This window comes from Flavobacterium sp. MMS24-S5, assembly GCF_050320125.1.
Classification (GTDB): Bacteria; Bacteroidota; Bacteroidia; order Flavobacteriales; family Flavobacteriaceae; genus Flavobacterium; species Flavobacterium tyrosinilyticum.
Genome location: NZ_CP190016.1, coordinates 4,154,882 through 4,212,552, shown reverse-complemented (window position 1 = coordinate 4,212,552; position 57,671 = coordinate 4,154,882). Strand labels below are relative to the sequence as shown.

55 protein-coding genes and 3 pseudogenes (2 of these 58 running past the window's edge) are annotated in these 57,671 nt (G+C 33.7%); 42 read left to right on the top strand and 16 right to left on the bottom strand.

What is annotated here, in order from left to right; translation table 11 throughout:
- The 19 genes and pseudogenes from gltB to ACPWTF_RS19265 all read left to right on the top strand — a co-directional run.
- Positions 1–16: pseudogene (gltB, locus tag ACPWTF_RS19355) on the top strand (glutamate synthase large subunit) (it extends 4,503 nt beyond the left edge of the window).
- Positions 17–187: 171 nt separating this feature from the next.
- Positions 188–1,642, top strand: coding sequence for a glutamate synthase subunit beta (locus tag ACPWTF_RS19350; protein WP_427872572.1), 1,455 nt, complete (start codon positions 188–190; stop codon positions 1,640–1,642).
- Positions 1,643–2,219: 577 nt separating this feature from the next.
- A pseudogene (gene lysA / locus ACPWTF_RS19345) lies at positions 2,220–3,446 on the top strand (diaminopimelate decarboxylase); the annotation flags it as partial.
- A gap of 179 nt (positions 3,447–3,625) precedes the next feature.
- A complete protein-coding gene (locus tag ACPWTF_RS19340) occupies positions 3,626–4,099 on the top strand; it encodes a DUF6934 family protein (RefSeq protein WP_427872571.1) in 474 nt (157 codons plus the stop codon).
- Positions 4,096–4,251 (top strand): hypothetical protein, encoded by a 156-nt coding sequence (locus ACPWTF_RS19335; protein WP_172426947.1) that lies wholly within the window; start codon positions 4,096–4,098, stop codon positions 4,249–4,251. Before ACPWTF_RS19340 ends, ACPWTF_RS19335 begins: the two co-directional genes overlap by 4 nt.
- A 229-nt stretch (positions 4,252–4,480) precedes the next feature.
- Positions 4,481–4,816: a hypothetical protein gene (locus ACPWTF_RS19330; RefSeq protein ID WP_427872570.1), complete on the top strand. Its 336-nt coding sequence runs from the start codon at positions 4,481–4,483 to the stop codon at positions 4,814–4,816.
- Between the two features lie 288 nt (positions 4,817–5,104).
- On the top strand, positions 5,105–5,494 hold the full coding sequence (locus ACPWTF_RS19325) for a helix-turn-helix domain-containing protein (protein WP_427872569.1): 390 nt from the start codon (positions 5,105–5,107) through the stop codon (positions 5,492–5,494).
- Between the two features lie 163 nt (positions 5,495–5,657).
- Entirely contained in the window at positions 5,658–5,960 is a 303-nt protein-coding gene (locus ACPWTF_RS19320) for a hypothetical protein (RefSeq protein ID WP_427872568.1), read from the top strand.
- Between the two features lie 450 nt (positions 5,961–6,410).
- Positions 6,411–6,863, top strand: coding sequence for a hypothetical protein (locus ACPWTF_RS19315; RefSeq protein ID WP_427872567.1), 453 nt, complete (start codon positions 6,411–6,413; stop codon positions 6,861–6,863).
- A 267-nt stretch (positions 6,864–7,130) separates the two neighbouring features.
- Complete coding sequence (locus ACPWTF_RS19310; RefSeq protein ID WP_427872566.1) at positions 7,131–7,496, top strand: hypothetical protein; 366 nt, start codon at positions 7,131–7,133, stop codon at positions 7,494–7,496.
- A gap of 218 nt (positions 7,497–7,714) precedes the next feature.
- The gene (locus tag ACPWTF_RS19305) at positions 7,715–8,875 is read left to right on the top strand and encodes a DUF1624 domain-containing protein (protein ID WP_427872565.1); all 1,161 of its coding nucleotides are present in this window, start codon (positions 7,715–7,717) and stop codon (positions 8,873–8,875) included.
- 123 nt (positions 8,876–8,998) lie between these two features.
- A complete protein-coding gene (locus ACPWTF_RS19300) occupies positions 8,999–9,562 on the top strand; it encodes a hypothetical protein (RefSeq protein WP_427872564.1) in 564 nt (187 codons plus the stop codon).
- Positions 9,563–9,594: 32 nt separating this feature from the next.
- Positions 9,595–10,068 (top strand): DUF1572 domain-containing protein, encoded by a 474-nt coding sequence (locus ACPWTF_RS19295; RefSeq protein ID WP_427872563.1) that lies wholly within the window; start codon positions 9,595–9,597, stop codon positions 10,066–10,068.
- Positions 10,069–10,127: 59 nt separating this feature from the next.
- Positions 10,128–10,493: a hypothetical protein gene (locus tag ACPWTF_RS19290; protein ID WP_427872562.1), complete on the top strand. Its 366-nt coding sequence runs from the start codon at positions 10,128–10,130 to the stop codon at positions 10,491–10,493.
- A gap of 242 nt (positions 10,494–10,735) precedes the next feature.
- The gene (locus ACPWTF_RS19285) at positions 10,736–11,923 is read left to right on the top strand and encodes a hypothetical protein (protein WP_427872561.1); all 1,188 of its coding nucleotides are present in this window, start codon (positions 10,736–10,738) and stop codon (positions 11,921–11,923) included.
- 154 nt (positions 11,924–12,077) lie between these two features.
- Positions 12,078–12,404: an ArsR/SmtB family transcription factor gene (locus ACPWTF_RS19280; protein ID WP_427872560.1), complete on the top strand. Its 327-nt coding sequence runs from the start codon at positions 12,078–12,080 to the stop codon at positions 12,402–12,404.
- Positions 12,394–12,891 carry an SRPBCC family protein gene (locus tag ACPWTF_RS19275; protein ID WP_427872559.1) on the top strand — a complete coding sequence of 166 codons (498 nt, stop codon included), beginning with the start codon at positions 12,394–12,396 and terminating at the stop codon, positions 12,889–12,891. The genes ACPWTF_RS19280 and ACPWTF_RS19275 overlap by 11 nt, the downstream gene beginning before the upstream one ends.
- Before the next feature lie 47 nt (positions 12,892–12,938).
- The gene (locus tag ACPWTF_RS19270) at positions 12,939–13,442 is read left to right on the top strand and encodes an SRPBCC family protein (RefSeq protein WP_427872558.1); all 504 of its coding nucleotides are present in this window, start codon (positions 12,939–12,941) and stop codon (positions 13,440–13,442) included.
- Positions 13,443–13,538: 96 nt separating this feature from the next.
- The gene (locus tag ACPWTF_RS19265) at positions 13,539–14,408 is read left to right on the top strand and encodes an alpha/beta hydrolase (RefSeq protein WP_427872557.1); all 870 of its coding nucleotides are present in this window, start codon (positions 13,539–13,541) and stop codon (positions 14,406–14,408) included.
- An 87-nt stretch (positions 14,409–14,495) separates the two neighbouring features.
- Here ACPWTF_RS19265 and ACPWTF_RS19260 read toward each other — a convergent pair whose 3' ends face one another.
- Positions 14,496–16,031, bottom strand: coding sequence for a YifB family Mg chelatase-like AAA ATPase (locus ACPWTF_RS19260; RefSeq protein WP_427872556.1), 1,536 nt, complete (start codon positions 16,029–16,031; stop codon positions 14,496–14,498).
- Positions 16,032–16,132: 101 nt separating this feature from the next.
- Here ACPWTF_RS19260 and ACPWTF_RS19255 point away from each other — a divergent pair, with 101 nt between their 5' ends.
- Positions 16,133–16,642, top strand: coding sequence for a DUF2004 domain-containing protein (locus tag ACPWTF_RS19255; protein ID WP_427872555.1), 510 nt, complete (start codon positions 16,133–16,135; stop codon positions 16,640–16,642).
- Between the two features lie 27 nt (positions 16,643–16,669).
- Here the strand turns inward: ACPWTF_RS19255 and ACPWTF_RS19250 are convergent, their stop codons facing one another.
- Positions 16,670–17,647 carry a Gfo/Idh/MocA family protein gene (locus ACPWTF_RS19250; protein WP_427872554.1) on the bottom strand — a complete coding sequence of 326 codons (978 nt, stop codon included), beginning with the start codon at positions 17,645–17,647 and terminating at the stop codon, positions 16,670–16,672.
- Between the two features lie 315 nt (positions 17,648–17,962).
- Here ACPWTF_RS19250 and ACPWTF_RS19245 point away from each other — a divergent pair, with 315 nt between their 5' ends.
- Positions 17,963–19,279 (top strand): ammonium transporter, encoded by a 1,317-nt coding sequence (locus ACPWTF_RS19245; protein ID WP_427872553.1) that lies wholly within the window; start codon positions 17,963–17,965, stop codon positions 19,277–19,279.
- A 164-nt stretch (positions 19,280–19,443) separates the two neighbouring features.
- Here ACPWTF_RS19245 and ACPWTF_RS19240 read toward each other — a convergent pair whose 3' ends face one another.
- The 3 genes from ACPWTF_RS19240 to ACPWTF_RS19230 form a co-directional block, all read right to left on the bottom strand.
- Positions 19,444–21,525, bottom strand: coding sequence for a protein-disulfide reductase DsbD family protein (locus ACPWTF_RS19240; protein ID WP_427872552.1), 2,082 nt, complete (start codon positions 21,523–21,525; stop codon positions 19,444–19,446).
- The gene (gene tilS / locus ACPWTF_RS19235) at positions 21,525–22,835 is read right to left on the bottom strand and encodes a tRNA lysidine(34) synthetase TilS (RefSeq protein WP_427872551.1); all 1,311 of its coding nucleotides are present in this window, start codon (positions 22,833–22,835) and stop codon (positions 21,525–21,527) included. The genes ACPWTF_RS19240 and tilS overlap by 1 nt, the downstream gene beginning before the upstream one ends.
- A 256-nt stretch (positions 22,836–23,091) precedes the next feature.
- Entirely contained in the window at positions 23,092–24,378 is a 1,287-nt protein-coding gene (locus ACPWTF_RS19230) for an anthranilate synthase component I family protein (RefSeq protein ID WP_427872550.1), read from the bottom strand.
- Between the two features lie 299 nt (positions 24,379–24,677).
- Between ACPWTF_RS19230 and ACPWTF_RS19225 the strand changes: the two genes are divergently transcribed.
- Positions 24,678–25,052: a DoxX family membrane protein gene (locus ACPWTF_RS19225; RefSeq protein WP_095931855.1), complete on the top strand. Its 375-nt coding sequence runs from the start codon at positions 24,678–24,680 to the stop codon at positions 25,050–25,052.
- Between the two features lie 56 nt (positions 25,053–25,108).
- Here ACPWTF_RS19225 and ACPWTF_RS19220 read toward each other — a convergent pair whose 3' ends face one another.
- Positions 25,109–25,651, bottom strand: a complete 543-nt coding sequence (locus tag ACPWTF_RS19220) for a lipocalin family protein (protein ID WP_427872549.1) — start codon at positions 25,649–25,651, stop codon at positions 25,109–25,111.
- 180 nt (positions 25,652–25,831) lie between these two features.
- Here ACPWTF_RS19220 and ACPWTF_RS19215 point away from each other — a divergent pair, with 180 nt between their 5' ends.
- Positions 25,832–26,485, top strand: coding sequence for a hypothetical protein (locus ACPWTF_RS19215; protein ID WP_427872548.1), 654 nt, complete (start codon positions 25,832–25,834; stop codon positions 26,483–26,485).
- A 60-nt stretch (positions 26,486–26,545) separates the two neighbouring features.
- Here the strand turns inward: ACPWTF_RS19215 and lpdA are convergent, their stop codons facing one another.
- The 4 genes from lpdA to ACPWTF_RS19195 all read right to left on the bottom strand — a co-directional run bounded on the left by lpdA (position 26,546) and on the right by ACPWTF_RS19195 (position 29,433).
- Positions 26,546–27,949, bottom strand: a complete 1,404-nt coding sequence (gene lpdA / locus ACPWTF_RS19210) for a dihydrolipoyl dehydrogenase (RefSeq protein WP_125721619.1) — start codon at positions 27,947–27,949, stop codon at positions 26,546–26,548.
- Positions 27,950–28,316: 367 nt separating this feature from the next.
- On the bottom strand, positions 28,317–28,607 hold the full coding sequence (locus tag ACPWTF_RS19205; protein WP_427872547.1) for a type II toxin-antitoxin system RelE/ParE family toxin: 291 nt from the start codon (positions 28,605–28,607) through the stop codon (positions 28,317–28,319).
- Positions 28,597–28,863, bottom strand: coding sequence for a hypothetical protein (locus tag ACPWTF_RS19200; RefSeq protein WP_427872546.1), 267 nt, complete (start codon positions 28,861–28,863; stop codon positions 28,597–28,599). Before ACPWTF_RS19200 ends, ACPWTF_RS19205 begins: the two co-directional genes overlap by 11 nt.
- Before the next feature lie 111 nt (positions 28,864–28,974).
- Positions 28,975–29,433, bottom strand: coding sequence for an Lrp/AsnC family transcriptional regulator (locus tag ACPWTF_RS19195; RefSeq protein WP_343539305.1), 459 nt, complete (start codon positions 29,431–29,433; stop codon positions 28,975–28,977).
- Positions 29,434–29,815: 382 nt separating this feature from the next.
- Here ACPWTF_RS19195 and ACPWTF_RS19190 point away from each other — a divergent pair, with 382 nt between their 5' ends.
- Positions 29,816–31,060 (top strand): aminotransferase class I/II-fold pyridoxal phosphate-dependent enzyme, encoded by a 1,245-nt coding sequence (locus ACPWTF_RS19190; protein WP_427872545.1) that lies wholly within the window; start codon positions 29,816–29,818, stop codon positions 31,058–31,060.
- A gap of 238 nt (positions 31,061–31,298) precedes the next feature.
- On the opposite strand, the gene ACPWTF_RS19185 is transcribed toward ACPWTF_RS19190, so the two are convergent.
- Together ACPWTF_RS19185 and ACPWTF_RS19180 are read right to left on the bottom strand one after the other, a co-directional pair.
- A complete protein-coding gene (locus tag ACPWTF_RS19185) occupies positions 31,299–32,393 on the bottom strand; it encodes a DUF695 domain-containing protein (protein WP_427872544.1) in 1,095 nt (364 codons plus the stop codon).
- 148 nt (positions 32,394–32,541) lie between these two features.
- Positions 32,542–34,477, bottom strand: a pseudogene (locus tag ACPWTF_RS19180) (amino acid permease).
- Between the two features lie 385 nt (positions 34,478–34,862).
- Here ACPWTF_RS19180 and ACPWTF_RS19175 point away from each other — a divergent pair.
- Positions 34,863–35,837: a Gfo/Idh/MocA family protein gene (locus ACPWTF_RS19175; protein ID WP_427872543.1), complete on the top strand. Its 975-nt coding sequence runs from the start codon at positions 34,863–34,865 to the stop codon at positions 35,835–35,837.
- Positions 35,838–35,883: 46 nt separating this feature from the next.
- Positions 35,884–36,024 carry a hypothetical protein gene (locus tag ACPWTF_RS19170; RefSeq protein WP_427872542.1) on the top strand — a complete coding sequence of 47 codons (141 nt, stop codon included), beginning with the start codon at positions 35,884–35,886 and terminating at the stop codon, positions 36,022–36,024.
- A 242-nt stretch (positions 36,025–36,266) separates the two neighbouring features.
- Here ACPWTF_RS19170 and ACPWTF_RS19165 read toward each other — a convergent pair whose 3' ends face one another.
- On the bottom strand, positions 36,267–39,173 hold the full coding sequence (locus tag ACPWTF_RS19165; RefSeq protein ID WP_427872541.1) for an FAD-binding and (Fe-S)-binding domain-containing protein: 2,907 nt from the start codon (positions 39,171–39,173) through the stop codon (positions 36,267–36,269).
- A gap of 476 nt (positions 39,174–39,649) precedes the next feature.
- Here ACPWTF_RS19165 and ACPWTF_RS19160 point away from each other — a divergent pair, with 476 nt between their 5' ends.
- Positions 39,650–40,297, top strand: a complete 648-nt coding sequence (locus ACPWTF_RS19160; protein WP_427872540.1) for a hypothetical protein — start codon at positions 39,650–39,652, stop codon at positions 40,295–40,297.
- Positions 40,298–40,825: 528 nt separating this feature from the next.
- The gene (locus tag ACPWTF_RS19155; protein WP_427872539.1) at positions 40,826–41,059 is read left to right on the top strand and encodes a hypothetical protein; all 234 of its coding nucleotides are present in this window, start codon (positions 40,826–40,828) and stop codon (positions 41,057–41,059) included.
- A 48-nt stretch (positions 41,060–41,107) separates the two neighbouring features.
- Here ACPWTF_RS19155 and ACPWTF_RS19150 read toward each other — a convergent pair whose 3' ends face one another.
- The 3 genes from ACPWTF_RS19150 to ACPWTF_RS19140 are packed head-to-tail and all read right to left on the bottom strand — an operon-like array spanning position 41,108 to position 42,949.
- Entirely contained in the window at positions 41,108–41,419 is a 312-nt protein-coding gene (locus tag ACPWTF_RS19150; RefSeq protein WP_427872538.1) for a hypothetical protein, read from the bottom strand.
- 16 nt (positions 41,420–41,435) lie between these two features.
- A complete protein-coding gene (locus tag ACPWTF_RS19145; RefSeq protein WP_427872537.1) occupies positions 41,436–42,392 on the bottom strand; it encodes a DUF3137 domain-containing protein in 957 nt (318 codons plus the stop codon).
- Positions 42,392–42,949 (bottom strand): LemA family protein, encoded by a 558-nt coding sequence (locus tag ACPWTF_RS19140; RefSeq protein WP_427872536.1) that lies wholly within the window; start codon positions 42,947–42,949, stop codon positions 42,392–42,394. Before ACPWTF_RS19140 ends, ACPWTF_RS19145 begins: the two co-directional genes overlap by 1 nt.
- Before the next feature lie 321 nt (positions 42,950–43,270).
- Between ACPWTF_RS19140 and ACPWTF_RS19135 the strand changes: the two genes are divergently transcribed.
- From ACPWTF_RS19135 to ACPWTF_RS19070, 14 genes are all read left to right on the top strand, one after another.
- A complete protein-coding gene (locus ACPWTF_RS19135; RefSeq protein ID WP_427872535.1) occupies positions 43,271–44,479 on the top strand; it encodes an anhydro-N-acetylmuramic acid kinase in 1,209 nt (402 codons plus the stop codon).
- Between the two features lie 244 nt (positions 44,480–44,723).
- On the top strand, positions 44,724–46,295 hold the full coding sequence (locus ACPWTF_RS19130) for a glycoside hydrolase family 10 protein (RefSeq protein ID WP_427872534.1): 1,572 nt from the start codon (positions 44,724–44,726) through the stop codon (positions 46,293–46,295).
- Entirely contained in the window at positions 46,282–47,553 is a 1,272-nt protein-coding gene (locus tag ACPWTF_RS19125; protein ID WP_427872533.1) for an MFS transporter, read from the top strand. The genes ACPWTF_RS19130 and ACPWTF_RS19125 overlap by 14 nt, the downstream gene beginning before the upstream one ends.
- A gap of 21 nt (positions 47,554–47,574) precedes the next feature.
- A complete protein-coding gene (locus tag ACPWTF_RS19120; RefSeq protein WP_095931751.1) occupies positions 47,575–47,916 on the top strand; it encodes a hypothetical protein in 342 nt (113 codons plus the stop codon).
- A gap of 189 nt (positions 47,917–48,105) precedes the next feature.
- A complete protein-coding gene (locus ACPWTF_RS19115) occupies positions 48,106–48,555 on the top strand; it encodes a GNAT family N-acetyltransferase (RefSeq protein ID WP_427872532.1) in 450 nt (149 codons plus the stop codon).
- Between the two features lie 2 nt (positions 48,556–48,557).
- On the top strand, positions 48,558–50,171 hold the full coding sequence (locus ACPWTF_RS19110; protein ID WP_427872531.1) for a glycoside hydrolase family 3 protein: 1,614 nt from the start codon (positions 48,558–48,560) through the stop codon (positions 50,169–50,171).
- Positions 50,172–50,294: 123 nt separating this feature from the next.
- Positions 50,295–50,933 (top strand): peroxiredoxin, encoded by a 639-nt coding sequence (locus ACPWTF_RS19105; protein WP_012024184.1) that lies wholly within the window; start codon positions 50,295–50,297, stop codon positions 50,931–50,933.
- A gap of 162 nt (positions 50,934–51,095) precedes the next feature.
- Positions 51,096–51,404, top strand: a complete 309-nt coding sequence (locus ACPWTF_RS19100) for a thioredoxin family protein (protein ID WP_007805605.1) — start codon at positions 51,096–51,098, stop codon at positions 51,402–51,404.
- 120 nt (positions 51,405–51,524) lie between these two features.
- The gene (locus ACPWTF_RS19095; RefSeq protein WP_035684509.1) at positions 51,525–51,782 is read left to right on the top strand and encodes a DUF6952 family protein; all 258 of its coding nucleotides are present in this window, start codon (positions 51,525–51,527) and stop codon (positions 51,780–51,782) included.
- A 373-nt stretch (positions 51,783–52,155) separates the two neighbouring features.
- Positions 52,156–52,653: a thiol peroxidase gene (gene tpx, locus ACPWTF_RS19090; RefSeq protein ID WP_427872530.1), complete on the top strand. Its 498-nt coding sequence runs from the start codon at positions 52,156–52,158 to the stop codon at positions 52,651–52,653.
- Positions 52,654–52,666: 13 nt separating this feature from the next.
- Positions 52,667–53,041, top strand: a complete 375-nt coding sequence (locus ACPWTF_RS19085) for a diacylglycerol kinase family protein (RefSeq protein ID WP_095931756.1) — start codon at positions 52,667–52,669, stop codon at positions 53,039–53,041.
- A gap of 18 nt (positions 53,042–53,059) precedes the next feature.
- Positions 53,060–55,513: a DNA translocase FtsK gene (locus ACPWTF_RS19080; protein ID WP_427872529.1), complete on the top strand. Its 2,454-nt coding sequence runs from the start codon at positions 53,060–53,062 to the stop codon at positions 55,511–55,513.
- 7 nt (positions 55,514–55,520) lie between these two features.
- Complete coding sequence (locus tag ACPWTF_RS19075; protein WP_095931772.1) at positions 55,521–56,213, top strand: LolA family protein; 693 nt, start codon at positions 55,521–55,523, stop codon at positions 56,211–56,213.
- Between the two features lie 8 nt (positions 56,214–56,221).
- On the top strand, positions 56,222–57,671 hold the 5' portion of the coding sequence (locus ACPWTF_RS19070) for an LptF/LptG family permease (protein ID WP_248725862.1). 5 nt of this gene lie beyond the right edge of the window; 1,450 of the gene's 1,455 nt are visible here — the first part of the coding sequence; it begins with the start codon at positions 56,222–56,224; the stop codon falls past the right edge of the window.

Sequence of the window (57,671 nt, the reverse complement as noted above, 5' to 3'; positions counted from 1 at the left end):
ATTAATAGCGGGATAAATGATTTTAGAATTCAGATTTTAGATTTTAGATTGAAATCAACCTCAAAGCTTTGAGAACTTAAAACTCTCAAAGAATTTAAAAAAGCCTTTGCGCTCTTTGCGGTTAAAAAAATTGGAATTTGGAATTTAAGAATTGGAATTTTAATCATTTAGATTTAATTAAAATGTCATGGGTAAAATAGGCGGATTTAAAGAATATAACAGAGCCGATGAAAGTAATTTAGCAGTAGCAGAACGTGTTTCTAACTACAACGAATTTACTATTCCGGTACCAAAAGATAAATTAAAAGAACAAGGATCAAGATGTATGGACTGTGGAATTCCTTTTTGCCACAGTGGTTGTCCGTTAGGAAATTTAATTCCTGACTTCAACGATATGGTGCATCAGGAAGAATGGCAAAGCGCGTTAGAGATTTTACAATCTACTAATAACTTCCCTGAATTTACAGGACGCTTATGCCCTGCTCCATGTGAGAAATCATGTGTATTAGGAATCATCAAAGATCCAGTTTCTATCGAAAACATCGAAAAAAGCATTGTAGAAAGAGGTTTCGCTGAAGGGTGGATTAAACCACAAGCGCCAAAAACAAGAACTGGTAAAACAGTTGCTGTTATTGGTTCAGGTCCTGCAGGTCTTGCAGCGGCTCAGCAATTAAACAGAGCTGGTCACACGGTTACTGTTTTTGAAAGAGACAACGCAATTGGAGGTTTATTACGTTACGGAATTCCTAATTTTAAATTAGAAAAAGGAATCATCGACCGTCGTGTAGCTATTCTAGAAGCAGAAGGAATCACTTTCAAAACTAACGTAAACGTTGGTGTAAACTTCAGTGTTGAAGAATTAAACCAATTCGATTCTATCGTTTTATGCGGAGGAGCAACTGAAAGAAGAAGCTTGCCAACTAAAGGAATCGAAAGCAAAGGCGTTGTTCAAGCAATGGATTTCTTGACTCAACAAACTAAAGTTTTATACGGAGAATCAATTCCAGACCAAGTAAAAGCAACTGGTAAAGATGTAATCGTTATTGGTGGTGGAGATACTGGTTCTGACTGTATTGGAACTTCTAACAGACATGGAGCTAAATCGGTAACTAACTTTGAGATTTTACCAAAACCTCCTGTTGGAAGAAGCGAATCAACTCCTTGGCCTTTCTGGCCGTTGCAGCTTAAAACATCTTCTTCTCACGAAGAAGGTTGTGACAGAAACTGGTTAATCAACACAAAAGAATTCATTTCTAACGATAAAGGCGAATTAACTGGATTAAAAACTGTTGAAGTGCAATGGAAAATGACTCCTGGTCAGCGTCCAGAATTAATCGAAAAAGAAGGTTCTGAGAAAATCTGGCCTTGCGATTTAGCTTTATTAGCGCTTGGATTTACAGGTTCAGAGAAAACGTTAAGCGAGCAATTAGGAATCGAAACTGATATGAGAAGCAACTATAAAGCGCATAATTATCAGACAAACGTTCCTCACATTTTCACTGCTGGTGATATGAGAAGAGGACAATCATTAATCGTGTGGGCTATTTCAGAAGGTCGCGAAGCAGCAAGAGAAGTAGATTTGTTCTTAATGGGCTCTACCAACTTGCCTACTAAAGGAAAAGGAGATCTTCCTAGCCTATAAAAACCGAATAAAAATACAACACATACTACTAACAAACCCTTGAATTAATAATTCAGGGGTTTTGTTTTTGCTATAATTTTTTTCGCCACGACCCGAGCGATAGCGAACAGGCGAAGCAATTTACAAATTTTCACTAATTTTTCTTTTCTCTTTGGTTTCTATAATCAAATATAACCCGTGGTTTCAACCACGGGGACACAATATATGATTGCGTTCAATCCGCAACGTTTCCCGTGGTTGAAACCACGGGCTATATTTTAGCATTTTGCGAAAATCCAAAATTGAAAATTCGTGAAAATTCGTGAAATTCGTGGCAAACAAAATAATCTGTGCAAATCCTTTCAATCTGTGGCAAAAAACAATTTTAACAGCATTTAAGAATAAGTTAATTCACGAATTCGAGACAAAAAAACTTAGTAACTTAGCATCCTACAACCTTAGCACCTTTAAAAAGGTTATAAAATCTCAAAAACAGCAACTTTTTGTTTGAAATAAAACAATTTGTTATAATTTGTTATTTTTCTACAAATTATTTGCTGATAGATAAAAGTGTAATAACTTTGCCCAAAATGATTTAAAAATGCAAGCAAAAGATTTACTGCAGTTAGCAGACCAATTTGGAAGTCCATTGTATGTTTACGATGCTGAAAAAATCCAATCTCAGTACAACAGATTAACTAAAGCTTTCTCTAAGGTAGAAAACTTAAGAGTTAATTACGCCATGAAGGCATTGTCAAACGTTGCGATTCTACAGTTATTAAAGAACATGGGGTCTGGTTTAGACACTGTATCAATTCAGGAAGTTCAGTTAGGACTTCATGCTGGCTATGAACCCGAAAGAATTTTCTTTACACCAAACGGCGTTTCTCTAGAAGAAATCGAAGAAGTTGCCGCAATGGGTGTACAAATCAATATCGACAATTTATCTATTCTGGAGCAATTCGGAACAAAACATCCACATATTCCGGTATGTATTCGTATCAATCCACACGTAATGGCGGGCGGAAACGCTAACATTTCTGTTGGACATATCGATAGTAAATTCGGAATTTCTGTTCACCAGATTCCGCATATTTTGCGAATTGTTGAAAATACAAAAATGAGCATTGTTGGAATTCACATGCACACAGGATCTGATATTTTAGATATCGAAGTATTCTTGTATGCTGCTGAAATCTTATTTGACACGGCAAAACATTTCAAAGATTTACAATTCTTAGATTTCGGAAGTGGATTCAAAGTTCCTTACAAAAAAGACGATATCGAAACAGACATCGAAGAACTAGGTAAAAAATTATCAAAAAGATTCAATGCTTTCTGTACTGAATATGGAAGAGAATTAACTTTGATTTTCGAACCAGGAAAATTCTTGGTAAGCGAAGCAGGTCATTTCTTAGTAAAAGTAAACGTAGTAAAACAAACAACCTCAACAGTTTTTGCTGGAGTTGATAGTGGATTCAACCACTTAATTCGTCCAATGTTGTACGGATCTTCACACCATATTGAAAACATCTCAAACCCAAAAGGAAAAGAGCGTTTTTACTCAGTTGTAGGATACATTTGCGAAACTGATACTTTTGCAAACAACCGCAGAATTCAGGAAATTACTGAAGGAGACATTTTATCTTTCAGAAATGCAGGAGCTTACTGTTTCTCAATGTCATCCAACTACAACTCAAGATACAAACCAGCCGAAGTTCTTTGGATGAACGGTCAAGGAATCTTGATTCGTCAAGCTGAAACATTTGAAGATTTACTTAAAAATCAAATTCCGTTGCCAGAAGAAGTTGCTGCTACGGTTTAACAATAGAAAAAAAGAGAATATCACTTTAATCCCGTTTCTTAATTGAGGCGGGATTTTTTTATTTCAGATTTTTGAGTTCAGATTTTAGATTGGTTTACATAATTAAGTTAATCTTCGCTTTTCACACAAATAAAAAAGTCATCTCAATTCATTATATTTGTACGAAATTTTTTATTTAAATGAATTACTGTAAATATGACCTTACGAAAGATGAATCATCCACAATATTTAATTTTGTAAGTGTTGGAATAAAAGGAAGTTTTAGAAAAGTGGTTGCTTACACTCCAACTAAAAACCCTTCTATCTATAATCTTGGTTTTGGAAACTTAAAATACGCCCCATCAATAAAAAAGTATATTATAGATGATCAAGTTATAAATGACAATGGAGACATTAGGATTGTTTTGGCAACTGTAGCCCAAACTGTATATGAATTTACAAAGACAAATCCAGAAATAGCAGTGTTCTTTAAAGGCAGTGATGTTAGAAGAACAAATACTTACAAAAGAGCTATAATGTTAAATCTTGAGGAATTATCAGAAACTTTTGATATATTTGGTGCCAGAATGATTGAAAATAATAAAATCATAGATGAGCCATTTGATTATAAAAAAGACTATGATGGTTTTTTAATTAAAAGGAAAAGAAGATGAAAAGTGTAAAAAAAATAATTAAGACTAAGAGATTAACTACAAAAGACTCAAAGATTATTGTTGACACATCTCTCAATAATCTTAAAAATATTGAGTTTCAATCTGGAAAACAAGATGAAATTAATAAAATCGAGTTTAAACTAAGCTTTTAATCTTAAAACCAAAATATCATCGAAGTCCCGTTTCTTAATTGAGGCGGGATTTTTTTATTTTAGATTTTTGAGTTCAGATTTTAGATTCCTAAACATCTGTCAGGCTGAGCGAAGTCGAAGCCCACGCAAAGTAATTACAATATTTGTCATTTGACAAGAATAAGAGTAGACTTGATCCAAAATAAAAAATATTTAATATCTTACCTGAATACTTTCAATACTTACAAAAATGGACTTTGAAGTACTTAACATACGAAAAATAGACTCCTCAACTGGAAATTTCAAATTACATGAAGACTATATTCTTTCGTATGACCAGTTTGACGGTTGGACAGAAAGATTATTAAGATTAGGAATTTATATTGATATCATTTTTGAATGTAAGATCGACATGACCTTTCGTACAAAAAAATTTGAGAAATTTGAAAAGCTATTCGAATGCGAAATACCTTCTGAAATTAAAAACATAATTTTAGAAATACAAAAACTCGATCATTTAGAATTGAAACATTATTATTCTGATATATTTATGGACGAACCAAGGCAAGGAAGATTATGTTATTAATCATTTGGGCAAATCACACAATATCAGAATAGGAAATTTGTTCAAAAAGCCGCAACCTGAAAATTCATCCGAAAAATTATTTTTTGACTTAATTGAACTTTTTGAAAAATGGCGAGAAGAAATTTATCAGCAATGTTTAAACGAATTAACACCATCCAATCAAATTCCCATTAATGAAAAGCGTAAACGAAGAAGATAAAAGTTTTTAAAAGAAAAATTAAAATTCTATCAGAAAAAACATCTTTTTACTTTATTCAAATAATCAAAATTTTAAATACCTTTGAAATTATGAGCACGACATCAAAACCAAAACATATCGGCAGAAACATCAGCCGAATCAGAGAGCTTCGAGGTATGAAGCAGGAAGCGCTTGCGCAGGCAATTGGTACAAATCAGCAGGCAATTTCTGGTATTGAAGGAAGTGAAACTATTGATGATTCTAAACTTTCAAAAATTGCAGAAGCACTTGGCGTTACCATTGAAGCTATTAAAAGTTTTTCGGAAGAAAATGTATTTAACTATTTTAATACTTTTAATGAATCTGTTACAGGAAGTTTTATAACTAATAATTCATGCAATTTCAACCCACTTGATAAAGTTGTAGAACTTTACGAGCGTTTGGTTCAGGCTGAAAAAGACAAAGTAGAGTATTTAGAAAAATTACTAAAAGGAAAATAATTACTCAAGAATATAAATTTTACAAAAGCACAGAGATTTACTTTGTGCTTTTTTTAAGCCCAGAAACAAAATGTCATATCTTCTTCTTGCCCTTTTTATTGTCCTACTAAATTGCTCCATTTTTTATTTTCTAAAATCTGAAAATGGACTAAAAAAAATACTTTTGTACGCATTAGTCTATTTTGTAATTGCAATAGTTTTTACCAAAATTTATACTTTACTAAACATCGAAGAAATGCCAAATGGCTTTGCGTTTTTTGTACTTTTTATGTTTAGCTGGTCAATCGTATTAATGCATTTCTTAAAAACCTTGAATAACAGAAGAGTAAATATTGCAAAACAATTACAGATAGAAAACAATAAACTTATTAATTCTTCTGCTTATCTCACACTTATTACGATATCTATAACTGCATTTCAATTGTATTTAATTTTATCAAAAACTATTAATGTTTTTAGAAGTTAGCTATAATTGTAAAATCAAATTCAGCAAATAAAAAAAATAACTCTTGGACATTAAAAAAATTTATCGAAGATTCTTTTATATCAACACAAGGTCAATAAACAGTTGGCAAGCCACCACTTCGATTTCAATACACGAATCATTATTAATATTTTTAATTTCACTAATTCTTAAGAAAATTTTTCTACCTAATTTAAAAATTAGTGAGCCATTTATTTTTATCGCTTTTCTTGTTCTCTTTTTTGTTTTTAAATATTTTAATGATCGAACTTTTAATAAAAAAAATAAAGAATATACAGCAGAATGGCTACAAGAAACCAAAAGAAGCAGAATGTTATATAGAATTAGTAATGTTGCATTTCAAATTTTTCTTTTCTCCACATGCATTATTATTTTAATGTATTTAGATAACAAATTATAACAATATAGAAATCAAAATAATCCCCAAAAGCAATGAAACCTACAATCCTACTATCAACACTTTTCCTACTATTCACAGCAAATTCATTCAGTCAAACCCTAGCCGATTTAAAACTAAAACCAAAAGAAATTCCAAAAGGCGGTTATATGGTAAGCGACGGTAATATTTGCATTACGCCACAAGCCTGTACTTTTTATAATGATATTGAAACGTACAGCAATATTGTGGGAACTATAAAAAGTAAAGCGATTCAGAGTTTTAAAAGCAAAGCAGATCGCGGTTCTATTATGTATTTTGAATTTGATCATGTTTTTAAAGGCGATAGATTCCTGCAAGGTTTACTTTGGGGAAAAGCTGGCGAACCAACGCCTGAACATCCAGAAGAATATATAGCAAAAGGTCGATTTCTAGTAATTTGGAGTCTGCAGCCAGATAGTCCGTTAAAAGAAAAATCGGAAACTAAAGTCGAGGCACTTTTAGAATAAAAAAATCCCGTTTCAATAAAGAAACGGGATTTTTTAATATATCTTAAAACAGTGATTACACATTTTTTCGCAAAAACTTGAACAACAAATACAACAGATAAAATAAAAAGATGCAAAATGCAATAATTAAAAACTGCCAAATAAATAACCCAAACTGAAAATCATTAATTAATTTATCCATAATTTTATCTTTTTAAAGCTTTCATTTTCTGACAAGCAAATAAACAAAAAAAAATCTTACACTTTTAAAAATAAAAATTACAAAAAATGAAACCACAAGTTCGAATCCTGATCTACTCTATTCTTTTCTTTTTATACCTTACTTCTACGCATTTTTTTCTTGAATTAAATGAGAAATTTAAAGGTGATGGATTTGTAACTCTTGGAGCTGGCTTTGGTATCCTGAATCTTATTTATGCTTTTACAGCCCTAAAATGGAAACCTTTACTTAATGTACTTTGTGCTATTGGAATCGCAGCTTTGGCTATGTTTCTGGCTTTACAATTTACCAATTTGCATCTGCTTGTAAATTATGATCCGTATCAGGTTAAAACGGCCATATTTGCGAATGCTGTTCTTTCTATTATTTTTTGGGAAATTGTATATCAGGTAAAGATTAGAAAATCTAAATAAATATATTTTTCAATTGCCTCCAGCTTTAGCAGGAGCTTAATAATAAAGTCTTTCTCATAGGGCTTTAGCCAAATCTTTTTTTGGCTAAAGCCTTTTTACTTTTATCAAATATACCTCCAGCTAAAGCTGGAGGCAATTCATTTACAATTACTAATATTGCTTAAATACTTAAAAAATAATTCATTAGATTTACCCTTAAGTATTTAAAAATCAAACCCATGAAACGACAGCCATCAATCGACATTGTCCGCGGAATTGTAATGATTATTATGGCGCTTGATCATGTTCGAGATTTGATGCATGTTGATTCTATTACGCAAAGTCCAACCGATTTAACAACTACTTCACCTTTACTGTTTTTTACGCGTTTTATAACTCATTTATGCGCGCCTACTTTTGTTTTTCTGGCCGGAACTTCGGTTTATCTTTCGCTTCAAAACAAAAATAATGTTTCCGAAACCAGAAAGTTTTTACTCAAAAGAGGAATTTGGTTAGTTGTCCTTGAATTTACAATTGTCAATTTTGGTTTATTCTTCGATATTGGTTTTCATTCTCTTTTGTTTGAAGTGATTGCAACAATAGGTTTTGGTTTTATCATTTTAAGTGCATTACTGAAAATCCGTTCACAGACATTAGGAATTATTGGACTTCTTATACTCTTTTTTCACAACCTCACACCGCTTATTCCATTTGCAGAAAATTCGATTTTAAAAACTGCTTTAACACCGCTATTTAGTCCAATAGTATTTCCGTTTTCAGGAAGAGCTTTTATAATGGGTTATCCACCGATTCCGTGGCTTGGAATTATGCTTGTTGGTTTTGCAACTGGTAAATTCTTTGAATGGACTGAAGAGAAAAGAAAACAACTATTTACAAAAATTGGTTTAACCGCATTAGTCTTATTTATCATAATTCGTTTTGTAAATATTTATGGAGATCCAGCTTTATGGACTACACAAAAAAATGTCGTTTTTAATTTTTTGTCATTTATTAATGTGACAAAATATCCTCCTTCTCTCCTATTTTGTTTAGCAACTTTAGGAATTATGTTTTTGCTTCTAGCATTTGCAGAACAATTCACAAACAGAATCAAAAAAGTGTCTTTGGTCTACGGGAAAGTACCTTTATTTTATTTTGTCGTTCATTTTTATGTTATTCATTTTCTCACACTCCTTATGCTTTTTGTGCAAGGTTTCAGTTTTTCGCAATTTGAATTTGCAACCGGAACTTTTGGAAGGCCAAAAGGCATAGAAAGCGGTTTATCTCTTTGGTTAATTTATCTAATTTGGATTTTTGTTGTTGTGCTACTTTATAAACCTTGCCAATGGTTTGGAAAATATAAATCGGAACATAAATATTGGTGGCTACAATACATTTAAAATTCATCAAAAGTCAGCACAAAAATTCATTGCGTCATTTAAGAACTACTAAAAAACACTTTAGATTCTGTACGTATTTTTTTATATTAGCCTTGAATTTTTCAAAGCCAAAATAATAAAATAATGAAAATCCAAACTTTATTGCTTTTGTCCCTAATTGCAATTTCATGTAAAAATGAAACTAAAACCGAAACACCCTCAACTACTCAAAAAGATATTTTAGAAGTCGCATTAAAACCTAAAACTAATGGTGAAATTAACATTGAGGAAGCTGATACATTGGTAATTTCTAAGAAACATAAAACCAACCAAATAAGTTGCGATTTAGACGGAGACGGAAAAAACGAACTCGTAGAAATTATCAGAAGTACAAAAAGTGACAAAAGCGGTCTAAAAATAACTTTTGGAAATAACAAAAGAACAGATTATTTCGGATTCGGAAATACTGTTTTAAATCAAGGTTTTGACGAAATTGACTGGGTCGGAACATTTGAGAAAGCACCAAAAGGAGAAATCGTCTGGAACAATGTAAACGATGACGGTGAAATTATGGGCGATGAAGAAGTTAAAGAAGAAGATAAAATAAAACTTCCAAATGATGGGATTTTTATTCATGCCGAAGAAAGCTGTGGAGGCGGAATTATTTATCTAAAAAACGGAAAATACGAGTGGATTCAGCAGGAATAAGCTCATAAATATAAACTCCTAAATTATTGAATATGAAAAGTACAGTAGAAATTGCCAATCGTTTTAGAGAAGTCATTTTAAACGGAACTTGGATTGCGAACACCAATTTTAAAGATCAGCTCGAAAATCTAGATTGGAAAATTGCAGTTAGTCCCGTTCAGAACTTAAATACAATTGCGGTTTTGGCGCAGCATATTCATTACTATATAAACGGAATCAATCAGGTTTTTAAAGGCGGAACTTTGGACATAAAAGACAAATTTAGTTTTGATTTTCCGTCAATTCATTCTCAAGAACAATGGAATTTTTTTCTAACTCGATTCTGGAATGATGCTGAAGAATTTGCGTCTTTAGTAGAACAAATGCCAGTCGGAAAACTGGATGAAGGTTTTGTAGAAGTCCAGTACGGAACTTATAAAAGAAATATCGAAGCTATGATTGAACATAGTTATTATCATTTAGGGCAAATTGTTTTGATTAAAAAACAGCTTAACAACTTAACGTAAAATTTTCTTTCAAATCATTAAAAGTCATTAAATTAGAGTTCAACTTTAAAAATTTAAAAATGAAAAAATTAATCTTAGCATTTCTGTTTTTAATTGGCTTATCTGCATCAGCGCAAACTTCTAAAGAACTTATTGGAAAATGGCAATTGGTAAAATGGACTAAAAACGGAAAAGAAAAAAGCATTGAAAAACGTTTTAAAACAGATCAGGTTTTTCAGGTTTTTAAAGAAAATGGTGATTTTGAAAGCATTATTGGCGACGAATCGCACAAAGCAAAATGGAAATTATCTAAAGACAATTCTCAATTGACCATTGTTTCTGTTATTCTGCCGGTTGTGTTTACGATAAATTCTTTTGACAGTCAGAAACGTGTTATAACCAATCCTGAAGTGGGTACTTTTGAATATAAAAAAGTGGAAGAATAAGTTAGTTTTTTCTTGTTTCCTCTGAAAAACAAAAGCTGTAATCTAGCCCCGATGGAAGCGGTATCTCCCGATTTAGAAAAACAAGGCTATTTCAGCCGTAGTTTTTGTTAATCGGGAATTTAGCGGACAGCGGGAGTAAACGTTCTTATGAAAATAGCTTTTTCTGCTCCTTAAATAAATTAGAAAAAGGCATAGTTGTTGAAAGTTAAATAAAATATATTTGCAACTTCAAAAGACACACTATGCAAAAAATTACTTTTCTCGTTTCTATATTGTTTTTAGCCCTTTCTTCTTGTGGGGTAAAAACAACACAATCAATGCTTAGCGACGGAAATTACGACGGTGCAATTGATCGCGCTGTTGAAGCGCTTCGCACCAAAAAAGATTCTAAAGGAAAACAAGATTATGTTTATCTGTTGGAAGAAGCCTTTGCAAAAGCCAAAGACCGCGATTTGCGTAATCTAGAAATGCTGAACAAAGACAATAATCCGGCAAATGCCGAACGTATCTATAATACTTATGTACAGCTAAATAATCGTCAGGAAAAAATTAGACCTATTTTGCCTTTGCCTTTATTGAAGCTGGGACGAAATGCAAATTTTCCGTTTGATAATTATTCGAATGAGATTGTAAATAGCAAAAATGCACTTTCGAAATATTTATATGAAAACGCATCTACTCTTTTGAAATCAAATAACAAATTGGATTTTAGAAAAGCGTATGACGATTTTGCCTATTTGGAAAGCATTAATCCTGGCTACAAAAACACCAAAAAATTGATGGATGACGCTCAGTTTAAAGGAACTGATTTTGTCGATGTTTATGCCAAAAATGAAACCGAAATGGTGATTCCGAAAATGCTTCAGGAAGATTTATTGGATTTTAAAACCTACGGATTAAACGATAAATGGACGGTTTATCATAGCACAAGACAAAAAAATGTGTCGTACGATTATAGTTTGATTCTTAATTTCAGACAAATTGCGATTTCGCCAGAACAAATTAAAGAGAAAGAATTTGTTAAAGAAAGACAAGTTAAAGATGGCGTAAAAACGCTTTTGGACAACCGCGGAAGACCTGTAAAGGACAGTTTAGGTAAAGAAATTAAAGTGGATAATTATAAAACACTTCGTGCAACGGTTTATGAATTCAGACAATTTAAGTCTTGTTTGGTAACAGCAAAAGTTGATTATGTAGATTTAAAAAGCAATCAGCTGGTGCAGACTTTCCCGATAAGTAGCGAATATGTTTTTGAAAATGTGTATTCGACTTACAAAGGGAATAGAAACGCTTGCGATGATAATTATTTAGGGTATTTTGACAAACGCGCTATTGCTTTTCCGAACAACGAACAGATGGTGTATGATACAGGTGAAGACCTGAAAGCCAAGCTAAAAGACATCATTGTAAAGAATAAATTTAGAAGGTAATTATATAACACAATTATAAAGAAAAAGGTGCATTTTTGATGCGCCTTTTTTTTTGCTTTAAACTTTTTCAATAAAAAAATGTCTTTTTGAATTGCGCAACCAAAAAGTTGCGTATATTTGCAACTGATTAGTTGCGAATAAATATTCAAAGAAAATGAAAAGAGATATTTTTCAAGCTATTGCCGATCCGACAAGAAGGGCAATATTGGTTTTGATTTCCTCAACTGCATTAACGCCAAATTCTATTGCAGAGCAGTTTCAAACTACAAGACAAGCGGTTTCTAAACACATTAAAATATTGAATGAATGTGATTTATTGGAAGAAAAGAAATTGGGCAGAGAAATTTATTATCAGCTCAAAATAGAAAAAATGAAAGAAGTTGATGAATGGCTGGAGCAATTTAAGGCAATTTGGGAACAGCGTTTTAGTCAATTGGATCAAGTATTACTTAACTTAAAATCTAAAGAAAATGAAAACTGATTTATTAATGAATTTTTCTGTAGACAAGGAAAATAAAAGAGTGAGCGTAAAACGCGAATTCGATGCTCCGTTATCAAATGTTTGGTCTGCATGGACAGAACCTGAAATTCTAGATTTATGGTGGGCGCCAGCTCCGTTTAAATCTAAAACCAAAAACATGGAGTTTAAAGAAGGCGGTAGAAGATTATATGCCATGGTTGGTTCCGACGGTGCAGAGCGCTGGAGTTATTTTGAATATTCTTCAATTTCTCCTAAAACAAACTTTAAACATTCTGCTACTTTTTCTGATGCCGAAGGAAATCCGAATTCTGAATTTGGAAGTTCGTTTTGGGATATTACTTTTTCTGAACAAGGCACTTCGACAATTGTTGACATTGTGATAAAACGTGACAGTTTTGAAGAACTGCAAAAAATAATTGAAATGGGCTTTAAAGAAGGATTTACTTCTGCAATGCAAGGTTTGGACAAAATCTTAGCAGAAAAATAAAGTCAGTTCAGCCGAATTATTATTAACGAATTTAAAATCTAAAGAAAATGAAATCAAATCTTTTAATGAATTTTACTGTTGATAAGGAAACTAAGACTGTCAATGTAAAACGTGAATTTAATGCTTCGCTTCCTCAAGTTTGGTCTGCTTGGACTGAACCTCAGATTCTAGATTTGTGGTGGGCACCAGCACCGTGGAAATCGGAAACAAAAAGTATGGAATTTAAAGAAGGCGGACGCAGATTGTATGCCATGGTTGGACCAGAAGGCGAAAAGCATTGGGCCATTGCTGATTTTACTTCAATTAGTCCGAAAACTAATTTTAAATATTTAGATGCTTTTAGCGATAGCGAAGGAAATTTAAACAAAGAATTTCCACGTTCTGACTGGGATGTGACTTTTTCTGAAAAAGACGGTTCTACTTTTGTAGATGTTGTTATTAAACATGAAAAACTATCTGATTTGGAAATGATTATCCAAATGGGCTTCAAAGAAGGTTTTACTATTACAATGGAAGGTTTGGATGCTATTTTTGCAGAAAAAGCAAAATAATTATCCAATTACACAAAAAAGGCCAAAACAAAAGAAGAATTTACTGATATTAAAATTGTAATTTCGTTTTACATAAACATTTTTACTTTACTATCAATGAACAAATTTTTTGCTCTGGCCTTTTTGCTTTTTTCTTCTACTTTAGCATTCAGCCAAAAGAATAAAACTAAAACCATAGAAACTTCAAAGCCTTTTGTTTTAGGAGTTATCGACGAAATTCAATCGAAAGAATTAGACGAAAAAAGAATTCTAAACATTTATCTTCCGGAAGGCTATAATCCAACTGAAGCTACAAAATACCCCGTAATTTATTTACTTGACGGTTCTGCCGACGAAGATTTTATTCATATTTCTGGATTGGTACAGTTTAATAGTTTTGAATGGATCAATCAAGTTCCAAAATCAATTGTGGTAGGAATTGCAACAGTTGACAGAAGACGCGATTTTACTTTTCCTACTACTATCGAAAAAGATAAAACTCGTTTTCCTACAACTGGCCATTCGGATCAGTTTATTGCTTTTATCGAAAAAGAACTACAACCTTTTATTGAAAAAAAATACAAGACAAACGATTTTAAAACCATCATCGGCCAATCTCTTGGCGGATTATTAGGCACTGAAATTCTGCTTAAAAAACCAGCTCTTTTTAATAAATACGTTATTGTAAGTCCGAGTTTATGGTGGAACAATGGTTCTTTGCTAGATTTAGATGCTGAAATGCTGAAAGAAAATTTTACACAGCCAACCGAAATTTATATTGCTGTCGGCAAGGAAGGATTAGCTCCAACAGCAATTCCGCATGTTATGGAAGTTGATGCTAACTTACTGGCAGAAAAACTAAAAGCATCTAAAAGTAAAAACGTAAAAACTTTCTTCGACTATTTCCCCGAAGAAAACCACGGATTGATTCTGCATACAGCTGTTTCTAATTCGTTTAAATTCTTTTATCCGAAAAGTAAAGAATAGACCTTATTATATTGTAAAATGTGAAATGTGAGATGTAGTAATATACTAAAGCCTTCATTTCACATTTCACATTTCACAATCAACAATTTACCCAAGCCACCCTTCTCTATCCAGACTTCTGTATTGAATTGCCTCAGCAATATGCGAAGAAACAATATTTTCTGAATGATCTAAATCGGCAATGGTTCTCGAAACTTTCAAAATTCGATCGTAAGCTCTGGCAGAAAGATTGAGCCTTTCCATAGCTGTTTTTAACAATTCTTTTGAAGCTTCATCTAAAACACAATATTCTCGAATTAGTTTACTGCTCATTTGTGCATTGTAATGAACATTTTCTACCGTTTCAAATCGTTTGGTTTGAATTTCTCGTGCTGCTGTAACTCGTTTGCGAATTTCTACACTGCTTTCAGATTTTCGCTCATCTGATAATTTCTCAAACGGAACTGGAGTAACTTCTATATGAATATCGATTCTGTCTAATAATGGCCCTGAAATCTTACTCATATAACGTTGCATTTCGTGCGGTGAAGAAGTATTGGGCATACTTGGATCATTAAAGAATCCGCTCGGACTTGGATTCATACTTGCCACTAGCATAAAAGACGACGGATAGGTTATAGTAAATTTTGCGCGCGAAATTGTTACTTCACGATCTTCCAAAGGCTGACGCATCACTTCTAAAACATCGCGTTTGAATTCTGGCAATTCATCCAAAAATAAAACACCATTATGCGCCATCGAGATTTCTCCTGGCTGAGGGTAACTTCCGCCTCCGACCAAAGCGACATTAGAAATCGTATGATGCGGGCTTCTAAAAGGTCTTTGATTCATCAATCCGACTTCTTTTAATTTTCCTGCAACGCTATGAATTTTGGTAGTTTCTAAAGCTTCCCGCAAAGTCATTGGCGGTAAAATACTCGGAACACGTTTGGCCAGCATTGTTTTTCCTGCTCCTGGTGGGCCAATCAAAATGATGTTATGTCCACCAGCTGCTGCAATTTCCATACAGCGTTTAATACTTTCTTGTCCGCGAACGTCTGAAAAATCATGTTCAGGAAAATCCAGTGTTTTATAAAATTCCGCTCTTGTATCGATAACTGTAGGCTGAAGCGTTCCTTTTCCCGCAAAGAAATCAACAATTTCTTTTAGATTTTCAACTCCATAGACATCTAACCCCGCTACGATAGCTGCTTCTTTTACATTCTGAATTGGGAGAAAAAATCCTTTATAACCTTCCTCTTTGGCTTTGATTGCAATGGGTAACGCTCCGCGAATAGGCTGTAAACTTCCATCCAAAGAAAGTTCTCCCATAATAATATAGCGTTCAATTTCTGGCGCTTTAATCTGATCTGAACCGACCAAAATTCCCATTGCCAATGTCAAATCATATGAAGAACCTTCTTTTCTAAGGTCGGCAGGCGCCATATTGACTGTAATTTTCTTTCCCGGAAAACTAAATCCGTTATTCTTTAAAGCAGCGGCAATTCTAAAACTGCTCTCTTTTATAGCATTATCTGGAAGTCCAACTAAATGATAACCAATTCCTTTATCCATATGAACTTCAACTGTGATAGTTGTGGCTTCAACTCCAAAAACAGCGCTTCCGTAAACTTTTACTAACATAAATAAATTCTTATAAAAAAGTAAAAGTATTTAATTAAATATAATAATTTATTATTTTTGTAAATATTTTATTACTTTTTAAAAATTTAAACAACATTGCAATGAAAAATTTTTCATTTATCCACTTTGGAGAAATTGATATTGACAATCTAGATGAATATTATGAAGCCACTTTTGAATTGGACAGAAATCAAGTCAATATTATCATTAGTTTTGAAAAAAATAAAATTGATTATAGCACCGCGACTTTAATAAATAATTTTCTTTCAAACATTAAACAATATAATTCTCAAAATATAGTCTCGATTGAAAAAAATTATGATAACGGGGATGATAGCACAGTAAAAGATTATGTTGAGTTCCATTTAGAAGAGTTTTATATGAACAAACTATCACAAATTATTGATTTTAGCGACAAGACAATTGAAGTTGAAAAGCAATTTTTAAAAAATTTAAAATTAATAAGAGTAGCATTATCACCAGATGGTGTGTTTGGAAACGAAAATTTCGCAACATTTGATTACACAATTTCAACAGAAATAACAGATGAATTAATTGCTGTATATAGTGACGAGAATAACGCTTTAAAAGATATAGCTTGGGAAAGTTAGATAAGACATTAAAATAAAAAAATAGGATTAAGAAAAACTTAATCCTATTTTATTTTTAACCTCCTCCACAATCCTACTCAAATCCAAACAATTTTGATGCGACCAAAGTTTACTTTCAATTTCATTATTGAGAATACAATTTTGACATTCGATTATTTCATGAGAATATCCTTTTCCTAAAGCTGGTAAAGTAAATGTGGCTTCTTTTTCTTCATTTATATATAAAGAATAGCCATCGGCAATAAACCACGGAGCGTTTAATTCTATTCGCCCTTTTGCTCCTGCAATAACGGCTTTCATATCAGATTCAGAAACTATTGAAGCATGCAAAACCGATTGAGCTGTTTCGTATTGTAAAATCATCGAAGTCTGTAGATCGATATCATTTTTATGTTTAATCGCTTTAGCGGCAATCTCTTTTGGATATCCTAATAATATATAGGACAGAAACAAAGGGTAAACACCAATATCAAACAAAGCTCCCCCTCCTAGTTCTTTATCAAAGAGTCTTTTATTTTCTGTTTCACTTCCGTGAAAGGCAAAATCGGCTTTTAGGTAATTTACGTCTCCTATAATTCCATTGCCAATTTTCTCAAGAACATCTTGAACAGAAGGAATAAATCTTGTCCAGAATGCTTCCATAAAAAACCTATTGTATTTTTTTGAAGCATCTATTATTCTTTGCGTGTCCTTAAAAGATAAAGACATTGGCTTTTCGCAAAGCACATGTTTACCACTTTCTAAAGCTCTAATAGACAATTCGGCGTGTGAATTATGAGGAGTTGCAATGTAGACGATTTCAACTTCTGAATCTTCAAAAAGTAAATCATAAGAATTGTACATTCTTAGAGCATTAAATTTCCCTCCAAATTCTTCCGCTTTAGCTAAATCTCTTGAAGCAACTGCCGTAATCTCAGCATTTTCAATCAATACTAAATCTGATGCAAATTGGCTTGCAATGTTTCCTAATCCTACTATTCCCCATTTAATACTTCTATTTCCCATCCTTATATTATAATCATCAAAATTGTTAAAAAGATTAAAAAATATCCATTACAGCATGCAACAGACGTTTTTTAAACAACAAATATCTATTATCCTACAAAAAATAGCAATCAATTACCCCAAAAATTATCAAAAATGATGGTAAGTGAAAAAAAAATGTTGCCAAATTGTAAATTTTAAGTTTGTTTTAAGAAATTCACGCAAAATCACAGGGGTTAAATTTTAAATTCAACAAAAATAAAGCATACAACCCTATTTTTTTAGGGGGTATCAAATCATTTTATACTTTTATAAAAAATTTAAAACTAAATAACTATGCGAAAAATTATTTTAAGTGTGATTCTTATCACGATTTTGGTACTAACCTTTATTTCAAACTTTATTATTGCAGACAACCCAATTCCTGCAGAAGCTGTAAAATTTGATACTGGAGATACTGCCTGGATGATCGTTGCAACTGCTTTTGTATTGTTAATGACACCAGGATTAGGATTTTTCTACGGAGGTATGGTAGGTAAGAAAAACGTAATCAGTACTATGCTTCAAAGTTTTATGGCAATGGTAATTGTTACTATTCTATGGACAGTTGTTGCTTTTGGATTGGCTTTCGGACCAACAATTGGAGGAATTATCGGAAACCCGTCTGAGAATTTGTTCTTTGCTGGAGTTGGAACTAATACAGCATGGAGCCTTGCACCAACGATTCCATTTATATTATTCGCATTATTTCAGGCAAAATTCGCTATCATTACTCCTGCATTAATTACAGGTGCTTTTGCAGAACGTGTACGTTTCTGGGCTTATTTGCTATTCATGGTTTTATTTATATTATTAATATATACTCCACTTGCTCACATGACTTGGCATCCTGATGGAGTTTTCTTCAAAATGGGGGTTCTTGACTTCGCTGGAGGAACTGTAGTACACATGAGTGCTGGATGGGCTGCATTGGCTGGAGCTATGTTCTTAGGAAAAAGAAAAGTGCAAAAAGTTAATCCTGCTAGAATTACTTATGTACTATTAGGAACAGGATTACTTTGGTTCGGATGGTTTGGTTTCAACGCTGGATCTGCTTTAGGAGCTAATGGTCTTGCTGCTCAAGCTTTAGGAACTACTACTGTTGCCGCTGCCGCTGCTGCAATGGCTTGGGTTTTCCTTGATAAAATTTTAGGACACAAATTATCTGCTCTTGGAGCTTGTATCGGAGCTGTTGTAGGTCTAGTTGCTATTACACCTGCTGCTGGATTTGTTAGCATCCCTCACGCAATCTTCATCGGATTATTCTCTGCAATTGTAAGTAACATCGTAGTAAGCAAATTCCCTAAAGGAAAAATCGACGATGCTCTAGATGTATTTGCTTGTCACGGTGTTGGTGGTATGGTAGGAATGCTTTTAACTGGTGTTTTCGCATCAAAAGCAATCAACCCTGCGGTTGGAGATAATCAAGGTTTAATCTTCGGAACTCCAACTTTATTCATCAATCAATTGACTGCTTTAGTTATTGTTTCAATCTTTGCTTTTGTAGCTTCTTATGCTTTATTCTTCATTGTAAATAAAATTACTCCTCTAAGAGTTACTGAAGAAAAAGAAGAACTAGGATTAGACATCTCTCAACACGGAGAATTCTTATAAGAATAAATTCCCTTCTCACATTACTTGATAAATAAAAAAGCACTCTAAATTTGACTTAGAGTGCTTTTTGAATTAAATACCTTTTATAATTGTAGATTGTAGATTTTAGAATATAGATTATAGATTTTTCTCATCTCTTTACTCTATCTCTATCCTCCCAAGATTTACTTAAAATTCGAAATTCCTTCTTTTAACCAATGTAAATATTCATCTGCATTTACATAACTTATTGTTGGTTTAGAAGTATTCATGTTTTTTCCTTCCAAATCGGTAATAACATATAAAGGCTGTGTATTGGTTTTATATTTTGAAATCATAAAATCGGTCCACTTATCGCCAACAGTAATAATTTTATCTCCTGCAGCAGTTGTAAATTGCTCTTCTTTTGGCAATTCACGTTTATCGTCAACGTAAAGAGAAATTAAAACCACATCATTTTTAAGGATTGGTAAAATAGCTGGTTCTGACCAAACATTATTTTCCATTTTTCTGCAATTCACACAAGCATAACCTGTAAAATCAAGCATAATTGGCTTATTGATTTCTTTTGCATAAGCCAAACCATCTTCATAATCATGGAAAACCATAATTCCGTGTGGGCCTAATTCAGCTCCCTCTGGAAGCCCTTTAATAGATTCTGAAGAAACTGATCCGTTTCCTGAACCTCCAACTCCAAACGGACTTTCGCTATATTGCGGCGGCGGTGGGAATGCACTGATTAATTTTAAAGGAGCTCCCCAAAGTCCAGGAATTAAATACATGGTAAATACAAATGTCAGTAATCCTAAATACAATCTTCCAACAGAAATATGATTCGTAGGACTATCGTGAGGCAAGGTAATTTTTCCGAATAAATATAATGTCATTGCCCCAAAAATAGCAATCCAGATTGCAATAAACACTTCTCTTTCTAAGAAATGCAATTGTAAAACTAAATCAGCATTTGATAAAAATTTGAATGCCAAAGCCAGCTCTAAAAATCCTAAAACTACTTTTACAGTATTTAACCATCCTCCAGATTTTGGTAAAGAATTTAACCATCCTGGGAACATGGCAAATAACATAAACGGAAGCGCTAATGCTAAAGAGAATCCAAGCATTCCGACAATTGGCGCAATTCCTCCATTTGAAGCTGCTTCAACCAATAAAGTTCCAACAATTGGCCCTGTACAAGAAAATGATACAATCGCCAAAGCCAAAGCCATGAATAATATTCCGATTAAACCGCCTTTATCTGCTTGCTGATCTGCTTTATTTGCCCATGAATTTGGAAGCATGATTTCGAAAGCACCCAAAAATGAAGTAGCAAAAACAACTAAGATTACAAAGAAAATCAAATTGAACCAAACATCTGTAGACAAAGCATTTAAGGCATCAGCACCAAATATTTTAGTGACAATAAGACCTAAAATTACGTAAATAGCAATGATTGAAAATCCGTAGATAATTGCATTTCTAATTCCTTTTGCACGGCTTTTACTTTGTTTTGTAAAGAAACTTACCGTCATCGGGATCATCGGGAAAACGCAAGGAGTTAACAATGCTGCAAATCCTGATAAAAAGGCAATAAAAAAGATCGACCACAAACTTCTTGAAGGCGCAGGCGCAGGAATTTCTTCTTGTGCAGTTTCGTCTGTTTTCTGCACTGTTGGCTGCGCAACTTCTTCTTTTTTAACGGTATCAACTGCTAGTCCCACTACTTTTGTTTCATCAGCTTTAGCTTCTGTTACAACTGGAACTTCATTCATTTTGAAAGTTGAAGGAACAGCAATCGAGAATTTCTTACTCGAATTGATGCAAACTTCTTTACAAACCTGAAAATCAAAATCTACATCAACCGTTTTTAAATTCGGGTTTATGATTTTTATTTCTTGTTCAATGTGTGCTTTTCCCTCAAAAAAAGTTTCATCTACGCCAAAAACATCGTTAAAAGCTGTTCTAGTTTTACCTTCTTTAGCTTTTCCAACTAATTCGTAGTTTCCTTTTTGATTTTTAAAAGTTATTTCTAAAGCCAAAGGCTCGCCGTCTGGAGTAAACTGCGAATACATATGCCAGTCTTTTTCGATTGTTCCATCAAAAATCAAAACGGCATTGTTTCCTTTTTTCTCAATTTTAGAAGTCCATTTTACCGGCTCCAATATTTGCGCATTACCTTTTGCAAAAGCAAAGAAAAATACGAAAAGTAAAATGGTTTTAGTCCAAACATTTTTTGACAAATTTGTCTGAAGATTTCGAGTAAAGTTCATTATTGTAATTCTATTTTTAGTATTTGATTTGTGGTTTTCTCTATTTTAAAACGCTCGTCCTGTCTTATTCCAACAACCCAGACTATTTCATTTTCAGAACATAAAATCCAAGTTTTTTCTTTTTCGATCAATGATAATTTTTCGTCTTTAAAAAGCTTGCTCACTTTTTTAGATTTTCCTCTCATTCCGAAAGGCTGAAAAACATCTCCTTCTTTCCATTTACGCAAAACTAATGGAAAACGGATTTTATTGGAATCGACAAATATAACCTTATTTGAACCGAATGTTGTGTGATCTACGTTACAAAGACTCATTTTTAAGGGAAAATTAACTTCTGTATCGTTTTCACTAATTTGATATTCTTCGTTTTCTGGCATTTCAGAAAACGGACTTAAAATAAGCGTTTCTCTATTTTTTAGCAATCTAAATTCCTCGGAAAGAACTTGTTTTCCTGATTGCCCTTCAACCAAATCATAAATATCATTCCAGGCAGAAAAACCAAATTCATTTAGCCATTGGTAGAGATACGCTTTATAATTTGGAAGTTTTTTTAACTGATTTAAATCAAAATGAATATCGTCTCCTGCTTCTTTTGCCACTTGCTGATATACCATAATCGATGCATCTTCAACCATTTCTTTTGATTCTTGAAGAAAGGACTGGGTTTTCTGAAAAGCATCTAGAAAATTAGGATTGATTTCTTTTAAAACCGGAACTAAATTATGACGAATCTTATTTCTGAGATATTTTGTCGAAGCATTACTGCTGTCTTCTCGCCATTCTATTTTATTCTCCTCTGCGTAATTCAAAATTTCTTCTCTAGAAAAAGGCAAAAGCGGACGAATAATTTTATCATTTTGTTCTGGAATTCCAGTTAAACCTTCTAAACCTGTTCCGCGAGTTAGGTTAATAATAAAAGTTTCTAGATTATCATCGGCATGATGTGCTGTCAGGATATAATCGAAGTTTTCTTCTTCCAAAAGTTCATAAAACCAGCTGTAACGAAGTTCTCTTGCTGCAACTTGGGTTGATAATTTATAATCTTTAGCGAAAGCTTCAGTATCGAAATGAGTCGTAAAAATTGGAATATTGTGCTGATCGCAATAGTTCTGAATAAATTCCTGATCTCCAAAACTTTCCAATCCTCGAAGTTGAAAATTGCAATGCAAAACTGCAATTTCATAAGGTAGCCTGTGTAATAAATGCAGCAAAACCATACTGTCCAATCCGCCGCTTACAGCCAGAAAAAGCTTTTTTTCGGCTAAAAAAGGAAATCTTGAAACGATATGATTTTGAAATTTTGAAAACATCTGATAAAAGTAAAGAATTAAATTTGATCTATTTTTAAACGAAATGTTAAGCGGGTATTTTTTTGCCACGAATTACACGAATTTGCTCGAATTATTTTTTTTGCCACAGATTAAAAAGATTTACACAGATTTTTTTAAATCATTTTAATCCTTTAATCTGTGGCTATCTTTTTTTTATCGAATTGAAGAAAAAATTCGTGCAAATTCGTGAATTGCTTCGCCTGTTCGCTGTCGCTCGAGTCGTGGCAGAAAAAAATTATTGCAAAACTTCGTGCATTGCTTTTGCCTTTAGCAAACATTCTTCATATTCTTTTTCTGGAATTGAAAGCGATGTTATGGCACTTCCAACCGAGAAAGAAACATATTTATTCTCTTGATTGTACAAAATACTTCTAATTACGACATTAAAATCAAAATTGCCTTCAGGCGTAAAATAACCAACCGCCCCACTATACAATCCTCTTTTGGTTTCTTCAAGATTTTCGACAATTTCCATCACCGAAATTTTTGGAGCGCCCGTCATACTCCCCATCGGGAAAGTCGTCTTCAAAACATCTACTGCCGCATATTGAGAATCTAATTTGGAAGTGATCGTAGAAATCATCTGATGCACTTGCAAAAACGAATAAATTCCGCAAAGCTCTTCGACTTCAACGGAACCCTTTTGCGAGGTATGAGACAAATCATTTCGCACTAAATCGGTTATCATGATATTTTCAGCTCGCTCTTTGGCGTCTGAAACTAAAACACTCTTTGATTTTTCGTCTTCAATTGGATCTGCAAAACGCTTAGAAGTTCCTTTTATGGGTTGAGAAATGATCTTATCTCCTTCTTTTTTCAAGTAGCGTTCTGGTGAAGCAGAAAGCAAATAGTGTTTGTAATTTTTAAAGAAAACTGAAAAAGGAGCTTGTGAAATCTCATTCAACTTCTGAAATTTTTCTAACGGATTTATAACGGCATTTTCAGCATAAAATTCCATACAGAAATTGGCTTCGTACATATCACCAACATGAATATGTTCCAGCATTTTATTTACTTTCTGAACATATAATTCTTTAGAAATACGTTGCTTCACTTCGACTCCGCTCAGTGTGACAAATGTTTCGGTCTGAACTTTTATTATTTCCTCAAAATCCTCTTCTACCTCATCATCGCAAAGCATTAAATATTGAATTTCAAGTTCATTTCCTTTCAGAATATAAACTTTTTTAGGCTGAAAGAAAAACAAGTCGGGAAAGTTCAAACCATCAAAATTATTGGATTGAAGATTTTCAATACCATTCTTTAAATCATAAGAAAGGTATCCAAAAAGCCAGTCTTTTGTATTTTGCTGATATTGTTTTAGATCTTCAAAAGCATTGTAATAATCTGTTTTTAAAGAAGTAAAAGCATCTACTGCCAATATGCAGTCAAAATTAGAATACTGCTGCGGATAAGAATTGCTGTCTAAAAAAACGACTTCGCGAAATTGCTGCGCCCAACTTAAGATCTGTTCTTTAAACAGTTTCGGATTGGCAATATTTTTACGGATGGAAACTCTCAAAAATGGTAATTTTAAAGGTCAAAATTACGACAAAATTCTTTCATGAGCGGAAAGCAAAAAAAATAATCAAATGATTTGAATTACATTGCAAAACTGTTAAAAATACATTCTTTTTATAAGAAAAAATTCGTTATATTTGATATACAATTAGAATAATCCTAAAACAGCATTAATTTAATTGTAAAATCCTTAAAAAAGAACCTCAAAAAAAATAATTTGTGATTCTCATTTGAGCTTTTAGATTGCATCTTTTCCAATAACTTAATTATATTTTTTAACCTTAAAAAATCCTAAGTATTATGAAAATTGCCACTATTATTGTCCGCGTTTTAATTGGCCTTTTGCTGCTTTTTGCCTCTATCAGTTATTTTTTCCATCTAATGCCAGAGCCTGAAACTACAGGAAACTTTAAAGCATTTAATGTAGGTTTAATGGCTTCGACGTATTTAATGCCACTGGCAAAATCTATCGAATTACTTTGTGGAATTGCATTTGTAACTGGGCGTTACGTAACTTTAGCAAACATCTTGATCTTACCAATTACGGTAAATATTTTGTTTATCAATTATTTTTTAACTCCCGACGGTCTGCCAATTGCAGTACTTCTATTTATAGGAAATTTATTTTTGATTTACAGATACTGGGATAATTATAAAAGTGTTTTTACTGCGTAAATCGTTTTTCAACCCAAAACAAAAGCCCGTCAAGTTTATACCTGACGGGCTTTTGTTTAATTCGCTTTATCCTGTTTTACCCAAACCAAATCGGTTACGTTATATCCAATTTCCTGAGCTTTGATAAGATAATCTGCTTTTACACTTTCCGGAATTGTTTTTTCTCTAGAAAGTATCCACATGTATTTTAAACTTTCTCCAGCCACAAGCGCGTATTTATAATCTGGATCGATTGCTACGACGTTATAACCAGAATAAAAATGACCAAAAAATGAGACTTTCAGCATACCAATATTGTCTTTTTTGACAAATCTAGCTTTCCCGACACTTTGTTCCCATTTGTCTTTTTTGACATTATAGCCCTTATTATCGACTTTTATAGTTTTATCTTCGTTTAAAGAATATTCGGCAGTTACATTGTTCAAATCTCTTTCCCATTTGTAATCTAATCTGGCAATTTCGTACCATTTTCCGAGATATTTATTGCTGTCAAAGTTTGTTACAGCCTGTGCATTTTTTGGAATTCCGCCTCCACAAGAGTACAATGCGATTCCAATTCCTGCTCCAATTAGAATCGGAGCGATATATTTACTTTTCATAATACTATCTTTTTAATAATCATAAAGATAACACCTGAAATACACATCTAATTTACAAAATTTTTCTTCAAGTTTATATTTTTAAGCCGCAAAAAAATAAGGGATTTTGAAAATTTCAATAAAGTTTTTACAACTTGAGTTACAAACCATTAAATTTGACACACAATCAATAACTCAAAAATGAGAATCCATCTATTACTATTCTTTATTTTATTTTCCCTTACTAGCCAATCTCAAACTATACAAACAGTAGATTCTTTAAATAACGAAATATGCCAGTCATTGGCTGAAAACAAAATTTTAAATAATGAAATAAGACTGCATAGCATTAATAAATCTCATGTCATGCCTTTTTTGGCAAAATTTAAAGATACTATCGCACAGCGAAAAGCTTTTGAAAAAATGATTTATCGCCTTCAAAAAAACTGTAATGAATTTAATGCGCTTTTCCCTAAAGATTCTATACAAAATGACTGGGGAATGCAAAACGAAAAGCCTTTAGGCAATGTATCTAAGGAACAATGCAATAATTTTGACGAAAGCAAAAAATTTCACTACTGGGAAGAAAGAGGAAAAAAAGTAGAGGTAACTATAAATGGAAATCTTTGGATAGAAAAATTCGGAGATAATACTTTCTCGAAGTTGTTGTATAGAAAAAGAAGCAATTGCGAATTTGAACTTGAGTTTATTGAAAGTAATAATTTGTCACGAAAAAACCTAAGTGTGAAAGGCGATAAATATCGATACAAAATTTATGATGAAGAAGAAAACATTTACAGCGTTTACTCCAAAAACAAAGAAACCTATTATACTTTCAAATTAATAAAAGAATAAAAAAAACCGTCAGAATCCATTTGGAACTGACGGTTTTTCTTTTATGATTAACGTAAAAAATTATACGTGTAACGCTCTATTTTCTGTAGCCGCCAAAGCTGCTTCTTTTACCGCTTCCGCGAAAGTTGGGTGCGCATGGCTCATTCTAGAAATATCTTCAGCAGAAGCTTTGAATTCCATTGCAGTAACCGCTTCAGCAATTAAGTCTGCTGTACGCGCTCCAATCATGTGAACTCCTAAAACCTCATCTGTTTTTTCGTCAGCAAGGATTTTTACGAATCCATCTAAGTCAGCACTTGCTCTTGCACGTCCTAACGCTTTGAATGGGAAACTTCCAGATTTGTATTTCACTCCAGCTGCTTTCAATTGCTCTTCCGTTTGTCCAACTGCCGCAACTTCTGGCCAAGTGTACACTACACCAGGAATTAGGTTATAATCGATATGTGGTTTTTGACCTGCTAAAATTTCAGCAACCATTACTCCTTCTTCTTCCGCTTTGTGCGCTAACATTGCTCCACGAACAACGTCACCAATTGCGTAGATATTTGGAACACTAGTTTGTAAATGATCGTTTACTTCAACTTGTCCTCTGTCTGAAATTTTCACTCCAGCTTTATCAGCATTTAATCCGTCTGTGTAAGGACGACGACCAACAGAAACTAATGAATAATCTCCTTCAAGAGTAATTGTTTCTCCTTTTGCATTTTCAGCTTGAACTACAACAGCATCGCCGTTTCTTTCAACTGATTTTACTTTGTGAGAAACGTAGAATTTCATTCCTTGTTTTTTCAACACTTTAGTCAATTCTTTAGAAAGAGCTCCGTCCATTCCAGGAATAATTCTGTCCATAAATTCAACTACAGAAACCTGGGCTCCTAAACGAAGGTAAACTTGTCCAAGCTCGATTCCGATAACTCCACCACCGATGATAACTAAGTGTTTTGGAACTTCTTTTAAAGCCAAAGCTTCAGTAGAAGTGATGATTCTTTCTTTATCAATTTTGATGAATGGTAAAGAAGATGGTTTTGATCCTGTAGCGATTACAGTATATTTTGCTTCGATAGTTTCAGATGTTCCGTCAGCTTTTGCAACTGCAATGTGAGTTGCGTCTACAAAAGAACCTAAACCATTGAAAACAGTAATTTTATTTTTATCCATTAAGTAGTTGATACCACCTACAGTTTGATCTACAACGGCTTGTTTGCGTGCGATCATTTTCTCTAAATTGATTTTTACATCACCAGAAACTTCGATTCCGTGATCTGCGAAATGAGCAATTTCAGCATAATGATGAGAAGAAGATAATAATGCTTTTGAAGGAATACAACCTACGTTAAGGCAAGTTCCGCCTAATGAATTATATTTTTCTACAATTGCAGTTTTGAAACCTAATTGTGCGCAACGAATTGCTGATACATATCCTCCAGGACCTGAACCTATAATGACTACGTCAAATGAACTCATAGTATTTTGTTTTTATTTTAGCGGTTACAAAATTAAGCAATAAAGTTCTGTTTGAGGTTTAATTTTCAATGTTTTTTGTGTGAAATTTTGGAGGAAGGTTTTCTGCCGCAAAGGCTCGAAGACACAAAAGTTTTTGTTTTTTTTAATCTCGCAAAGACGCAGAGTCGCAAAGTTTATACCCATACTTGTCATCCTGAGGAACGAAGGATCGCACTAGAAGCTCGGCATGCAAAATCGCAAATCTTTGTAGAGTTTCGCGTGTGATCCTTCGTTCCTCAGGATAACAAACAGGACGTTAGACGCACTGCTGTGCGTCTCTACAGAAAACCTTTGAAACTTTGTCTCTCTGTAACTTTGTCCCTCTTTACTAAGGTTTTCTTTCTGGATTTCGTGAAGTATGAAATATTGAATAAATAATTATTTCGACTCCAATAATTTCATATATAATAACAAATGGAAACTTAACCAAAGTCATTTCTCTATAACCTGGTTGCTTTTTTATTTCAAATAATTCTCGATTTGTTTTTAAAACTTTGAGATAAGATTTTAAATAAGTTAGAAATTGCTTTCCTAAACCTCTGCTTCTGCTTTCGTAAAATTCAATAGACTCTTCAATTTCTTTTTCTGCTAATGGTAAAATTGTAATTTTAAAAACCATATTTTGCATTCAAACGTTTCTCTGTTTCTTCCCACGAGCTCGCCTCTATTTCACCTGAAAGATATTTTTCTCTTTCTTCGGCAACTAAATTGTAATGCGAACCGGGAATAACTGACTCTTTCTCCTCATCACTTATGGCATCAAAAACGCTCTCTAAAATTTCTAATTTTGAATCGTCGTCTATGAACTTTCCAAAATCTTTGATAAGCTTACGTCTTAATTCTTTCGTTTCCATTTCGTTTGTATTTAAACTCAAATTTAAGTTTTTTTAGCTTTGAATTTTGTTAATGTTTTACGTTTGTGTATTTAACGTAATGTTAGACGCACTGCAGTGCGTCTCTACGAAAAATCTTAGAATCTTAGTATCTCAAAAAGAAATTACCGTTGAGTTCTTCACTTCGCTAATCATAAACATACTTTGGGTGCTTCCAATATGCTGTAAACTTGTGAGTTTTGTAACCAAAAATTCCCTGTAGGCTTCCATATCCTTCACTAGAACTTTCAAAATATAATCGTAATCGCCGCTTACGTGATGGCATTCTAAAACTTCATTGAGTTTGATGACTTCGCTTTCGAATTTGGTTAGGAATTCTTTGGTATGCTGAATGAGTTTTAGGTGACAGAAAACTACAAATCCCTTTTCGATTTTGGATTTATCTACTAAAGCGGCATAGTTTTTTATTATGCCTTCGCGTTCTAACTTTTTGATTCGTTCGTAAACTGCCGTTACAGAAAGATTGAGCTTTAAAGACAATTCTTTGTTTGTTTTTTTACTGTCGGTTTGAAGTAAAACCAAGAGTTTTTTATCGATTTCGTCAAGAATCATGTTTATAGTTTGTTGTTAATGGTTTGTTGTCTATTGTGAAAGAAAGAAAATCTATCAAATCACACTTTTTATTTCAAATTTAGATTAAAAATCACAATAAATACATTTTTATAGTTTTAAAATCTAATTATTCTATTACTTATTGATTAATATTCTGAATAGATCTTATTTTGAATAGAATTTCTTTTGAAAACGAGAGTCCTAGCCCTGATAGAAGCGGCATCCTTTTGTGCCGGGGTTCGGCACAAAAGATATAGCGGATAGCAGGAAATAGCTTCTAAAAATCAACATAAGGCTCAAACAACTTGAAACTTGAAACTTGACCCAAGGCTGAAAGCCGAACGGGCGAAGCAAACAAATAAAAACTTGAAATTAACTAAAAATGAAAAACTTCAACCCAGCAGATAAAATTCAGGATTTGCAATATTTTGGGGAATTTGGCGGTGTGAATCCGTCGATTTCTGATTCTTCTACTTATACTTTTCTTTCGGCTAAAACTATGTTTGATACTTTCGAAGGAAATATGGAAGGCTGTTACTTGTATTCGCGCCATTCATCCCCCAGTAATTTGTATTTGGATCAGGCTTTGGCGGCGATGGAAGGAACAGAAACAGCAAATGTTTCGGCTTCGGGAATGGGAGCTATTACGCCTACTCTATTGCAATTATGCGGTGCGGGAGAACATATTGTTTCTAGCCGAACTATTTATGGCGGCACTTATGCTTTCTTAAAAAACTTTACACCAAGATTCGGGATTGAAACAAGCTTTGTAGACATTACAAAATTGGATATTGTAGAAGCTGCGATTACGCCGAAAACGAAAGTTTTGTATTGCGAAACGGTTAGTAATCCACTTCTGGAAGTTGCTGATATTGCTGGATTGGCTAAAATTGCCAAAAAGCACAATTTGAAATTGGTTGTAGATAATACATTTTCGCCATTATCGGTTTCTCCTGCAAAATTGGGCGCCGATATTGTAATTCATAGTTTGACGAAATACATTAACGGAAGCAGTGATACCGTTGGCGGTGTGACTTGTGCGTCTAAGGAATTTATTAATTCGCTGAAGAATGTAAATTCTGGTGCAAGTATGCTTTTAGGGCCAACAATGGATAGTTTGCGTTCTGCAAGTGTGATGAAAAATTTAAGAACGCTTCATATTAGAATTAAACAGCATAGTCATAATGCACATTATTTGGCGGATCAGTTTGAAAAAGACGGTTTAAAAACGGTTTATCCGGGATTGAAAAGTCACCCGAGTCATGAATTGTACAAAACGATGATTAATCCCGAATATGGTTTTGGCGGAATGCTAACAATTGATGTTGGAACTTTGGAAAAAGCCAATGAATTAATGGAATTGATGCAGGAACGAAACCTTGGGTATTTGGCAGTAAGCTTAGGTTTTTATAAAACGTTATTCAGCGCACCGGGAACTTCGACTTCTAGTGAAATTCCGTTAGAAGAGCAGAAAGAAATGGGATTAACAGATGGTTTGATTCGCTTTTCTATTGGATTGGATAATGATATTGATCGCACCTACGAAATGATGAAACAATGTATGGTTGATGTTGGAGTTTTACATTCCGCAGAGATTCACAAAGAAGTTTTCACAGAGATTCGCTAAGCTTTTTCTCTCGCAGATTTGGCTGATTATGCCGATTTATTAATAGGGTTATAAAAAGGAGCTGTTAATCTGCAAAATCTGCGCGAGAAAATCATTCCCATAAAGACAAACATTACTCTATAAATAAATTTGCACATTTTTTATTAGATTGTTTGAATCCGCTGGAGATTTTCTCTAAGCGGATTTTTTTTATCGAAAAAAATCCGTTTTGAATAGTCTCAAAACGGCTTTTTGCACTTTATCTTGGCTCGTAATGTCTAAACGTTTGCCAGTATTTGTCTTTGTAGATTTCATAACTTATTTCGAATGAACCAGCGTGTTTTTTAATTAATTCATCTGCTACTTTTGTTGGCTTTCTAAAATCTTTGCAGGCAAAAAAGATTTCCCTCCTGTTTGCCAGTGTTTCCCTTCCTACATTTAAATAACCTTCCATGTCTTTAAGGTCTACTACAACTTCATCTTCTATTTCGTTTAATAACTCATAAGTTTCTTTATCTGGCATTCCGTTATTATTGCTTCCATCAAAAAGAATGGTAATAATAAATACCCACGGATGAGATGCTTTTTTATCCCATTGCAAAAGATCTGTATTCATTAATCCTATAATACCACTTCCATCTTTCGCAGTTGCTTCAAAACCTGAATAGTTATCATTTTCCGTATTATGTCTTGTGCCTTCGTATTTTTCTACAAATTCTTTTTCTCTCCAGATCAAATAATCTTTTAATTTTTCGATCGGAATTAATTCTTCTGAAATACTATTTGGACCGTCTATTTTCATGTTATCAATCAAAGTAACAGAATGCAGTTCTCCTAAATAATTGTCTAAGAAAATATAAACACCGTTGGTTATAACTTGTTTTTTTTCTTCTACAAAATCATCGTAAATAACGGTTAAGTCAATTTCATCTGGATATCCGTCATGAATGTTTGGATAAAATTTTAGATTGTCCTTATTAAATTGGAATCCTTCATAATCAATACCAATATCCTGAATGTCTGATGCTGGTTTTAATGCCGTAATTTTCCAACCTTTAATTTGAGGAGCTGCGTTTACCAATTCTTCAATTGCATATATATTCCTAACTGCTCCGTCTGGCGTTAAGATTAATTCTACTGTATTATCATCTAACATTCCTGTTAGAAAATAAATTCCGTTGTGAATTTCATCCAGTTTTGGAGCCAATTTTTCAAAAAAACCTTGGTGTATGTTTTGTCTGTTTTTAACTATTGCAAAGAACTCTTTTTCATTTTTTAAAAACCAATTCCAGAAATCAGTATTAGATTGTATTGCAGCTTCTTTTTTGCCCAATATTTTATCAAGAAAACCCATGTATTACTAATTAAATTTAAAATTTTACTGAAAACAAACTTAAGGAAAAGCACTCTTAAAACATAAGAATATTTCTATAAAATACTAAGAATGCAAAAAGCCGTTCTGAAGTACTCAGAACGGCTTTTTGTAGTATATAATTTTACTTTTATCCTATATTTTCAGTATTCAGCTTACTGTTTTTTCTACTGTATGTAAAATAAATCAGTAATCCGATTATTAGCCAGATTGTAAAATAAATCCAGTTCCAAACGCTTAATTCGGCCATCATATACAGACAGCAGATTAATCCTAAAAGTGGAATTAAAGACAGATTTTTTCTGAAAGCCCAAACAGCTAATCCAACCAAAACGAATAGGAATATCCACATTGGGATTTTGTGTTTGAATAAACTGAAACCAGACTCATATTTAGCTGAATCTGCAATTGGCAATCCTTTTACAACTTCAGCATATTTAGCTTCGTCGTCTTGATATTGACCTAATAAATGCTCTAAATCTGATGTCTCAGCGGTTTTATTGTTGACTTCAATACTTTCTAAATATTTGAAAACCTGCTCTGATTCTGATTTGTCTAAAGAAGTTACGATTGAAGTTGCATCATAAATCTGCGGATCGTTATTGATAAAAGCCATTGTTGCTTTGCTGTTGAAAGCAAAAGCATAATACAATCCAACGATCATTAAAACTGGCAGAATAAATTTTGAGTTGATATAAGGCGTTTTGAATTTCCCTCTTGGAATTTCAGGTTTGTTTTGCAAAACCAAAACTCCAGCACAAACTAATACAAAGGCAAATAAAGTCCCGATACTGCATAAATCGGTTACCATTGTCAGATTCAAAAACAAAGCCGGAATTGCAACCACAAATCCTGTTACAATAGTTGCAAAAGAAGGTGTTTTGAATTTTGGGTGAACGGTTGAGAATTTCTTTGGCAATAACCCGTCGCGACTCATACTCATCCAAATACGAGGCTGTCCCATTTGGAAGACCAATAAAACGCTCGCCATTGCCACTACTGCACTTACGGCAATAATTCCTGACATCCATTTTAAGTCTAATTTATCGAAAACAAATGCTAAAGGATCTCCAACATTTAATTCGTGATATTTTACCATTCCAGTTAAAACCAAGGCAATTGCAATATAAAGAATGGTACAAATAATAATTGCCCACATCATTCCGCGTGGTAAATCACGTTGTGGATTTTTACATTCTTCTGCCGTTGTAGAAATAGCATCAAAACCAATATAAGCAAAGAAAACTGCAGATACTCCTTTTAAAACTCCTCCAACTCCATTTGGCGCAAAAGGATCCCAGTTTGCTGTATCTACATAAAATACACCGACAGCGATAACCAACAGAACTACACAAAGTTTTACAACCACCATTAAATTACTCGCATTACGAGATTCTTTCATTCCTCTGTAAACCAAAGCAGTAATCAAAATAATAATGAATAAAGCTGGAATATCGGTAACAAAATGAAATGATCCTAAAGTAGGTGCCGTTGTCCAAGCTGTATGTGCTTGCTGTAAAGCTGTGCTTAAATTTTCGAATGATTTTCCGCCGCGCATTAAAGCTTCAGCATCATTATATCCGTTTGAAGCGGTTAAGTAATCCATCTGAATCCATTGCGGTAAATGAATGCCACCACTCTGGAGAAGGCCTGTAAAATAATCACTCCACGATATGGCCACGGTTATGTTTCCGACGGCATATTCCATGATTAAAGCCCATCCGATAATCCAGGCGATTAGCTCTCCAAAAGCCACATACGAATACGTATAAGCACTTCCAGAAACAGGAACCATTGAGGCAAATTCGGCATAAGCAAAAGCTGCAAAACTACAGGCAAGAGCAGTAAAAAGGAACAAAAATATTACGGCTGGCCTATCCATCTGCACTTGCTTTTCCGATGGTGCTGAAAATCCCCGCACCTACAATTGCAGCAATTCCGAAAGCAGTTAAATCTTTGGTTGTAAGGTGCTTTCCTAATGCTCCATGTCCATCTGCTTCATTTTTTGCAACCTGTTTCAGAATATCCTGCACTGTTTTTTTTCGGAATAAACTTGAAAATGCCATATATGTTTTTGCTATTATTAATTGATTTAATTCAGTTGTTCTGGTTTTATTTTGCAAATAATGCAAAAAATATCCTGATTTCAAATATATAAAACCATTTTGTTTTTCTGGCGTTTTTTTTCGCCACGAATTCACGAATTATTTTTTCAAATCTTTGTCTTATAAATTTTCTCACGCAGATTTCACAGATAATGCAGATTTTTGTTGTGATGAAAATATTTATGTAGATTTTAAAATCAAATCTGCGAGAGAAATAAAATCTTTGTGAACTTTGCGTAATTCTTTGCTCTCTTTGCAGTTAAATCTATTTTAAAACACAAATGTAACATTTATCAAAATGAGCTTACTAATACAAGTAGCATTTAATTTTTAAAGAATCATTTTTATGAAAAAAATCACAAGACGTTCTTTTGTAAATAAATTTGGACTTGGTGTTGGCGCTTCGGTTGTGATGACTACACTTCCTTCTTTTATTACCGAAACAGAAAAGGTTCACAAACCTTACACCGGAAAAAAATTAAATATTGCTTTGTGCGGTTTAGGAAACTATGCGTCATTATTAGCTGAAGGTCTTCAGGTTTCTGAATATTGCCAGCTTGCAGGAATCGTCACAGGAACGCCTTCTAAAGCTGAAGCATGGAAAAAGAAATATAATATTCCTGAAAAAAATATCTATAATTACGAAAACTTCGATTCAATCATAAAAAACAAAGACATTGATTTAGTGTACGTTGTAACTCCAAACGCACTTCATAAAGAATTTACTGTTCGCGCTGCAAAAGCTGGAAAACATGTTATTGTCGAAAAACCAATGGCTATTACTGCTGAAGATTGTGAAGAAATGATCAAAGCCTGCAACGATAATAATGTGCAATTGGCAATGGGATATCGACTGCATTACGAACCAAATCATCTAGAAATAAAACGATTGGGACAAGAAAAAGTCTTAGGACAAGTTCGTTATATTGAAACTGGTCTCGGTTATAGTACTTATGATGTTCGTGACATAAATAAACCTGTTGATCTAAACGCCCGCAACGAATGGAGACTGACTAAAAAATCGGCAGGCGGCGGTTGTTTGATTAATTTAGGAATTTACTGTATTCAGGTTTCGCGTTATGTTTTAGGCGAAGAACCAATTGCTGTTACCGCACAATTTGGACATGTCAATAACAAAAATATGTTTTCTCAAGTTGAAGAAAATATCACTTGGCAAATGGAATTTCCGAGTGGCGCTGTTGCCAATTGCAGCAGTTCGTGTGGTTTTGGAATTGATCGTTTTTACGCTGCCGCAGATGAAGGTTTCTTTGAAATGAGTCCTGCTGTCAGTTATGGTTCGATTTGTAGGCAAAAGATCTGATGGAAAACCATTTAATTTTCCAGTTATAAACCAACAGCAAACCCAAATGGATGAGATTTGTAAAGTGATTTTAGCAAACAAAAAACTCCCCAATCATATTACTGGAGAAGAAGGAATTAAAGACGTTCGAATAATTAATGCCATTTATAAGGCTGCTGAAACTGGGAAGAAAGTGAGTTTGAAATAGTTTTTTTTTTGCCACAGATTAAAGGATTAAAAAGATTTTTATTTCACGCAGATTTTACAGATTTAAGCAGATAATCGCAGATTATTAGTTATCTCTGGTTTAAAATTAAATCTGCCTAAATCTGTAAAATCTGCGTGAAAAATTATCTAGATAAAGATTGGAAAAATCTTTTTAATCCTTTAATCTGTGGCAAAAAAATCTTAGCGCTCTTTGCGTAATTCTTTGCGACCTTTACGGTTAATTTACTTCAAACAGCTACGCAAAATACTAACCGGATGCTGTGCTTCGCGTTTCGTTCCATCATAAATTTGATGGCGACAGCTTGTTCCTGCAGCGGCGATTTTTACATTTTCGGCAGTGTTACGCACTTTAGGAAATAAAGTATCCTCACCCATTTGCATACTCACTTGATAATGTTCTTTTTCATAACCAAAAGAACCCGCCATTCCGCAGCAGCCTGAATTGTAAATTGTAACCGTATTATTTTTTGGCAGATTCAGCATAGCAAAAGTTGCCTCAACAGAACTCAACGATTTTTGGTGGCAATGTCCATGAATCTTAATTTCTTTACTTTCTTCTGAAAAAGAGTCGGCTGTGATTTTACCATCTATGATTTCTTTTTTAAAGAACTCTTCAATTGTAAAAGCATTTCTAGATAACTTTTCCGCAGCTTCTTTATCATCGGCTAAACGAAGATATTCATCTCTAAAAGTCAAAATAGCCGAAGGTTCAATTCCGATTAAAGGTGCGTTTCCTAAAACTAAATCTTTGAAAACACTTACATTATGATTCGCAATTTTCTTCGCTTCTTCCAAAAATCCTTTAGAAAGATACGTTCTTCCACTTTCTTCATGATCAACAACCAAAACCTGATAACCTAATTTCGTCAATAATTCAAAAGCATCGATTCCGATATTGACATCATAATAATTCGTGAATTCATCTACAAACAAATACAATCTTCCATTCGGAAAATCGGTTTGTGACGGTTTATTATTAGCATACCATTTTCTAAAAGTCTTTTTAGCCAATAACGGAACTTGTCTTTCTGGCGCAATTCCCATAGTTTTTTTAACCAAAGACTGATTCGAAATAAAATTCGTAATCGACGGGAATTTACTTCCCATTTTGTTCAGTTTGGCATTGTTGGCAAAAATCTTATTTCGAGTAGAAAATCCGTTTGCTTTTTGATATTGGTATAAAAATTCCGCTTTCAAAGTCGCTACGTCCACGTTACTTGGACATTCGCTTGCGCAGGCTTTACAGCTTACACACAACTCAAAAACTTCGTATAGTTCTTTCTGGTCAAATTTGTTTTCTTTTTCAGAATACGTCAAATATTCTCGCAAAGCGTTGGCTCTTGCGCGAGTAGTTTCTTTTTCATTTCGCGTTGCACGATAACTCGGACACATCGCTCCTCCGCCAGAAGGCAATTTTCTACAATCTCCAGAACCGTTGCATTTTTCGGCAGCACGCAAAATTCCTAAACTATCTGAGAAATCCTGAAACGTTTTAATATCGGGTTCAATTCTTCCCGAAATTACACGATGATTTTCATCCATTTTCAAAGCATTTACAATCTTCCCAATATTCAAAACCGAATTCGGGTCAAATGCCAATTTGATTCTTTTCAAAAGTTCGTAATTCTTATCGCCAATCATGAACGGAATAAACTCTCCGCGCACAATTCCGTCTCCGTGTTCACCACTTAGCGAGCCTCTGTATTTTTTCACCAAATGCGCTACTTCAGTCGCAATGGTTCTGAATAATTTTAAATCAGAGGTTTTCTTTAAATTCAAAACTGGACGAAGATGCAATTCTCCCGCACCCGCATGCGCGTAATAAATCGCTTCCTGCCCGTGACGCAACATCATTGCCGAAAACTCAGCAATATAAGCTGGCAAATCGCTCAATTCTACCGCTGTATCTTCAATCGAATCTGCCGCTTTATCGTCGCCTACAATACTTCCTAAAAGTCCAAGACCTGCTTTTCTCAATTCATTGGCTTTGTCAATATCGTTTCCGTAGATTTTTACTCGCGCGTAACCAAAATTGTTTTGCTCTAAATCAGCAATCAAAGCATCGGCTTGTTTTTCGGCATCTTGTAAAGTGTGCGATGCGACTTCAAACAACATAATTGCTTTTGGTTCTCCAACCAAAAAGAAACGGTTTTTAATGTGTTCCCGATTCGTTTTGGTACAATCCAAAATCGTATCGTCAATCATTTCGCAAGTGTACAAATGATGTTTCATTGCCACCACAACCGACTCTAGAGACTCTTGAATGGTATGATAATGTCCGACAACCATAATGCTGTGAGGCGGTGGCAGATCATCCACTTTCAGCGTCACTTCGGTTGTAAAAGCTAGCGTTCCTTCGCTTCCGCAAAGTAATTTCCCAAGATTTATGGTGGGTTCTGTTCCGCCAAATAATTCCGATTTCAGCAGAATATCAACGGCATAACCTGTATTTCTTCTGTGAATTTCAGGTTTCGGAAACTCTTTTACAATTTCTTCTTGAGCTTCTTTTATAGTAAGCTCGTCGTAAATCGTTTTGTAAATTTTATTTTCTAAAGTATCGCCTTTTGTTTTTTCGATAAATTCAGCCGAAGTCAGGTCTTTAAAAACCACTTCAGAACCGTCGCTTAAAAGTGCTTTTACCTCAGCAATTTTATCACGCGTAACACCATATCGAATCGAAGTTGTTCCTGAAGAGTTATTTCCCACCATTCCGCCAATCATCGCGCGGTTTGACGTTGATGTAATTGGAGCAAAAAATACGCCGTGAGGTTTTAAGAATAAATTCAGCTCATCGCGAATTACACCTGGCTGAACCGTAACGGTTTTCTTTTCGGCATCATAACCTAATATTTTTGTAAAATGCTTTGACACATCCACCACCAATCCGTCTCCTACTGCTTGTCCTGCTAGCGAAGTTCCAGCGGTTCTTGGCGTAATCGAGAGATTATGTTCTACTGCAAATTGAATCAGTTTGGCAATATCTTCAGTCGTTTTAGGAATTGCCACCGCATTCGGCTTAATTCGGTACACCGAAGCATCTGTAGAATAAAGCGTTTTATGAAGCTCATCGAATAAAAGTGTGCCTTCGAGACTAGTGGCTAATTGCTCTAAATGAGATTGGGTCAACATGTAAATGTGCTTTTATAAAAATATTTCCTGAAAAAACTCAGACCACAAAGATAAAAATATCACAGGGCAAAATGATTCTATTTTGGGAATTTATATAACAACTCCATCTCATTTTATAAAATTCTGAGAGAATCCTACAATGAGTTTGTGTTGAAATAGATATTCAAAGATTTAGAATGTCTAAGATTTTTTTTCTTATTTATTTTATTCGTAATATTATCTTCAAATTCAAAAACATATAGATGAAAGATCATTTTTTTGACATTCAAACAGACAAATTATTCAAAAGAATTTCTTTTTTTATTTTGTTTGGAATACTACTAAACTTGCTCTTATTTTTCGGAACATCTTATCTCGAAAACAAAATAACAAATAGGTCTTTTATTAATTCTTATGTAATTTATTGCACTTTTTTAGGCATTTTTCATTCTTGTATTTTTAGAAATTTTATTCGCAATTTTCTAATCATGACTTTTATGTTCTTTTTCATAGGTCTAGCATTTTGTCTCTTTTATTTCGTAATGCTAATATTCAGTTTCGGAATCGAGGTCTTTGCTTTTCTTGCAGTTTTACTTATCTATCTATCCATTCAACTAATCACTTTAAGACTATGCTTTAATCTAAAACCCACTCCTAGTCTAAGTTTTATAACCATTTTAATTTTCATCGCAAGTTTTAGCATAACCTACATAAAAAAAGACTATGACCTTTATTATTATGGATTTTCGTTTATCTGTTCTGTCTGGTGTCTAAATATTATCTTATCGGCATTACTTTTCTCTGATTTTGTATTTGACAAAAAACAAGAAAATGCATCAAAAGATCGTTCTAATACAGGAGAAATAAATGTAGAAAATTTCAAGGATTACTTAAAAACCATATTTGGATCACAAATAACCTTTTACGAAGCCTTCAACGAATTTCAGTTTTATGAAATTGATTGCTTTCCTGAAAATTTCGAACATAAATTAGCAATCGAATTTTCAAATGAAAACATCAAATTTGCAACCGTTACAAAAGAACCCAGTGTTGATTTTTCTTTGTATGATTATGTAAGCGAAACCAACAAAGAAGCCGAAGACTTTATACAACATATTTTAAAATTTGGCTGGCCAATCAAATAAGATATTTTTCAGAAGCTATTCCTGCTGTCCGCTATATCTTTTGTGGTGAACCCCACCACAAAAGGATGCCGCTCCCATCAGGGCTAGGGCACTTGGTTTCATTAGAAGTAATTGGTAAACATTTGTACCACAAATTCCTCAATCTTGTCATTTCGAGGAACGAGAAATCTTCACAAGAAACTCCGCAACAGTGCGTGCTCAGCGCACGAAGATTTCTCCTTCGTCGAAATGACAAACTGCGTGGAAATCTCTTTGAGTTTACCTTTTCTCAAAATATCGTTTTATATTTACCATGCAGAGATGATTTTCCACGTTTAGCTCGTTTCAAATAACAAATAAATTATATTATTTTTCTTACTTTTTGTTGTTTTTTTTGATACTTTTACAATTCTTAAACTACAACATTAAGAACGAAATAAGATTTGCCCTTGTATTATGTGTGCGGTATCGGAAACGACCGTAAGCGCTGTTGTAGGCGTTAGAAACACTAATCTACAAGGGTTTTTTACTTCTAAAACTACAACATTTATGAGTACCAACACAATTTCAAAACAAACCGAAATCAAGCTTTTGAATTTTTTCAACGACAGAATCGATCCTGTAGAAATGGCTAAAACTTTAAGACAAGTAAATTTCACACTCGCTTTATGCGTTTTGAGCGAACATGAAACGTTTCAAAGCGAAATCATCAAATTAAGAGACAGCTTTTACTGGCTCAATGAATTGGCTGAGACTTTAAATCCTTATTTGGAGATGGAGTAAAGCTTTAAAAAGAAAAACCTCGACTTAAAAATCGAGGTTTTATATTATTTAATAATAAACTTTTAAATCACCATTATTCCGAATAAAAATAAAAAATACTATAATCAAAACAACACAAAAAACAAGAGATCCTGATCTTAAAAATTTATTCATCTCGTTTGGAATCTCAACGGTAAGTGTAAATAAATATAGAAAAAGTCCAACAAAAAATAAAACCAAAGTTGAAACACCCATAAAAACGATTGCTTCACCTACAGGAGACTGAGCAAGTCTAAAAATCTCGCTTATGGTGTAAAAGAAAAAAAGAACAAACCAAACCCAATACAAAAATTGAAAAATATAAGCTAAAGTTGTTTTCATAAACATTATAGTTTAATTACTCCTTCCCCCAAATCCTAGTATTCAAATCCAATTCATGAACAATATCCTGCATAAACTGAACAATCGAAAGATCATCAGTAAGTAAATCAGAAGCTAAAAGCGATGAATGAATTGGTGCTTCAAAGTAATTGTGAGATAGCGGAAAAGCGATATACATTTTAGAATGTATAAACGAGATCGAAATCGTTTCATCACATTTGTTATTTAAATCCAAAATTCTTTCCATCATGGCAGGCGTCAAAATGTATCGCGCTTCGATTTGATTTTTAGAATAAGTAACAAATATTTCGTCAAAGACTGTATTTTCTAATTGTACTAACTCGGAGTTACCGAAACTGAAAACGTTTTTCGAAAACCATGAACCAATGGCATCTGCTATACCTTTTGGACGTACAACAGTCGAAACATTAAAATTTTTATTAAAATCAGCTACAAAAACAATTCCTTTAAAAATCGTATGCCAAGTTGTTTTTGTTCCATTTTTAGTTCGAGTTTCCGTTTTATACTCGGCGTGAACTTCGGCAAACCAAAAAGAGGTTTTATCGACTATTCCGCTTATTAAATCCTGTGTTTTATAGCGATCTGGTCTTGTTGTAAAAAGTTCCGAACTTATAAATTCATATTCTGGAAGTCCGCTTTGCGGCGTTATAGTCAGCGTCTCGTTAATGTCTTTTAACGCCGCTCCAACAACGTTCATTTTATAAGACAACTTGTATTTTACAGCATCGTCTTCTATTCTGAAATACATTACAATGGCAATAATTACAGGAACCAAACAGCCAATAATCCCCAAAGGAACAAATCGAATGATTAATCCAATAACCAAAATCAACACTGCAAGTCCAATTAAAATGTAACAGGTTTGATAGGTTTCGGCTATTTTTTTTCGATCAACTTCTAAGCTATTCAGAATGTCTTGCAAGTTTGCTTTCGAATTTATTTCTGAATCCATTAATTATTAAATAGTTCTTTTGCACTAATATTTTTACGTTCTTCTTCTGGTGTTTCTAAAACATCAATTTTAGTGTAACCCAACATTCCCGCAAACATATTACCAGGAAACATCATAATGGCGTTGTTATAATCTGTTACCGAAGCATTATAAGTTCTTCTTGCTGCTGCAATTTGTTCTTCGCTTTCTGTCCAAGTTGTTTGAAGATTTAAGAAATTGATATTGGCTTTCAAATCAGGATAATTTTCTACTGTTACCATCAAACCTTTTACAGCCGAACTTAATTCAGTATCTAAACTCGCTTTTTCTTCATCTGTTAAATTCCCAGAAGTTGCTCTAGCACGAAGCTCAACGATTTTAGTTAATGTGCTTTGTTCGTAATTTGTGTATTGTTTTACAACTTCAACAAGATTCGGAATCAAATCGAAACGTTTTTTCAACATTACATCAATCGCCGAAAACGCATTGGTAACTTGATTTCTTTTTCCGATAAGTGAATTGTAGATGACAATTCCAACAATAAGAAGGAATACGATAAGTCCTAGAATAACAATCATGGTGTATTTTTTTTGAATTGGTTATGGGCAAATATATAAAAAGAGATGTAAGTTTTATCTGCTAGTTATCATTTTGTTTAAACACATTTTTTTAATATAGCCAGTGGTTTCAACCACTGGAACACAATATAATTTACGATACGTTTCCAGTGGTTGAAACCACTGGTTATGTTTGTTTAAACAAGCTAAACGCCTTTTACCGTAAAACAAACTATGTTTCTATGTGTTTAAAATAAAATTTCACAATTTTCTAAATTTATATCCGAAATAATCCCATTTTAGCGTTATCAATAAACTGACTACTATAAAACCTCATTTTAAATGAATAAAAACATAACCGCACTCTATACTATAGCTCAAAAAGAAACCCGAAAAATATTGGGTTTAATGTCTGGAACTTCTCTCGACGGACTTGATATTGCTTTGTGCGCTATTTCGGGTTCTGGCGAAAATACGAATGTGAAAATCCTAGAATTTGAAACGATTTCTTATTCTGAAGACATTAAAAACGAGATTAGAAAAGTATTTGCAAAAAAAACAATCGATTTTCAGCATTTAGCTTTGTTAAACGAATGGATCGGAATATTGCACAGCAACATGATTAATGATTGTCTTTCTAAATGGAATATTTCGTCAAGCGAAGTAGATTTAATTGCTTCTCACGGGCAAACCGTTTTACACGCTCCGAAGTTTTTGCATCAGCAGGAAAAATTTCCAAACGCAACTTTGCAAATTGGAGACGGAGATCATATTGCAGTAAAAACGGGAATTATCACACTTTCAGATTTCAGACAAAAACATGTGGCAGCGGGTGGCGAAGGCGCTCCTTTGGCGGTTTATGGCGATTATTTATTATTCGGCAAAAAAGGCGAAAACCGAATCATGCTCAACATGGGCGGCATCGGGAATTATACTTATCTCCCAGCCCCTCTAAACGCCGAGGAAGTTTTTGTAACCGATACTGGAACCGCAAATACGTTAATCGACATTTTTACCAAACATTATTTCCCTGAAAAAAGCTATGATAAAGATGCTGAAATTGCACAACAAGGAACTATAAATCAAGAGCTTTTAAACGAACTTAAAAAAGATGATTTCTTCCAAAAAAGCTTTCCAAAATCAATTGGTCAAGAGCTGTTTAATTTCGATTTTGTGCAGTCGGCTTTGGTAAAATGTGGCTTAGAAAATATTTCGGCATCAGATTTGCTAGCGACTTTAACGCGTTTAAGTGCTGAAACTATTGCAGAAGCGATTTTTTTCACCATAAAAAACACTCCTATTCCAGCAGAAGATTTTCATATTTATATGTCTGGAGGCGGAACGAATAATCCGTTATTGGTAAAATGGCTAAAGGAATTATTGCCTTGCCAGTTTCACACCAGCGACGATTTGGGCATTTTAAGTGATGCCAAAGAAGCTGTTTTATTTGCGCTTTTGGCCAACGAAACCGTTTCTGGAGGAGATTACAATTTTGGAAACAGCAAAGGAATTCCATCGGTAACAATGGGGAAAATTTCGTTTCCTGATTAAAATTATAGCCACAAATTCACGAATTTAGCGCTAATCTATCCGAAATAAGCGCGATTAATTACACGGATTATACTGATTGGATTATTTTCAACCATTAAAAAATAATTCGTGAATTTGTGGCGAAAAAATACACAATCCTAAAAAAACAATTCGTGGCGGAAAAACACACAATCATTAAAAAAAATAATTCGTGAATTCGTGGCGGAAAAAAAACTATTTTTGATTCCTGTTAAAAAACATTGAAATGCATAAAAATCAGCACTTAATATTCTTTCTTTTAATTTCATTTTTCATTACTTCGATTTCTAATGCACAGGAAAAAAACATGCATCCTAAAAACGAATTCAGAGGTGTCTGGATTGCAACGGTTCTAAACATTGACTGGCCGAAAACAAGTACAGATAATGTAGAAAAAGAAAAAGCTGATTATCTTGAAATTTTAGAGGCTTATAAAAAACTGAATTACAACGCTGTAATTGTTCAGGTTAGAAGCGTTGGAGATGCTATTTATCCATCAGAATTTGCACCTTGGTCTCGATTTTTGACTGGGAAAGAAGGTTTGGCTCCAAACCCTTATTACGATACATTGGCGTGGATGATTGAACAGGCGCATAACAGAGGTTTTGAATTTCATGCGTGGCTGAATCCGTATCGTGCGACTTTCGATTTGAATAAAAATCTTTTAAGTCCAAACCACGATCTTTTTAAACATCCAGAATGGATGATTGAATACGGCGGAAAATATTATTACGATCCTGCATTGCCAGAAGTGCAGGCGCATTTAACCAAAGTCGTAAAAGAAGTCGTTGATAACTATGATATCGATGCAGTTCATTTTGATGATTATTTCTATCCTTATGCTGTTCCAGGAAAAGTGTTTAACGACAATGCTTCTTACCAAAAATATGGCTCAGGTTTAAGCCGTGCTGACTGGCGTCGTGCAAATGTGAGCAACTTTGTACATTCTATTTCAAATACAATTAAAGAAAGTAAACCTTGGGTTCAATTCGGAATTAGTCCGTTTGGGGTTTGGAGAAATAAATCTCAAGATCCAAAAGGTTCTGAAACACAATCTACATCTAACTACGACGATTTGTATGCAGATCCGATGTTATGGATGGATCAAAAATGGATCGATTATATTTTACCTCAATTGTATTGGAGTATGAATAATCCGAGGGCTTCCTATTCTAAATTGGTAAAATGGTGGTCTGAAAATTCGAATAATACCGCTATTTATATCGGTCACGCTACATACAAAATTAGAGCTGACGGCGATAAAAACTGGAATTATATGACCGAAATTCCAACTCAAATTGATTTCTTAAGAACTTTCAAAAATGTATCAGGTAGCGCTTATTTCAGCTCAAAATGGTTCATGGGGAAAAACTTCGATGTGGTTCGCCATTTAGAAGAAAATCAATACAAATATCCTGCACTTCCAGCTGCAGTTCCGAATTTAAGACACGTCATTATCGATACGCCAAAAGTATTAGAATACAGTAAAGACAGCATTAAATATAATTTCACTTTCCAAAGTCCGCTGAATACGAAAGTCCGTTACATGGTGGTTTATGGAGGCGACCATGTTTCCAAAATTGACATAAACGATGCCACAAAAATCATCGAAAAAGTAACGGTTAAAGAAGTTGACGGAAAAATTACTTTCGCAATAGCGGCCGGAAAACTGAATCTTTACAAAGCTTGCGCTGTAACTTTTATTGATTATTATGCCAACGAAAGTTCTCCAACTGCAATAGATTTAAAAAAGCCTTTAAAAAACTATATACCAGCTCAGCCAAATGAAAACAGATAATAAACCGTGGTTTTGGATTCCGCTTCTTAACTTCGCTTCTGGATTACCTTATGCTATAATTATCTCTGTTTCGGTAATTATGTACAAAAATCTAGGAATTACAAATGAAGATATTGGTGTTTACACCAGTTTACTTTATCTGCCTTGGGTTATTAAACCGCTTTGGAGTCCGCTTATCGAATTAATCGGAACCAAAAGAAAATGGTTTCTGCTGATGCAATTAATCATTTCGATTGCCTTTCTGCTGGTTGGTTTCACCATTCCGCTCAACGGATTTTTTATCATGACACTTTCCATTTTCTGGGTTGCCGCTTTTGCATCGGCTTCTAATGATATTGCCAGCGATGGTTTTTATTTATTGGTTTTGCCAGAAGACAAGCAATCTTTCTTTATTGGTATTAGAAGTACTTTTTACAGACTTTCAATGCTGGCAGGAAACGGATTGGTAGTACTTTTTGCAGGTTATTTAGAACATAAATTTGGAGACAATACAAAGGCGTGGTCTTATACCATGATTTGTGTTGGTTTATTAATGGCTTTCATTACCGTTTATAATTTCATTTTTACACCAAAAAATGAAGTTAATGCAGTAAAAAACCACAAGGAAACACCAAATCAAAGTTTCGGAACCATATTTGTCAGTTTCTTCAAGAAAAAACAAATTGGCTTAATTCTAACTTTTATCTTGGTTTTCAGATTAGGAGAATCTCAATTGCTTAAAATGCTAAGTCCGTTTTTACTTGATCCAAAAGAATTAGGCGGAATGGGATTAGACACCGAAGCGGTTGGAATCATTTACGGAACTTGCGGAGTTGCAGCCTTAACAATCGGAGGTATTTTAGGCGGAATTGCAATCTCAAAAGAAGGATTGACCAAATGGATGTTTCCTATGTTTTTGGCCATGCACCTTCCAATTTTAGGATTTATATTATTGGCTTTCTTTCATCCTACATCAATTTATTACATTTATGCCGTTGTAATTGTAGAGCAATTCGGATACGGTTTTGGCTTTACCGCCTTCATGATGTATTTAATTCATGTTGCCGAAGGAGAATCAAAAACAGCACATTATGCACTGGCAACTGGTTTTATGGCATTAGGAATGATGCTTCCAGGAATGTTAAGCGGTTATATTCAGAAATTTTTAGGCTATCAAAACTTCTTTATTTGGGTTTTCTTAGCTACTATTCCAGGTCTTATTTTATCACGTTTTTTAACTTTCCCAAAAGATTTTGGGAAGAAATCAGAAGAAGTTTAACCCCCAAATCAAACTTTACCTATGGAAATCAATGAGAATTTGCAGAACGAACGCAATCTGAAAGGAACTGAGTTCGAGAAAAATGGAAATCTAGAAAAAGCGATTGAGTTGTATGAAGAAAATGTTGCAGAAGGCTTCAAAGGAAATCACCCTTATGATCGATTGGCAACGATCTACAAAAACGAAAACGATCTGGACAATGAAATCCGCGTTTTAGAAAAAGCAATTGTGGTTTACGAAATAATCACCATTGAAGACCGATTAGAAGGACTACCAAAGCTTTTCCGTTTTAAAAACAGATTGGAAAAAGCGCTTGAAACCAAAAAACAATTGGCTAAACAAAAGAAAGCAAAGTTGAAATAATTTTTACCATTAAGACATTAAGTAATTTAAGCCAAGCTTTATGAACTTTCTTATTGAAAAGAAGAGAATAAAGTAAAACTAAGGCGCTAAGCTTAATTTTTTTACCTCGAATAGATTAAGCAATTTAAGCCATAGCTTTATGAACTTAATGCCTTAATGGTAAAAACAAGATAACTAAATTTATTTGACATGGTTACTTTAAAACGTACGAATTCAGACGATATCGATTTTATAAATCTGGTCGCTTTATTAGATCAAGATTTGGCGATTAGAGACGGTGAAGATCATGCGTTTTACAATCAGTTCAACAAAACGGATAAGATAAAACATGTGCTCGTGTATTATGAAAACGGAATTCCTGTTGGCTGCGGCGCTTTTCGCGAAAAGGAACCAGCAACAACAGAAATCAAACGAATGTATGTTCATCCTGATTTTAGAAAAAAAGGTATTGCATCGGCAGTTTTAGCAGCATTAGAAATCTGGGCAAAAGAAGTCGGCTATATTTATACTATTCTCGAAACTGGAAAAAATCAGCCCGAAGCCATCAACTTATATCAAAAATTAAATTATACCATAATTCCCAATTATCCACCTTACGAGAAAATGGATAATAGTGTTTGCATGAAAAAGACTTTATAATAATGAAAATTACAGCAGAAGCATTACGTCAAAAAATAGGACAATTTTTCTTTCCAGCAGTATTCATCAACGATACCGAAGAAAATATTCAGGAAACGGAACGTTTAATCAAAGAATACAATATTGGCGGATTGACCTTTTTCCATAGCCGTGCTAGCGCTGCAACCAATTACGAAAGCAAGAAAAAAGTTGTTTTTAACGATGACAGTTACGAAAAAATCAAAGTACTTATTGCTCGTTATCAAAAAGCAGCTTCTACTCCACTTTTAATCAGTATTGATGCAGAATGGGGTTTAGCAATGCGTATCGAAAAAACACCACAATATCCGTATGCCATTACGCTTGGCGCTTTACCAGAAAACAAATCAAGTTTAATTTACGAAGTTGGAAAACAAATTGGTTTAGATTTAAAAGCAGCTGGAATTCAGTATAATTTATCGCCTTTGGCAGACATCAATAATAACCCGAACAATCCTGTAATTGGCTATCGTTCTTTTGGTGAAAACAAAGAAAAAGTAGCCGATTTTTCGATTGAATATTTAAAAGGAATGTCTGAAGTTGGCGTTTTAGGCTGTCTGAAACACTTTCCCGGACATGGAAACACCAATGTTGATTCGCATTTGGGATTACCTGTTTTAAAAGAAACGCTGGAAGAATTAATGGAAAACGAATTGTATCCGTTCATTAAAGGAATTGAAAATAATGTTGATTCGATTATGATTGGACATTTGGCCGTTCCGAGTTTAAATGACGGAAAAGATACTTCTGCAACTTTATCAAAAGCCGTTATTCAAGATCTTTTGCGTGATCAATTAGGTTACGATGGCTTGGTAATTTCTGATGCTTTAAATATGCACAGCGTTTCTAAATTGTACGAAACAAAAGGCCAATTAGAATGGGAAGCTTTCAATGCTGGAAATGATGTTTTATGTTTCGCAGAAAATGTTCCCGAAGGAATTGAAGCGATTTATAAAAATGCTTCTCCAGACCGTATTTTCGAAAGTTATAATAGAATCATGAAAGCAAAAGAAAAAGCAGGAATCCTTTCTGGAAATACTGCAATTTCAGGCCAATTAAACTTCGAAAAAACATCTCAATTAAATCTTGAAATCGCTCAAAATGCAATTACAAAAATAATTGATAATGGCACTTCAGATTTAGCGTTTGAAGCGCAGAAAAACAATAAATTAGCCAAACTGAGTTTATATAAAAATACCGATAATACATTCTTCAAAACTTTAAATGCAAAATTAGCTTCACCAGAATTTGCCTTTGAAAGTTTAGAAACTTCAGATATCAATTCTATCAAAAGTGAGTTAGAGAAATTTGACACGATCATTATTTCCTTATTTGTTCCAAAAGCAAAACCATTAAATAATTTCGAAGTAAGCGATGAAGTTTTAGAACTACTTTCTGATTTGCTGCAAACCAAAAAATGCATTGTTTTCGTTTTTGGAAACCCGTACGTTTTACCACTTATTCCGAATCTAAAAAAGGCTTCGGGATTAATTCAGGCGTATCAAGATTTTGAAGAATTTCAAAAAACAGCAGGAATTCAATTTTTAGAAAAAAATAGTTTCAATGGCATTTTACCAGTAAATATTGATATTCAATAACTTAAATTATTAAATAGTCAAAATTTATCAACTTATAAATTTTTATAATCACATCTTATTGTAAGAACCTGTACTTATGCCCTACTTTTGCACCAAATAAATTTTTAACGTAAAACGAATATTATGTCTTTAGTAGGAAAAAAATTCCCAAGTATTGCAGTAGATGCTATCTCAGAAATGGGTGACAATTTAAAAATCAACATTTTTGAAGAAGCAGTAAACAACAATAAAAAAGTACTTTTATTTTGGTACCCAAAAGATTTTACTTTTGTATGTCCAACTGAATTACACGCCTTTCAAGCTGCATTACCAGAATTCGAAAAAAGAAATACTATCGTAATTGGTGCTTCTTGCGACACAAACGAGGTTCACTTTGCTTGGTTAAATACTCCAAAAAACAATGGTGGAATCGAAGGTGTTACTTACCCAATCTTGGCTGATACAAACCGTAATTTAGCTAACATTTTAGGTATTCTTGATATCGAATCTACAAGCTATAGCGAAGATACAGATTCAGTTATCATCGAAGGTTCAAACGTAACTTACAGAGCTACTTACCTTATTGACGAAACTGGAAAAATCTTCCACGAAAGCGTAAACGATATGCCATTAGGACGTAACGTAAACGAATACTTAAGAATGGTTGATGCTTACACTCACATCCAAACTAAAGGTGAAGTTTGTCCTGCAAACTGGGAAGCTGGTAAAGAAGCTATGTCTGCAGACAGAATCAGTACAGCTGAATACTTAAGCGCTAACTAAGAAATAAAATTTCCAAATTTTTAAAATTCCAAATTCCAATTGGGATTTGGAATTTTTCTCTCTCAAAAAATCAATAATATTTTCAAAATTTAGATTTTCTAAGTTCAATCGTAAGATTTGGAATTTGGAATTTATAAACTTGGAATTTAAATACAGAAAATTATGTTAATCGACTTAAACGAAGATACGTTAGCAGATTTAGTTGCTAAAAACGAAAAAGTAGTAGTACAATATTCAGCTTCATGGTGTGGAAATTGCCGTATTATGAAACCAAAATTTAAAAAACTAGCAACAGAAAATGAAGCTATTACTTTTGTTTTGGTTGATGCAGAAAATTCTCCTGAATCAAGAAAATTAGCTAATGTGAGCAACTTGCCAACATTTGCAACTTTCGTAAACGGACAATTAGTTGGCGAAACGCAAACCAACAAACAAGAAGTTTTAATTGACTTGGTAAACGCAATTGCTTAATTTTAGATCGTTAGACTTACTTAGATTTTAAGACAACTTAGATGTTGTAAAAAAAATCATAGAAAGTCTAAGAAGTCTAAGCAAGTCTAAGCAAGTCTAAAAATCTAAGAAATCTAAACTATGAAATTACCAGTAATTAAACATTTAACGCAATTCATCGAAGAAAACGATCAAGATTACATCATTGAAACGATCGAAGTTCTAGAAGCAATGACTGAAATTTCTTCTCTTAAAGACGAAGAATTAGACGTAATTGGCGAATTGATTTCGAATATGTATGGCGCCCTTGAAGTGCAAAAATTGGTTGCTCAAGGAACAGATAAAAAAGAAGCTTTAAATACGTTCATGAAACGTGTTTTAGGATCAATCGATAAGTAAATCGGCTTCCTCCCAAAGGATAAATAAAAAAACAAAGCTGAGAAAGCGTTTCTATCTGGAGACGCTTTTTTTAGTTTACAGTATTCAGTCGCAGTTTCTCGAAATCTTTGTCAGGCTGAGCGAAGTCGAAGCCCACACAAGTAGCTCTACTAACAAAATCAAACCTTTGTCAAAGTTTAAAACTTTGACAAAGGTAAACTCGCAATCACACTAAATCTAAAATCTACCCTCTAAAATCTAAAATATTAAAAAAAATTCTTGAATTTGTAGCCCCAAAAAACCTATCTTAATCTCTCCTTAAACCCATAACAAATACTTTTAGATTCAAATATTAATCCTTACTTTTGAGCCTCATTAATTTTAAACAAAAATCATGGCATCTATCACATTAGGAGGAAATCCAGTTCATACATTAGGCGAATTGCCAGCAGTTGGATCGCAATTAGCTGACTTCAAATTAGTTCAAAACGATTTATCAGTTGCTACATTAAGCACTTTCGCTGGTAAAAAATTAGTTTTAAATATCTTCCCAAGTGTTGATACAGGAACTTGTGCTGCATCTGTTAGAAAATTCAACCAAAGCGCAAGCGGATTAGAAAACACAACTGTTTTATGTATTTCTAGAGATTTACCTTTTGCTCAAAAACGTTTTTGTGGTGCTGAAGGTTTAGAAAATGTAGTAAACTTATCAGATTTTCAAACTGGTGCTTTTGGAAAAGCAAACGGATTAGAAATCGTTGACGAGCCTTTAGCAGGTTTACACTCAAGAGCAATCATTGTTGTTGATGCTGATGGAAAAATCGTTCACACAGAACAAGTTGCAGAAATTGCAAACGAACCAAATTACGAAGCAGCTTTAGCAGCACTATAATATTTTCCTCTAAATGGAGTTTCAAAAAGATAATACATTTGTTACAGGTCGATTAAAAAGTATGACTTATGCTTTTAACGGAGCTGTAAAATTGATTAAGACAGAACACAGCATCATGGTACAATTCTCTCTGGGAATTATCATGACAATTGCTGGATTCTATTTTCATATTTCTCAAACCGAATGGCTGTGTCAGACACTGGCCATTGGTTTGGTTTTAAGCATTGAAGGATTAAATACGGCAGTTGAAAAAATTGCCGATTTTATCCATCCTGATTACAGCAAACGAATCGGTTTTATTAAAGATATTGCTGCCGGAGCGGTATTTTTTGCCGCAATGACTGCAATTGCAATAGGCTTGATTATTTATATCCCAAAATTTATTTAGGCAAAGGAAAACGCAAGAATGGCAAAAAATAAAAAAGAAACTGTAGATAAAAAAAACGAAAAACAGGAAGGAGTTAAAAGATCATTTAAGATGTCTAAACAGCAAAGATTTGTTTTAGGCTGTCTTTTGGTACTTTTTTCTATTGCACTATTGGTCGCATTTATTTCTTTTTATGTAAACGGACAATGGCAAAATGACCAAAGTGTCGTAAATCAGCTCGGTGATCGTGCCGAAGTTGCTGAAAACTGGCTCGGAAAATTCGGAGCTTATCTTGCCGATTTAATTATCTATAGAGGTTTTGGACTTGCCTCTTTCATTTTTGTACGTTTGTTTTTCCTTACCGGAATGTTTTTAGCACTGGAGCTTTCGACCCAAAAACTAAAAAACACTTGGTTCTGGGACATTTTTGCTATTATCGTTGTTTCTGTACTATTTGGTTTCTTCGCTACTTCTGCACCAGAACTTGGAGGAACAATTGGTTACGAATTAAATTTATTCCTTCAAGATTATATTGGAAAAACAGGTACACTGCTTACACTGCTTTTTGGTTTAATTATCTATTTGATCTTCAAAATCAAATTATCGCCAGAAAAAATCCAATCGTATTTTGATTCTACTAAAAAAGAATTCAAATCAGAATTAGACAAGTTAAAACCAGCTGTAAATCAGCCTGAAAGCGCTTATAATCTGGAAGAATTTGCTATTAAAGAAGAAATTGAAAGCGACCCTGAAATAGATGATATCCACATCAAAACAGTTGACACGCAATTCGAACTTAACAAAGAAGCTTTAAAACCAACTATTTCTCATTCATCAGAAATTGAGTTGAATCCAGTTTTAAAGCCAATTACCCCAAAACAAGAACTACCATTAGTTTCTCCTGATGAAGCCTTTGTAATTGAAAAAGCAGAAGAAGAAGATATAATCGAAGAAAACTTAGCTTCTCGCCTAGTTGCCGATTTCGGATTATTTGACCCAACTCTGGATTTATCCAATTACAAATTCCCAACCATTGATTTATTAAAAGAATATTCGACTGGTGGAATTACAATCAATCAGGAAGAATTAGAAGAAAATAAAAACAGGATTGTAGACACACTTCGTAACTACAAAATTGAAATTGCACAAATCAAAGCAACCGTTGGACCATCGGTTACTTTATATGAAATTGTGCCAGAAGCAGGAATCAGAATTTCTAAAATTAAGAGTTTAGAAGATGATATTGCTTTATCATTATCAGCATTAGGAATTCGTATTATTGCGCCAATTCCAGGAAAAGGTACGATCGGTATTGAGGTTCCGAACAAAAACCCTACTATGGTTTCTATGAAAAGCGTTATTGGAGCTGCAAAATTCCAAGAGGCCGAAATGGAACTGCCAATTGCTTTAGGAAAAACCATCTCAAACGAAACTTTTGTTGTCGATCTTGCTAAAATGCCTCACTTATTGATGGCTGGAGCAACAGGACAAGGAAAATCGGTTGGATTAAATGCGGTTTTAACTTCGCTATTATACAAAAAACATCCAGCCGAAGTAAAATTTGTTTTGGTCGATCCGAAAAAAGTAGAGCTTACGCTTTTTAACAAAATCGAAAGGCATTATTTAGCTAAACTTCCTGACACTGAAGATGCTATTATTACTGATAACGCAAAAGTTGTCAATACTTTAAACTCACTTTGTACCGAAATGGACAATCGTTATTCTTTATTAAAAGATGCGATGGTTCGTAATATTAAAGAATACAATGATAAATTCAAGTCTAGAAAATTAAATCCAGAAGCCGGCCACCGATTCTTACCTTACATCGTTTTGGTTGTCGATGAGTTCGCCGATTTGATTATGACTGCAGGAAAAGAAGTTGAAGTTCCAATTGCTCGTTTGGCTCAATTAGCCCGTGCCATTGGTATTCACTTAATTATTGCAACACAAAGACCATCGGTAAACGTTATTACCGGTTTAATTAAAGCCAATTTCCCTGCCAGAATCGCATTTAGAGTAACTTCTAAAATTGACTCTAGAACGATTTTAGACACACAAGGAGCCGACCAGTTAATTGGACGAGGAGATTTATTATACACAAACGGAAACGATGTAATTCGTGTGCAATGTGCTTTCATTGACACACCGGAAGTTGAAAAAATCACCGATTTTATTGGCGGACAAAAAGCATATGCCACAGCTTATTTGCTTCCAGAGTTCGTTGGAGAAGAAAGTGGCATTAATCTTGATATAGATATTTCCGAAAGAGATACTTTATTTAGAGAAGCGGCAGAGATTATTGTCAATGCTCAGCAAGGTTCTGCTTCTTTATTGCAACGAAAATTAAAATTAGGATACAACAGAGCTGGTCGTTTGATCGATCAACTTGAGGCAGCAGGAATTGTTGGTCCGTTTGAAGGCAGTAAAGCACGCAGTGTAAACATCTTAGATTTAAATGCTCTTGATCAATTTTTTAATAATGAACAAAATTAATCCAATCATGAAAGCAAAAATTCAAGAAATCAACAACAATTCTATCACAAACATGACTAAAAAGTGTTTTCAAATGGCAGTTATTTTGCTTTTGAGCTTCACTTCTATTCAGGCTCAAGATAAAAAAGCGAAAGATTTATTGAACGAAGTGACTTCTAAAATAAAGAGCTACGACAATATTGTTATCGATTTTAAATATTCTTTGAATAATGCCAAAGAAAATATCAATCAAGACAGTAAAGGAAACGTAACGATGAAAGGAAATCAATATGTTTTGAATTTTATGGGCGTTACCAAAATTTTTGACGGTCAGAAAACCTACACAATTGTTCCTGAAGACGAAGAAGTTACTATTTCTAAAGTAAACGAGAAAGATGATAACGCTATCACTCCTTCAAAAATGCTTACTTTCTTCAATTCTGGCTATAAATACAACATGGACATTGTTCAGAATGTAAAAGGAAGAAAAATTCAATACATCAAATTAGTTCCTACAAGCGGAAAAGACCAAAGAAAAGAAATTTTGTTAGGTATTGACGTTCAGACAAAACACATCTACAATTTGATTGAAACTGGAAAAAACGGAACAAAAACAACTTTAACCGTTAATTCTTTTAAAACCAATCAGCCATTATCAAAAAATCAATTTACCTTTGTAGCGAGTAAATACCCGAAATACTACATCAATAAATTAGATTAATCAGAAGGTTGAAAATACTAGACAAATACTTATTAAAAACATTCTTATTTACATTTACTACGGTATTTGTAATCTTATTTTTCATATTCATACTTCAAACAGTATGGCTATTTATTTCAGAACTAGCAGGTAAAGATCTCGACTTAACATTGGTCGTGAAATTCCTGCTTTTTTCTATGCCACGAATTATACCGCTGGTTTTACCCTTATCGGTTTTATTAGCCTCTATTATGACTTTCGGAAATCTTGCCGAAAATTATGAGTTTGCAGCCATGAAATCTTCAGGAATCTCACTGCAAAGAGCAATGAGAGTACTGATTATTTTTATTTTCGTTTTAAGTATTGTGGCATTTTGGTTTGCAAACAACGTCATTCCGTATGCCGAATACAAATTTGTCAACTTTAGAAAAAACATCGCACAAGCCAAACCTGCGATGGCTATTGCCGAAGGTCAGTTTAATGATGTCGGCACTTACAACATTAAAGTAAACAAAAAATCTGGCGAAAATGGTAATCATCTAACTGGTGTAACTATTCACGAGAAAGCGAATAATATGGGTGAAAACAAAACCGTAATTAAAGCTAAAACTGGTGAATTAGTCAGTAACGAAAAATCTAGTATTTTAAAGCTAGTTTTAAATGATGGCTATTACTACCAAGATGTTACGCCAAAGAAATATGAAGATCGTGCAAAAATGCCTTTTATAAAAGGTAAATTTAAAACACAGATCATCAACATCGATTTATCTGAACTTAACAAAGTTGATGACAGCAAAGAAAGCATTGCAGGAACAAATGCAATGTTGAATGTTAATGAATTGCGCTATACTCTAGACTCCTTGAGTAAAAATTTAGATAACGAAATTGTTTCTTTTTCTGAAAACATTAATCAACGAGTTGGCTTTAAAAAGTTTTTCACAGATTCGCAAAAAAACATCAAGAAGAAACCACTTCCAAATGATCTTTTATCTATTTATTCCAACAAAGAAAAAGTAGATGTTTTAAAAATGGCTGGAAGCAATGTTACAAGCAGCATCTATTCAATTGAGACTACTCAACGAGATCTAAAAGACAAACAAAGAGAAATCAACAAGCATTTGACTGCTTTGTACGAGAAATTTGTAATTGCCTTTGCTTGTTTCTTAATGTTTTTTATTGGAGCTCCGCTTGGTGCTATTATTAGAAAAGGGGGACTTGGACTTCCTATTGTATTTGCCGTTTTAATCTTTATTACTTTCCATTTTATTAATACTTTCGGAAAAAGAGTATCTCAAGAAGGCGGTATGACTCCGTTTTTAGGATCATGGATGTCCTCTTTTATTTTGTCGCCTCTTGCCATATTATTAACCTATCGTGCAACAAACGATAACGGGTTAATTAATTTTGATGCGATTACAACTCCTATTTCACAACTATTTCAGAAAATCTCTGAGCGGTTCTTACCTGCTCAAAAGCAAA

What these genes read in the sequence shown, in the direction of transcription:
- ACPWTF_RS19350 (WP_427872572.1), top strand. Translation starts at nt 188, where the DNA reads ATGGGTAAAATAGGCGGATTTAAAGAATATAACAGAGCCGATGAAAGT.
- ACPWTF_RS19340 (WP_427872571.1), top strand. Translation starts at nt 3,626, where the DNA reads ATGAATTACTGTAAATATGACCTTACGAAAGATGAATCATCCACAATA.
- ACPWTF_RS19335 (WP_172426947.1), top strand. Translation starts at nt 4,096, where the DNA reads ATGAAAAGTGTAAAAAAAATAATTAAGACTAAGAGATTAACTACAAAA.
- ACPWTF_RS19330 (WP_427872570.1), top strand. Translation starts at nt 4,481, where the DNA reads ATGGACTTTGAAGTACTTAACATACGAAAAATAGACTCCTCAACTGGA.
- ACPWTF_RS19325 (WP_427872569.1), top strand. Translation starts at nt 5,105, where the DNA reads ATGAGCACGACATCAAAACCAAAACATATCGGCAGAAACATCAGCCGA.
- ACPWTF_RS19315 (WP_427872567.1), top strand. Translation starts at nt 6,411, where the DNA reads ATGAAACCTACAATCCTACTATCAACACTTTTCCTACTATTCACAGCA.
- ACPWTF_RS19310 (WP_427872566.1), top strand. Translation starts at nt 7,131, where the DNA reads ATGAAACCACAAGTTCGAATCCTGATCTACTCTATTCTTTTCTTTTTA.
- ACPWTF_RS19305 (WP_427872565.1), top strand. Translation starts at nt 7,715, where the DNA reads ATGAAACGACAGCCATCAATCGACATTGTCCGCGGAATTGTAATGATT.
- ACPWTF_RS19300 (WP_427872564.1), top strand. Translation starts at nt 8,999, where the DNA reads ATGAAAATCCAAACTTTATTGCTTTTGTCCCTAATTGCAATTTCATGT.
- ACPWTF_RS19295 (WP_427872563.1), top strand. Translation starts at nt 9,595, where the DNA reads ATGAAAAGTACAGTAGAAATTGCCAATCGTTTTAGAGAAGTCATTTTA.
- ACPWTF_RS19290 (WP_427872562.1), top strand. Translation starts at nt 10,128, where the DNA reads ATGAAAAAATTAATCTTAGCATTTCTGTTTTTAATTGGCTTATCTGCA.
- ACPWTF_RS19285 (WP_427872561.1), top strand. Translation starts at nt 10,736, where the DNA reads ATGCAAAAAATTACTTTTCTCGTTTCTATATTGTTTTTAGCCCTTTCT.
- ACPWTF_RS19280 (WP_427872560.1), top strand. Translation starts at nt 12,078, where the DNA reads ATGAAAAGAGATATTTTTCAAGCTATTGCCGATCCGACAAGAAGGGCA.
- ACPWTF_RS19275 (WP_427872559.1), top strand. Translation starts at nt 12,394, where the DNA reads ATGAAAACTGATTTATTAATGAATTTTTCTGTAGACAAGGAAAATAAA.
- ACPWTF_RS19270 (WP_427872558.1), top strand. Translation starts at nt 12,939, where the DNA reads ATGAAATCAAATCTTTTAATGAATTTTACTGTTGATAAGGAAACTAAG.
- ACPWTF_RS19265 (WP_427872557.1), top strand. Translation starts at nt 13,539, where the DNA reads ATGAACAAATTTTTTGCTCTGGCCTTTTTGCTTTTTTCTTCTACTTTA.
- ACPWTF_RS19260 (WP_427872556.1), bottom strand. Translation starts at nt 16,031, where the DNA reads ATGTTAGTAAAAGTTTACGGAAGCGCTGTTTTTGGAGTTGAAGCCACA.
- ACPWTF_RS19255 (WP_427872555.1), top strand. Translation starts at nt 16,133, where the DNA reads ATGAAAAATTTTTCATTTATCCACTTTGGAGAAATTGATATTGACAAT.
- ACPWTF_RS19250 (WP_427872554.1), bottom strand. Translation starts at nt 17,647, where the DNA reads ATGGGAAATAGAAGTATTAAATGGGGAATAGTAGGATTAGGAAACATT.
- ACPWTF_RS19245 (WP_427872553.1), top strand. Translation starts at nt 17,963, where the DNA reads ATGCGAAAAATTATTTTAAGTGTGATTCTTATCACGATTTTGGTACTA.
- ACPWTF_RS19240 (WP_427872552.1), bottom strand. Translation starts at nt 21,525, where the DNA reads ATGAACTTTACTCGAAATCTTCAGACAAATTTGTCAAAAAATGTTTGG.
- tilS (WP_427872551.1), bottom strand. Translation starts at nt 22,835, where the DNA reads ATGTTTTCAAAATTTCAAAATCATATCGTTTCAAGATTTCCTTTTTTA.
- ACPWTF_RS19225 (WP_095931855.1), top strand. Translation starts at nt 24,678, where the DNA reads ATGAAAATTGCCACTATTATTGTCCGCGTTTTAATTGGCCTTTTGCTG.
- ACPWTF_RS19220 (WP_427872549.1), bottom strand. Translation starts at nt 25,651, where the DNA reads ATGAAAAGTAAATATATCGCTCCGATTCTAATTGGAGCAGGAATTGGA.
- ACPWTF_RS19215 (WP_427872548.1), top strand. Translation starts at nt 25,832, where the DNA reads ATGAGAATCCATCTATTACTATTCTTTATTTTATTTTCCCTTACTAGC.
- lpdA (WP_125721619.1), bottom strand. Translation starts at nt 27,949, where the DNA reads ATGAGTTCATTTGACGTAGTCATTATAGGTTCAGGTCCTGGAGGATAT.
- ACPWTF_RS19205 (WP_427872547.1), bottom strand. Translation starts at nt 28,607, where the DNA reads ATGGTTTTTAAAATTACAATTTTACCATTAGCAGAAAAAGAAATTGAA.
- ACPWTF_RS19195 (WP_343539305.1), bottom strand. Translation starts at nt 29,433, where the DNA reads ATGATTCTTGACGAAATCGATAAAAAACTCTTGGTTTTACTTCAAACC.
- ACPWTF_RS19190 (WP_427872545.1), top strand. Translation starts at nt 29,816, where the DNA reads ATGAAAAACTTCAACCCAGCAGATAAAATTCAGGATTTGCAATATTTT.
- ACPWTF_RS19185 (WP_427872544.1), bottom strand. Translation starts at nt 32,393, where the DNA reads ATGGGTTTTCTTGATAAAATATTGGGCAAAAAAGAAGCTGCAATACAA.
- ACPWTF_RS19175 (WP_427872543.1), top strand. Translation starts at nt 34,863, where the DNA reads ATGAAAAAAATCACAAGACGTTCTTTTGTAAATAAATTTGGACTTGGT.
- ACPWTF_RS19170 (WP_427872542.1), top strand. Translation starts at nt 35,884, where the DNA reads ATGGATGAGATTTGTAAAGTGATTTTAGCAAACAAAAAACTCCCCAAT.
- ACPWTF_RS19165 (WP_427872541.1), bottom strand. Translation starts at nt 39,173, where the DNA reads ATGTTGACCCAATCTCATTTAGAGCAATTAGCCACTAGTCTCGAAGGC.
- ACPWTF_RS19160 (WP_427872540.1), top strand. Translation starts at nt 39,650, where the DNA reads ATGTTCTTTTTCATAGGTCTAGCATTTTGTCTCTTTTATTTCGTAATG.
- ACPWTF_RS19155 (WP_427872539.1), top strand. Translation starts at nt 40,826, where the DNA reads ATGAGTACCAACACAATTTCAAAACAAACCGAAATCAAGCTTTTGAAT.
- ACPWTF_RS19150 (WP_427872538.1), bottom strand. Translation starts at nt 41,419, where the DNA reads ATGAAAACAACTTTAGCTTATATTTTTCAATTTTTGTATTGGGTTTGG.
- ACPWTF_RS19145 (WP_427872537.1), bottom strand. Translation starts at nt 42,392, where the DNA reads ATGGATTCAGAAATAAATTCGAAAGCAAACTTGCAAGACATTCTGAAT.
- ACPWTF_RS19140 (WP_427872536.1), bottom strand. Translation starts at nt 42,949, where the DNA reads ATGATTGTTATTCTAGGACTTATCGTATTCCTTCTTATTGTTGGAATT.
- ACPWTF_RS19135 (WP_427872535.1), top strand. Translation starts at nt 43,271, where the DNA reads ATGAATAAAAACATAACCGCACTCTATACTATAGCTCAAAAAGAAACC.
- ACPWTF_RS19130 (WP_427872534.1), top strand. Translation starts at nt 44,724, where the DNA reads ATGCATAAAAATCAGCACTTAATATTCTTTCTTTTAATTTCATTTTTC.
- ACPWTF_RS19125 (WP_427872533.1), top strand. Translation starts at nt 46,282, where the DNA reads ATGAAAACAGATAATAAACCGTGGTTTTGGATTCCGCTTCTTAACTTC.
- ACPWTF_RS19120 (WP_095931751.1), top strand. Translation starts at nt 47,575, where the DNA reads ATGGAAATCAATGAGAATTTGCAGAACGAACGCAATCTGAAAGGAACT.
- ACPWTF_RS19115 (WP_427872532.1), top strand. Translation starts at nt 48,106, where the DNA reads ATGGTTACTTTAAAACGTACGAATTCAGACGATATCGATTTTATAAAT.
- ACPWTF_RS19110 (WP_427872531.1), top strand. Translation starts at nt 48,558, where the DNA reads ATGAAAATTACAGCAGAAGCATTACGTCAAAAAATAGGACAATTTTTC.
- ACPWTF_RS19105 (WP_012024184.1), top strand. Translation starts at nt 50,295, where the DNA reads ATGTCTTTAGTAGGAAAAAAATTCCCAAGTATTGCAGTAGATGCTATC.
- ACPWTF_RS19100 (WP_007805605.1), top strand. Translation starts at nt 51,096, where the DNA reads ATGTTAATCGACTTAAACGAAGATACGTTAGCAGATTTAGTTGCTAAA.
- ACPWTF_RS19095 (WP_035684509.1), top strand. Translation starts at nt 51,525, where the DNA reads ATGAAATTACCAGTAATTAAACATTTAACGCAATTCATCGAAGAAAAC.
- tpx (WP_427872530.1), top strand. Translation starts at nt 52,156, where the DNA reads ATGGCATCTATCACATTAGGAGGAAATCCAGTTCATACATTAGGCGAA.
- ACPWTF_RS19085 (WP_095931756.1), top strand. Translation starts at nt 52,667, where the DNA reads ATGGAGTTTCAAAAAGATAATACATTTGTTACAGGTCGATTAAAAAGT.
- ACPWTF_RS19080 (WP_427872529.1), top strand. Translation starts at nt 53,060, where the DNA reads ATGGCAAAAAATAAAAAAGAAACTGTAGATAAAAAAAACGAAAAACAG.
- ACPWTF_RS19075 (WP_095931772.1), top strand. Translation starts at nt 55,521, where the DNA reads ATGAAAGCAAAAATTCAAGAAATCAACAACAATTCTATCACAAACATG.